The following is a 57671-nucleotide window of genomic DNA, read 5'->3' as shown; positions in this document are numbered from 1 at the left end:
GCGGCGACGTAGGCGCGCAGCACGTCGCTTGGCTCGCCGCCGGCATCGGCAAGCTTGGCCATGCGCTCGAGCCAGTCGTCGAGCACGTCGTCGAGCACGCGCTGATACAGGCCCTGCTTGGTCGGGAAGTAGTAGAACAGGTTCTGTTTCGAGATGCCGGTCCGTTCGGCGACCGCGGCGATGCTGGTGCCTTCGTAGCCGCATTCGGCGAACAGGCGGGTGGCGGCTTTGATGATCGCGCTTTCCAGCTTGTCGCGCCGCCTGGCGCTGTCGGTGACGTGGATGTCCATGGTGTCCTCAGCGCTGTGCACGCAGGAAGTCGAGCAGTTGCGGGTCGGCCGCATAGGCGGCATTGAAGCGGAACCAGATGCCCTGGGGCTCGCGCTGCGTGAAGAATTCGCCCGGCGCCAGCAGGATGCCGGCCCTTAACGCGGCGTCGGCGATACTGCGGCCGTTTCTTGCCGCGGTCGGCGTCTCCGCCCAGCCGGCGCTGACGAACATGCCGCCGCGCGGCCGCGCCAGCGGACGCAATCCCACGTCAAGCAGGGCCTCCAGGGCGCGTTCGCGCGCGTCCTCCAGCTGGCTGGTCAAACGCTCGACCATGCGGCGGTAGCCGCGCGTGCCGGTGGCGTGGAAGACCGCGCGCTCGTTGATCTCGGACGTGGTCAGGCCCGCCACCATCTTCACGCGCAGCAGTTCCGGTATCAGGGAGTGCGAGGCGCACAGCGAACCCACCCGCAGTACCGGCGACAGGGTCTTGGAAAAGCTGCCGACCCGGATCACGCGGCGCAGCCCATCCATGGCCGCCAGCGACGCTTCGCCGGCGGCCGCCAGCTCGCGGTAGATGTCGTCTTCCACCAGCCAGAAATCGAACTGCTCGGCCAATGCCAGCAGGCGGTGCGCCTGGGCCTGCGAGAGCGAGGTGCCGAGCGGATTCTGGAGCACCGTGTTGACGAACATGAGCTTGGGATGCAGCAGGGCGGCCTGGCGCGCCAGTTCCTCCATGTCCAGCCCGGCCTCGCTGCGCGGGATGCCGACCGGGATGCAGCCATGGTGGCGCACCAGCGACAGCAGGTTGCTGTAGCCGGGCTCTTCCACCAGCACCACGTCGCCGGGCCGCGTGAGAGTGCGCAGCACCAGGTCGAAGGCGTGGGTGGCGCCGTTGGTCAGCAGGATCTGGTCGGGCTCGACGGCGAACAGCTCGCCCGACAAGCTGGTGGCGAGGTACTGGCGCAGCGCGGGGAAGCCGAGCGGGTGGCCGTAGCCGCGCAGGCGGCTGGCCGGGATCTTCATCGCATGGCGCACGGCGTCGAGGATGGTATTTTCTCCATACCACTCGGGCGGCAGCCAGCCGGCGCCGACAGGCAGCGCCTCGGCCTGCCCACTGTACAGGTCGGGGGCGAGGGCGTCGATTTCGGATTGCAGGCTGAGCTGAGACGCGCTCGGGGCGCAGCAGGGCGCCTGCGGCACGCTGCGCGCAACGAAGAATCCGGATCCGCGGCGCGAGGACAGCAGCCCCAGCTGATGCAGGCGCTCGTAGGCTTCGACCACAGTGAATGTGCTGACGCCATTGCACTTTGCGAATTGTCTAACCGATGGCATTTTCGTACCGGCACCGAGCTGGCGCTCGTTTACCATCGTCGAGATAGTCCCGACGATCTGCTCGACCAGGCTGCCGCGCCCCTTCCGGTCGATGGCGAGCAGCGGCCATGGTGCGTCACCTGCCATACTGGACTTGGATCGCAAGGTTTCAGAAGGAATGACCTCTGTCACAACAGCTTCTTCCATCGCCACCACTCCATTTACTGTACAGGTCGCGTTGCCTGTACGGTTGGTCGGTTTTACCCTTGGTGTATCTGTGCCAGTGTTGCCTTGCTGACTATTATTGATCAATATTTTGCCAACTGGTAAAAATTTTTCGCCGTCATGGCGGGGGAGAGACGCATGAACGAGTCCAGGCCCACCTCGATGTCCGCATTCTGGATGCCTTTTACGAATAACCGCGACTTCAAGGCCAATCCGCGCCTGCTGGTGTCAGCCGAGGGGATGTACTACAAGGATGTGGACGGCAACAGCGTGCTCGACGGCACTGCCGGCCTCTGGTGCGTGCCCTGCGGCCATGCCCAGCCGCGCATCACCCAGGCCGTGAGCGAGATGGTCGGCCAGCTCGACTTCGCGCCCACCTTCCAGATGGGCCACCCGGCCGCATTCGACTTGGCCGAGCAGCTGATGGAGTACACCGGCCACAAGTTCGGCCACGTGTTCTATACCAACTCCGGTTCCGAGGCGGTGGACACCGCGCTGAAGATGGCGCTGGCCTACCACCGGGCGCGCGGCGAGGGCGGGCGCACCCGCCTGATCGGCCGCGAGCGCGGCTACCACGGCGTCGGCTTCGGCGGCCTGTCGGTGGGCGGCATCGGCAATAACCGCAAGAGCTTCGGCCCGCTGCTGCCGGGCGTGGACCACCTGCCGCACACGCACAACCTGTCGAAAAACGCCTTCTCGCGCGGCGAGCCGGACTTCGGCGCCGAGCTGGCCGACGAGCTGGACCGCCTGGTCACGCTGCACGACGCATCGACCATCGCCGCCGTGATCATCGAGCCGGTGTCCGGCTCCACCGGCGTGCTGGTGCCGCCCAAGGGTTACCTGAAGCGCTTGCGCGAGATCTGCGACAAGCACGGCATCCTGCTGATCTTCGACGAAGTCATCACCGGTTTCGGCCGCCTATGTACGCCGTTCGCGAGCGATTATTTCGGCGTCGAGCCGGACATGATGACCACTGCCAAGGGCCTGACCAACGGCGTGGTGCCGATGGGCGCCGTGTTCTCCAAGCGCTTCATCCACGACGCCTTCATGGAAGCGCCGGCCGGCATCGAGCTGTTCCACGGTTATACCTATTCGGGCCACCCGCTGGCCTGCGCGGCCTCGCTCGCCACGCTCGAGGTGTTCCGCGAGCAGGGCATCATCGAGAATGCGAAATCGCTACAGCCTTACTTCGAGGATGCGCTGTATTCGCTGCGCGGCCTGCCGCACGTGATCGACCTGCGCTCGATCGGCCTGGTGGCCGGCATCGAGCTCGAACCGATCACCGGCAAACCAGGCGCGCGCGCCTACAGCGCCTTCAAGAAGGCCTTCGCGGACGGCATCCTGATCCGCGTGACGGGCGATATCATCGCCCTGTCGCCGCCGCTTATCCTGAACAAGCAGCACATCGACGAGCTGTTCGGCAAGCTGGCCAACATACTGAAAAACCTGGACTAGACACATGAATCTCATTTCGCACTTCATCAACGGCCAACCGGCGCACGCCGAGGGCACGCGCCAGAGCGATGTCTACAACCCGGCGCGCGGCGAGCCCTGCGCCCGGGTGGCGCTGGCCGAGCCGCGCGACGTCGACGCCGCGGTGTGCGCCGCGCTCGCTGCCTTCCCGGCCTGGGCCGCCACGCCACCGCTGGCGCGGGCGCGCATCCTGTTCAAGTACCTGCAGCTGTGCCAGCAGTACGTCGACGATTTCGCCGCCATGGTGGTGCGCGAACACGGCAAGACCTTCGCCGACGCTCAAGGCGAGGTCGCGCGCGGCATCGAGGTGGTGGAATTCGCGGTCGGCATCCCGCAGATGCTCAAGGGCGAATTCACCGACCAGATCGCGCGCGGCATCGACGCCTGGTCGATGCGCCAGCCGCTCGGCGTCGTGGCCGGCATCACGCCCTTCAATTTCCCGGTGATGGTGCCGATGTGGATGTTCCCGGTCGCCCTCGCGTGCGGGAATACCTTCATCCTGAAACCCTCGGAACGCGATCCTTCGCCTTCGCTGCTGCATGCGCAGCTGCTGAAGGAAGCCGGCCTGCCGGACGGCGTGTTCAACGTCGTGCAGGGTGACAAGGTGGCGGTCGACGCGCTGCTCGACCATCCCGACGTCCAGGCCATCAGTTTTGTGGGCTCGACCCCGATCGCCGAATACATCTATGCGCGGGGTTCGGCCGCGGGCAAGCGCGTGCAGGCCCTGGGCGGCGCCAAGAACCACATGGTGGTGATGCCGGACGCCGACATGGACATGACGGTCGATGCGCTCATCGGCGCGGCCTACGGCTCGGCCGGCGAGCGCTGCATGGCGATCTCGGTCGCCGTGGCCATCGGTGACGCCGGCGACCGCCTGGTTGCTGCGCTGGCCGAACGCACAGCCAGGCTCAAGGTCGACGACGGCATGGCGCCGGGCGCCGAGATGGGCCCGGTCGTCACCAGCGCCGCCAGGGAGCGCATCGAACGCCTGATCGGCCAGGGTGTGGAGCAGGGCGCAACGCTCGTCGTCGACGGCCGCGGCTACCGCGTCGACGGCTGCCCGAACGGCTTTTTTGTGGGCGGCACCCTGTTCGACCACGTCACCCCCGACATGACGATCTACAAGGAAGAGATCTTCGGCCCGGTGCTGTGCGTGGTGCGCCTGCCGGACGTGGGACGCGCGGTGGAACTCATCAACGCCAACGAATACGGCAACGGCGTCGCCATCTTCACCCGCGACGGCGGCGTGGCGCGCGAGTTCGTGCGCCAGATCGAGGTGGGCATGGTCGGCGTGAACGTGCCGCTGCCGGTGCCGATGGCCTTCAACAGCTTCGGCGGCTGGAAGCGCAGTCTGTTCGGCGACCACCATGCCTACGGACCGGAGGGCGTGCGCTTTTACACCCGCCACAAGGCGGTCATGGAGCGCTGGCCCAGTACTGCCAGCAGCGGACCGGAGTTCGCCTTCCCGCAGATGAAGTAGAGGTGGTGAATGCCCAGCAGGGCCGGGCTGCAGCATGTCGTCGACCTACAACAAGAAGGGATGCACATGATCGAATCACTCCAGCACCTGCCGCCCGCGGCAGGCTCGCACGGCGAGCTGGCCGCGCAGTTCACCGACCTGGCGCCTCCCTTCAGCGCGCGCCAGGCCGCCGTCGAGGCGGCGCGCTGCCTGTACTGCTACGACGCCCCCTGCATGAACGCCTGCCCGACCGGCATCGACGTCGCCGGCTTCATCAAGAACATCCATGACGGGAACGTCACTGGTGCCGCAGCGGGCATCCTGAAGGCGAACATCTTCGGCGGCAGCTGCGCCCGGGTGTGTCCCACCGAGATCCTGTGCGAACACGCCTGCGTGCGCAACAACCCGGCCGAGCGCGAGCCGGTGCGCATCGGTCTGCTGCAGCGCTACGCCATCGACAACGCCCGTTTCGAGGGCCATCCCTTCCAGCGCGCACCAAGCACCGGCAAGGTAATCGCCGTGGTCGGCGCCGGTCCGGCCGGCCTGTCCTGCGCGCACCGCCTCGCGATGCTGGGCAACGACGTCGTCGTGTACGAGGCGCGTCCGAAAGCGGGCGGCCTGAACGAATACGGCATCGCCAAGTACAAGCTGCCGGGTGATTCTGCCCAGCAGGAGGTGGACTTCCTGCTGTCGATCGGCGGCATCCACATCGAATACGGCCGCCGGCTCGGCGACAACCTGAGCCTGGCCGAGCTGCACACCCGCTACGACGCTGTGTTCCTGGGCATCGGTTTGCAGACCAGCCGGGCGCTCGGCCTGACGGGCGAGGATGCGCCCGGCCTGATGGCGGCCATCGACTACATCGCCGCGCTGCGCCAGGCCAGTGATCTGTCCCTGCTCCCGGTGCCGCGCCGCGCCGTCGTGATCGGCGCCGGCAACACCGCGATCGACATGGCGGTGCAGATCAAGCGCCTCGGTGCCGAGGACGTGACCCTGGTCTACCGCCGCGGCCTGGAATCGATGAGCGCAACCGGCCACGAGATCGAGATCGCCAAGGCGAACTTCGTGCGCATCCGCACCTGGGCGGCGCCGCTCGAGGTGCTGCTGGACGAAGGCGGCCGGGTATCCGGCATGCGCTTCGAACAGACCCGCATGGAAGAGGGACGCCTGGTGCGTACCGGCGGCGTGGTCGAGATCGCGGCCGACGCCGTGTTCAAGGCCATCGGCCAGGGCATGAGCGAAGACGGCTTCCAGGAGCCGCTGGCACGAGAACTGTCGCGCGAGGGCGAGCGCATCTGGATCGACAATCGCTTCCGCACCGCGCTGCCCGGCATCTATGCCGGCGGCGACTGCGTCGCGCCAGGGCAGGACCTGACGGTGCAGGCGGTCCAGCACGGCAAGCTGGCTGCAATGGCCATCCACGAAGACATCCAAGCGAAAACGGAGGCAGCATGGCCGACCTGAGCATCGATTTCTGCGGCATCAAGAGCCCGAACCCGTTCTGGCTGGCCTCCGCGCCGCCGACCGACAAGGCCTATAACGTCGTGCGCGCCTTCGAGGCGGGGTGGGGCGGCGTGGTGTGGAAGACCTTGGGCGAAGATCCGCCGGCGGTCAACGTCTCCTCGCGCTACTCGGCCCACTATGGCAAGAACCGCGAGGTCATCGGTTTCAATAATATCGAACTGATCACCGACCGCAGCCTGGAAATCAACCTGCAGGAGATCACCCAGGTCAAGAAAGACTGGCCGGACCGCGCCCTGATCGTCTCGCTGATGCTGCCCTGCGAGGAAGCGCCCTGGGCGGCGATCCTGCCGCTGGTCGAAGCCACCGGCGCCGACGGCATCGAACTGAACTTCGGCTGCCCGCACGGCATGCCCGAGCGCGGCATGGGCGCGGCGGTGGGGCAGGTGCCGGACTACGTGCAAATGGTCACGGCCTGGTGCAAGAAGCACACGCGCCTGCCGGTGATCGTCAAGCTGACCCCGAACATCACCGACGTGCGCCATCCGGCACGCGCCGCGCTGGCCGGCGGCGCGGATGCGGTGTCCCTGATCAACACGGTCAACTCGATCACCCACCTGGATCTCGACCGCATGGTGGCCTTCCCGATCGTCGGCGGGGCCAGCACCCACGGCGGCTATTGCGGCTCGGCGGTCAAGCCGATTGCCCTGAACATGGTGGCCGAGATCGCGCGCGACCCGGCCACGCGCAACTTGCCGATCTCGGGCATCGGCGGCATCGGCAACTGGCGCGACGCGGCCGAGTTCATCGCGCTGGGCGCCGGCAGCGTGCAGGTGTGCACGGCCGCGATGCTGCACGGTTTCCGCATCGTCGAAGAGATGAAGGACGGCCTGTCGCGCTGGATGGACAGCAAGGGCTATCCCGACATCGCGGCCTTCTCGCGCAAGGCGGTGCAGAACACGACGGACTGGAAGTACCTGGACATGAACTACCAGGTGATCGCCCGGATCGACCAGGACAAGTGCATCAAGTGCGGCAAGTGCTACGTCGCCTGCGAGGACACCTCGCACCAGGCGATCGCGCGCCTGGTCGACGATGCGGGCACGCGCCGCTACGAGGTGAAGGACGCCGAATGCGTCGGCTGCAACCTGTGCGAGATCACCTGTCCGGTGGAGGACTGCATCACCATGGGGCCGCAGGACACCGGCAAGCCCTATATGAACTGGACGCAGGACCCGCGCAACCCGAGGGCGGAGGCAGTAGCCGTTTGATGTTGTAGGGTGGGCGGGTCTCCCGCCCGCGCGTTCAAATCACGCTTGCAGACACGCTCGCGTGCGTTGAACGCGCGGACGGCGAAGCCGTCCACCCTACGTAAGTACGATTGCGCTACACTCGGTCGCACATTTTCGCAACCGACGAGGAGAGTCCCCCCGTGACCACGCACCATGACGCGCCGAGCGGCGCAAGCACCGAACTCTGGAACCACGACCTGGCCCCGACCACGGCCGCGCAGCGCACCTGGCGCTGGTATCACTTCGCGGCGCTGTGGGTCGGCATGGTGATCAGCATCCCCGCCTACATGCTGGCGGCCAGCCTGATCGAAAGCGGGATGTCGGCCTGGCAGGCGGTGCTCACGGTGTTCCTCGCGAACGTGATCGTGCTGCTGCCGATGCTCCTGATCGGCCACGCCGGCACCAAGTACGGCATTCCCTATGCGGTACTGGCGCGCGCCTCCTTCGGCACCCGCGGCGCCCGGCTTCCCGCCCTGATGCGGGCGATCGTCGCCTGCGGCTGGTACGGCATCCAGACCTGGTTCGGCGGCAGCATGATCTACACGCTGCTCGGTGTGCTCCTCGGCGCCCCGATCGGCGGCGAGAACTTGCCGGGCCTGGGCATCAACCTCGGCCAGCTGGCCTGCTTCCTGGGCTTCTGGGCGATCCAGATGTACTTCATCGTGCACGGCATGGAATCGATCAGGAAGCTGGAAACCTATACCGCGCCGCTGAAGATCGCGATCTGCTTCCTGCTGCTGTGGTGGGTGTACGACAAGGTGGGCGGCTTCGGCCCGCTGCTCGGCCAGCCCTCCGCGTTCGTCGAGGGCGGACCGAAGGCGGGCCTGTTCTGGGCGGTGTTCTGGCCGTCGCTGACGGCGATGATCGGCTACTGGGCCACGCTGGCGCTGAACATCCCCGACTTCACCCGCTTCGCCAAGACCCAGCGCGACCAGGTGGTCGGCCAGACGCTCGGCCTGCCGTTGCCGATGGGCCTGCTCGCGGCACTGGCCGTGACCGTCACATCGGCCACCATCGTCCTGTACGGCAAGGCCCTGTGGGATCCGGTCGACGTGGCCAGCCGCATGACCGGCATCGCCGTGCTGGTGGCGCTCATCATCCTGCTGATCGACACCGCCAGCGTCAACCTGGCCGCCAACCTGGTGGGCCCGGCCTACGATTTTTCGGCGCTGTCGCCCAGGCGCATCTCCTACCGCATCGGCGGCTACATCACGGCCGGCATCGCGCTCGCAATGATGCCCTGGAAGATACTCGAGACCACCCAGAACTACATCTTCATCTGGCTGACCGGCTACTCGGCCCTGCTCGGGCCGATCGCCGGGATCATGATCGTCGACTACTACTTCGTGCGCAAAACAAAACTCGACGTCGACCAGCTCTACAACGAGGGCGGAAGCTACTCGTATAAAGGTGGCTGGAACGTCGCCGCCATCGTGGCCTTCGCGGCCGGGGTGCTGCCCAACCTGCCCGGCTTCCTGAACGCGGCGCTGCCGGACGCCTTTCCGAACGTGGGCGAGGCCTTCAAGACCATCTATACCTACGCCTGGTTCGTCGGCGTGGTGATCGCGGCCATCGTGTACGGGCTGATGATGAAGGGCCGCACCGTGCCTGCGCAGAGAAGCGTGAATCACGCAGCGAACAACTATCCAACCTGAAGGGAGAGTCATGACTACCTTGATCCGTGGCGGTACCGTCGTGAACGCCGACCGTGCGTTCCGCGCCGACGTACTGTGTGTGGGGGACAGGATCGCGGCCGTGGGCCAGAACCTCGACGCGCCCGCGGGCGCGACGATTGTCGATGCCGGCGGCCAGTTCGTGATGCCGGGCGGGATCGACACCCATACCCACATGCAGCTGCCCTTCATGGGCACCGTCACGGCCGACGACTTCTTCAGCGGCACCGCGGCCGGCCTGGCCGGCGGCACCACCACCATCATGGATTTCGTGATTCCCGACCCGAAGCAGTCGCTGCTGGAGGCCTTCCACACCTGGCGCGGCTGGGCCGAGAAGTCGGCCGGCGACTACACCTTCCACGTCGCCGTCACCTGGTGGGACCCCTCGGTGCACGAGGAGATGGGCGTGCTGGTGCGCGAGCACGGCGTCAACAGCTTCAAGCACTTCATGGCCTACAAGAACGCGATCATGGCCGACGACGAGACCCTGGTCAAAAGCTTCCGCCGCGCGCTCGAACTGGGCGCGATCCCGACCGTGCACGCCGAGAACGGCGAACTGGTCTACCAGCTGCAGCAAGAGCTGTTAATGAAGGGCATCCGCGGCGCCGAGGCCCATCCGCTCTCGCGCCCGCCGGAAGTGGAAGCCGAAGCCGCCAACCGCGCCATCGCCATCGCGGGCGTGCTTGGCACCCCGGTCTACATCGTCCACGTGTCCTGCGCCGAATCGCTGGAGGCGATTACGCGGGCGCGCGCCAAGGGGCAGCGCGTGTACGGCGAAGCGCTGGCCGGCCACCTCGTTATCGACGACAGCGTGTACCGCCATCCCGACCCCGAGTTCGCCCGCGCCCACGTCATGAGCCCGCCGTTTCGCAGCCGGCACCACCAGCAGGCGCTGTGGCAGGGCCTGCAAGGCGGGAACCTGCACACCACCGCCACCGACCACTGCACCTTCTGCGCCGAGCAGAAGGCGGCCGGCAAGGACGACTTCACCAGAATCCCGAACGGCTGCGGCGGCGTCGAGGAACGCATGGCCGTGGTCTGGGACGCCGGCGTGAACACCGGCCTGCTCACGCCCTCGGAATTCGTGCGCGTCACCTCCACCAACGCGGCCCAGATCTTCAACATGTACCCGCACAAGGGCTTGGTCGCGGTCGGGGCCGACGCCGACATCGTGGTCTGGGACCCGAGCGGCACCCGCACCATCTCGGCACAGACCCAGCATTCGAAAGGCGGCTTCAACGTCTTCGAAGGCCGCACGGTGCGCGGCATCCCGACGCATACGGTCGCCAGGGGCAAGCTGGTGTTCGAGCTCGGCACGCTGCGTGCCGAAGCCGGGGCAGGGCGCTACATCGAGCGTCCCGCTTTTTCCGCCACCCTGGCTTGATGCGAGGAGACCAGCATGGACGAACTGCGTATCAATGGCGAGCGCCTGTGGCAGTCGCTGATGGACCTGGCCGCGATCGGCGCCACGGACAAGGGCGGCGTCAAGCGCCTGGCGCTGACGGACCTGGACCGCCAGGGCCGCGACCTGGTCGTGCGCTGGGGCCGCGAGGCGGGGCTGGAAGTCACGGTCGACCAGATCGGCAATGTCTTCATGCGGCGTGAAGGGCGCAACCCGTCCGCGCTGCCGATCGTCACCGGGAGCCACGTCGACACCCAGCCGACCGGCGGCAAGTTCGACGGCAACTACGGCGTGCTGGCTGGGCTGGAGGTGGTGCGTACCCTGAACGACCGCAAGATCCAGACCGAGGCGCCGATCGAGGTCGCCTTCTGGACCAACGAGGAAGGCTCGCGCTTCGTGCCGGTGATGATGGGGTCGGGCGTGTTCTGCGGCGCCTTCAGCCTGGAGACGGCCTATGCGGCGGTCGATACCGAAGGCAAGAGCGTGCGCGAGGAGTTGGAACGCATCGGCTACCTGGGCGACGAAGTGCCCGGCAAGCATCCGATCGGCGCCTATTTCGAGACCCACATCGAGCAGGGACCGGTGCTGGAAGACGCGGACAAGGTGATCGGCGTGGTGCCGGCCGTGATGGGCCTGTCGTGGTACGACTGCACCGTGACCGGCATGGAAGCGCATGCCGGCCCGACCCCGATGGGACTGCGGCGCGACGCGCTGCAGGTGGCGACGTCGATCATGCAGGAAGTGGTCGCCATCGCGAACCGCTACCCGCCCTATGGACGCGGGACGGTGGGCATGGTGCAGGTGTTCCCGAACAGCCGCAACGTGATCCCCGGGCAGGTCAAGTTCAGCATCGACCTGCGCAACGTGAACGACGCGCTGCTCAACACCATGCACGAAGAGATGCTGGCCTTCGTGGCCAACACCCGCAAGGACAGCGGCCTGGCCATCGAGGTCGAGCGGGTGTCCTACTACCCGCCTTGCCCCTTCCACCCGGATTGCGTGAACGCAGTGCGCGCCGCCACCGAAAAGCTGGGCTATTCGAGCATGGATGTGGTCTCTGGCGCCGGCCACGACGCCATCTACGCCGCCAGGGTGGCGCCGTCCGGCATGATCTTCGTGCCCTGCAAGGACGGCATCAGCCACAACGAGATCGAGGACGCCCAGCCGGCCCACCTGGAGGCGGGATGCAACGTGCTGCTGCATGCGATGCTGGAACGGGCGGGTGTCGTGGGTTGATTGTCAGCCGAACGCCACCGTTCTTGTTTAAGTGGCATCATTCCCGGATGTGTTCGGGAGGAGCAGGATGGATTGGGTAGAGCGGAGCTGGCTGACGATACAGCATGAATTTTCGGACCTCGGCAACGTCGAGGACATCACGCGCATCGTGGTGCGCCTGCTGGTGGCGGTCGTGCTCGGCGGGATGCTCGGTTACGAGCGCGAATCGGTCGGCGCCTCGGCCGGCCTGCGCACCCACATGCTGGTGTCGCTCGGTTCGGCCCTGTTCGTCCTGATCCCGCTGCAGGCGGGCATGGAGATCAGCGACATTTCGCGCGTCCTGCAGGGCGTCACCGCGGGCATCGGCTTCATCGGCGCCGGCGCCATCCTCAAGCATCACCAGAAGGAAGACATCAAGGGCGTCACCACGGCCGCCAGCGTGTGGCTGACCGCGGCTGTCGGCATCGCCGCCGGCATGGGACGCGAATCGACCGCCGTGCTCAGCGCCCTGTTCGCGCTGATCATCCTGGCGATCCTGCGGATCACGCCCAAGGATGAATCAACCAGGGCGAGGGAGTAAGCGCTAGTTCAGATCAGGCTCAGCTCGATGCCGCGCAGGACCGCGCGCACGCGGTCGCGCACGCCCAGTTTCGACAGGATGCTGGAGACGTGGTTCTTGACGGTGCCTTCGCTCGCGCCCAGGTGGTCGGCGATCTCGGCATTGCTCAGGCCCGCGGCCACCAGCGCCAGCACGTCGGTCTCGCGCGGCGTGAGCACTCCAGTGGCGGGCGCGGGCCCCGTGGCCGCGTGGCCGCGCTCGAAGGAGGAGCGGATGCGCTCCGTCAGTGCGGGCCGGAACAGCGTGCCGCCCGCCGCCACGGAGCGGATGCCGGCGGCCAGGCGTTCAAGTGAAATGTCCTTGAGCACGAAGCCGCGCGCGCCGAGCCGCATGGCCTCGAACAGGGCATCCTCGTCGTCGAAGGTGGTCAGCATGATCGTCGGCGGCAGGGCGCCGCCGGGTGCGCGCAGCAGCTCGATCCCGCCGCAGCCGGGCATGCGCACGTCGAGCAGCAGGACGTCGGCGGACTGCCGGGCCAGCACCCGTCTGGCGTCGGCGCCGTCTTCCGCCTCCGCGACCACGCGGATGTCGTCCGTCAGGTCGAGCAGGCCGCGGATGCCGCTGCGTACCAGGGTCTGGTCGTCGGCCAATATCACGCGGATCACGCCGGCACCTCCTGCTGGGGCAGGCGCAGCTCGAGCGCGAAGCCGCCCGCGGTTCGTGTTTCGTAACGCAGCTCGCCGCCCAGGTCGGCCAGCCGTTCGCGCATGCCGCGCAGGCCGTTCCCTTCGGACAAAGCGGCATTCCCTCGTCCGTCGTCGGCCACCCTGACCACCGTCGCGCCGTCCAGCACCTCGATGGCGATATCGAGCCGGCGCGCATGCGCGTGGCGCAGCGTGTTCGTCAAGGCTTCCTGGATGCAGCAGAACAAGGCATGCGCGGCCGGCGCCGGATGGCGCGTCGCCGCGGGATCGATATGCAGGGCGATGGCCACGTGCGGAATGCCTTCGCACAGCAGGCGGATCGCCCGTTCCAGGTCGATGTCCTGGTCCTGCCGGCTGCTGGAGACCACATTGCGCACCTGCGCCAGCAGCTGGCCGCCGGCATCGCGCGCTGTGACCAGGGATGGCGGCGCGCTGTCGCGCGACTGGCGCAGCGCCAGGTCCAGGTGCAGGTTCAGCGCGGTGAGGTGATGGCCGACCGTATCGTGCAGGTCGCGCGCGATGCGCAGCCGCTCCGCGCCGCGCACCGTCTCGGCCAGCAGCGACTGGGTCGCGAGCATCTGGGCATGGGTCGTCGCCAGCGACTGCCGCATCCGGTGCTCGCGCAGGACCAAGCGCGCAACCAGGAAGCCGGCCGCCGTGATGGTCCGTTCCGCCGACACGTAGGCAAGCAGGGGCCAGCGCGGCGACTCGCCCAGGCGCACCGCCAGGTCCAGCACCAGCAGGGTGTCGACCGCGGCGCCAGCCAGGTAGTGCGCCAGCAGCATCCAGGCGCCGGTGCGCCAGGGCAGCAGCATGCCCAGGTGGGCCGCGACGAGGACGTGCAGCGCGATCGAATCCAGCAGCACCGCGCAGCCGGCCAGCAGGCCAAGCAGAAGCATGCGGCGGCGCTGCGTCCTCGCCAGGCAGGCGGCGCCGGACAGCAGGGCGAACAGGGCGCATCCCACCACCTTGCTGGCCACGAACAGCTGGAAAGCCAGCGGCACATGCCGCGGACTGATATCCCCGCGCCAGTCGCCGGTCAGGGCAACCGCCGCCAGCCCCAATGGATTATGCAGGGAGATGCGTCCGGCCAGCGCCGCCGCCACGTCGAGCCCGCCGAACAGCAGCGCTGCCGCGACGGCGATCATCCAGGCGGGGACGGAGGGAAGCTTGCTGGCGGTCGGCGCGTGCGTCATGTGGTCGCAGGTGGCTGTGGGAGCTGCATTCTAGCCGGAAGGGCGGGCGCCGTCAGAAGCCGAATTTCAGGCCGGCCTGGAGCCGCCGCTGGCTCAGTTCATAACCCTCCTCGCGCACCGTGCCGTAGTGCTCGAATTCGAGTGTGGCGGCGAGGTTCTCGGTGAACTTGTAGGACGCCCCGATGCCCACCATCGGCTTGGTGCCGCTGAGCTTACGGTCGTTCACGCCGGCCTTGCTCATCTCGAAACGGCTGTGCGCGGCCCCCAGCTTGGCGTGCAGGTCGACCCGCTCGCTCACTGCCAGCGTGCCTTTCACGGCCACGTAGAGCGCGTGCGAGGACAGGCGCGGTTCGGTGGCGCTGCCGAACAGGCGCCGGTCGAATTCGTACTTGCCGGTCGCGCCCGAATAGCCCGCTTCCAGCGCCAGGTAGTCGGTCAGCGCGACGCCGCCATACAGTTTCACCGGCAGGGGGTTGTTCTTGCTGCTGAAGCGTTCGCCGGCGGGATTCTCGAGGGTCGATTTCGACTGGCCGGTAGCGATGCCGGCATAGAAGCGCTTGTCTTCGGGCCCGGCCGCGTGGGCGGACAGGCTGGCGAGGAAAGGCAGGGCAAGGATTGCTGCAAAAAAGCGTTTGTTCATGGGGCTTTCCGATCAATGTGGTCCGCTGCGTCACCGAGATGCAGCGTGTACACCTATTGTCGGGATGCGGCGCCCCGGCCGCATGTGCCATTCGTCATGCGTATAGGTGCCTCAGGAATTCCAGTAGCACCTCGCCCGCCATCTCGGCGTCGTCCGCCGTCATGGTCTCGAGCGGATTGTGGCTGATGCCGCCGTTGCCGCAGCGCGTGAACAGCATCGCCACCTCGGTAATGCTGGCCATCTCCATGGCGTCGTGCCCGGCGCCGGACAGCAGCTCGAAGCGCGGCAGGCCGGCGGCCTCGATGGCCGCGCCCAGCCGGTCCATCAGGCGCGGCGAGCAAGGCGCGGCGTCCGCCTCCACCAGCTTCCACAGCTTTTCCTCGATGCCGCGGCGCGCGCAGATGGCGCTGACGCCCGCCAGGATGTCGTCCACCGCGGCCAGGCGCTCTTCATCGCTTGCGGCGCGGATGTCGAGCGACAGCCGGCACTGGCCCGGGATGACGTTCACGGAACCGGACGGCACCTCGAGCTGCCCGACCGTGCCGACCAGCGAGCCGCGTCCGCTGCAGCGTTCCTCGACCAGCAGCACGATCTCGGCCGCGGCCGCCGCCGCATCGCGGCGCATGCCCATCGGTGTGGTGCCCGCGTGGCTGGCCACGCCCGTCAGTTCGACCAGGTAGCGCGAGCTGCCGGCAATCGCCGTCACCACGCCGACCGGCAGGCCGCGCTCCAGTAGCACCGGCCCTTGTTCGATGTGGACCTCGACAAAGCCCAGCAGCGATGCCGGATCGCGCGCGATGGCGGGGATGGCCGCAGGATCGTGGCCGGCGGCGCCCAATGCGGCGCGCATGCTCGTGCCCTCGCTGTCCTGCTGGTCGAGTACGCGTGGGTCGAAGCGGCCGGTAATGGCGCTGCTGCCCAGGAAGGTGCATTGATACCGCACGCCTTCCTCTTCCGCAAAACCGATTACCTCGAGGTGGAAGGGCAGGCGTTCGCCGCGTCCGTGCAGGTGCCGCGCCAGGGCAATGGGCAGCAGGATGCCGAGCCGGCCGTCGTACTTGCCGCCATTGCGCACGGTGTCGTAGTGCGAGCCGGTGACGAGGGTCTTCGCATCCGGTAGCAAAGCAGCGTAGCGCCCGACCACGTTGCCGACCGCGTCGATGTGCGCGTCCATGCCGGCCTCGATCATCCAGTCGCGCAACTGGGCGGCAGTGCGCTGGTGCGCCGGCGTCATGTAGGCACAGGTAAGCCCATCGGGGCTGTCGCTGATCGCGCCCAGCGTCTCGGCCCAGTCCATCACCTGTGGCCCGAAGAGCAGTTGCACCCCGAGCAGCTCGTTCAGGCGGATCTCGGCGATGCGGTGCACCTGGCGCAGGCACTGGCGCATTTCGTCGCCGCGCGTGTTCTTCAGGCGCCGTGCGAAAGTCTCGATGATGGCGGCGCGGGTCAGGCCGCGTCCCGTCGGGCCCTTCACTGCCAGGATGAAGGGGAAGCCGAACTTCTCCTTGTATTGCGCGTTGAGCGCGTGCAGCACGGCGTATTCCTCGGGGCTGCAGCGGTTCAGGCCGGACGCCGCCTGCTCGCCCGTGGATTCCGCCGTCAGCTCGCCGGCGATCGCCGCCTTGCCGGCCAGTTCCGGGTGGGCGCGCAGCAGCGCCAGCTGCTCGTCTTCGCTTGCCTGCGTGACGCTTGCCTGCAAGGCCTGCTTGAGGGCGGCGACGCTGGCGAAAGGCCGCAGGCTGGCGGCACGTTCGGCTATCCAGGGCGAGTGTTCGTAGATGCCACGCAGCGCTTCGACGAAGGTGGCCGGTGGGCAGGTGTTCAGGTCCGACAGGGTGGTCATGGTTCGCATCGCCTCATGAGAGTCAATGATGATAAATCCTGCAAGCCCTCCAGTTATACGCTTGAGCAGATAAGCGGTATTGCGCCTACTTGGCGACCAGCGCACGGGCCGCCGCGCTGACCTGGTCGCGCAGCCACTTGTGCTCGGTCGACTGGTGCACGCGCTGGTGCCACAGCTGGTAGAAGCGCATCGGCGGGAACTTGATCGGCACCGTGAAGCTCTTGAGCGGCAGCGTGCGTTCGTAGAAGCGGATGAACTGGCGTCCGGTGGTCAGCACCAGGTCGCTCTGGGTCAGCATATAGGGGATCACGCCGAAGTAGGGCGACTCGACCGCCACCTTGCGCTGCATGCCGAGCCGGTCGAGGTGGGCATCGATCACGCCGTGGTAGCCCGGCAGCATCTGCGAGGGCGCCACGTGGGGCAGCGACAGGTAATCTTCGACCGTCATCGCATCGATCGCGGTGCGCTTGGCGTACGGGCTGTCGGCGCGCATGGTGCAGATGATCGGGTCTTCGAACAGCTTCGACATGTGCAGGTGCGCGGGCGGCTCGTCCCAGTTGGCGATCACCAGGTCCATCTCGCCGTCGGACAGCATGCGCAGGTAGTCCAGGCCCGGCCCCAGGCTGTGGATCACCACCTTGCTGTTGGGCGAACCGCGCCGCAGCGCCGCCACCACGTTCGGCAGGAACTGGGTGTCGAGGTAGTCGGGCGCGGCGATGTGGAAGGTGCGCGCCGCTTCTTCCGGCACGAAGGGCGACTTGCGAACGAACAGGCTCTCGGTTTCGTCGAGGATGCGCTTGGCCGGCTTGAGCAGGCTCTCTCCGTGCTGGGTCGGCACCATGCCGCGCGCGCCGCGCACCAGCAGCGGATCGCCGGTCAGCTCGCGCAGCTTGCGCAGCGAGGCCGAGATCGAGGGCTGCGGCTGGTTCAGCTTGAGCGCCACGCGCGAGACGTTCTTCTCCACCAGCAGCAGGTAGAGGATGCGGATCAGGTGCAGGTCGAGGTGCTGGGGCAGGCTGGCCATGGGGGCGTATATCAATACAGTTATGTCGAATATACGCTAAATTTCATGTTGCAGAAATTGAAATCACGTTATCGTCGAGGGATACTCGACAAGGACACCCCTATGGATGGTTTCGGTTATCTCGGCCCGTATGCCCTGGAGTGGTTCAACATGCTGGTGCGCTGGCTGCACATCATCACGGGCATCGCCTGGATCGGTGCGTCCTTCTACTTCGTCTGGCTCGACAACACGATTCGTCCGCCGGCGCCGGGCTCCGAGCTGGCCAGGAAGGGCGTGGCCGGCGAGCTGTGGGCGGTGCACGGCGGCGGCTTCTACAACCCGCAGAAATACCTGGTGGCGCCCGCCGAGCTGCCCAGGGAACTCCACTGGTTCAAGTGGGAAGCCTATTCCACCTGGATCTCGGGCTTCGCGCTCTTGGTGATCGTCTACTACCTGAACGCGCAGGCCATGATGGTCGACCGCAGCGTGGCGGATTTGACGAGCTGGCAGGCGGTCGGTATCGGCCTGGCCAGCCTGGTGATCGGCTGGATCGTCTACGACCTGCTGTGCCGTTCCCCGCTGGGCAAGCATGACCTGGCCTTCGGCCTCACGATCTTCGCCTTCCTGGTCTTGAGCAGCTATGTGCTCACCCACCTGCTCAGCGGCCGCGCCGCCTACCTGCACGTGGGGGCGATGATCGGCACCATGATGGTGGCCAACGTGGCGATGCTGATCATTCCCGGCCAGCGCAAGATGATCAATGCCATGCTGGCCGGCGACAAGCCCGACCCCATCCACGGCATCAAGGCCAAGCAGCGCAGCGTCCACAACAACTACTTCACGCTGCCGGTTCTGTTCATCATGATCAGCAACCACTACGCGATGACCTACCGCCACGAGTATTCGTGGGCGGTGCTGGGCGTGATCATGGCGGCGGGCGTCCTGATCCGCCACTTCTTCAACCTGCGCCACAAGGGCCGGGTCGAGTGGAAGTATCCGGTAGCCGGCGTGGCCTTGCTGGCGATCCTGGCCTTCGCCATCGCGCCCAAGGCGCCAGTGCAGGTCAAGGCGCAGGCCGAAGGTGGGGCAACTGAGGACGACGCCGCCCGCTTCGCCCAGGTGCGCACCATCATCGACCAGCGCTGCGTGTCCTGCCATGCGCAGCACCCGACCCAGCCGGGCTTCGCGACGGCCCCAGGCGGCGTGATGCTGCATACCCCCGAACTCGTCAGCCAGAACGCCCAGCGCATCTACCAGCAGACCGTGCAGATGAAAGCGATGCCGCTGGCGAACCTCACCAACATGACCGATGCGGAACGGGCGCAGGTCGGCGCCTGGTTCGAAGCCGGGGCCAAGACAGGACAACCCTAATGGACCAACACCACCAAGAACGCCTGCTCGCCTGGATCGACGAGCACTTCGACGAACAGGTCGGCTTCCTGCAGCAGGTCATCCGTATCCCCACCGATACGCCGCCGGGGAACAATGCGCCGCACGCCGAAGCGGTGGCGGCGATGCTCGCGCAATACGGCTGGAACGCCGAGAAGCATGCGGTGCCGCAGCAGCAGGTACGCGACTACGGCATGGAAAGCATCACCAACCTGATCGTGCGCCGCCCCTATGGCGCGGGCGGCCCGACGCTGGCGCTGAACGCCCACGGCGACGTGGTGCCGCCGGGCGAGGGCTGGTCGAAACCGCCTTACGGCGCCGAGATCCATGACGGCGCGATCTATGGCCGCGCCGCGGCGGTCTCGAAGAGCGACTTTGCCACCTATGTGTTCGCCGTGCGCGCGCTGGAAGCGCTGGGCTTGCCGCTCAAGGGCGCGCTCGAGCTGCACTTCACCTACGACGAGGAATTCGGCGGCCTGCTCGGCCCGGGCTGGCTGCTGGAACAGAATCTGACCCGCCCCGACTACGTGATCGCGGCCGGTTTCAGCTACAACATCGTCACCGCCCACAACGCCTGCCTGCAGCTGGAGATCACGGTGCACGGCAAGGCCGGCCACGGCGCCATGCCGGAAACCGCGGTGGACGCGCTGCAGGCCGCCACCCGCATCCTGAACGCGATCTACGGCCAGCTGCCGGAACTCAAGAAGATCAAGTCCCAAGTGCCCGGTATCGATTCGCCCACCATGCTGGTCGGCCGCATCGATGGCGGCACCAATACCAATGTGGTGCCGGGCAAGGTGGTCATGAAGATGGACCGCCGCATGATCCCGGAAGAAGACCCGGTGGCGGTGGAGGCGCAGGTGCGCGCCCTGATCGAAGGCGCGGTGGCCGGCATGCCCGGCATCCGGCTGGAGATCCGGCGCCTGCTGCTCTCGCATGCGCTGCGCCCGCTGCCCGGTTCCGACAAGCTGGTGGACAGCCTGCAGCGCCACGGCCGCGCCATCCTCGGCGAGGAGGTCACGGCCCAGGGCACGCCGCTGTACGCGGATGCGCGCCTGTACGGCGAGCGCGGCATCCCGGCGGTTCTGTACGGCGCCGGGCCGCGCACCGTGCAGGAGTCGAACGCCAAGAAGGCCGACGAGCACGTGCAGCTGGAGGATTTGCGCAAGGCCACCAAGGTGGTGGCGCTGACGCTGCTGGACTTCCTGGCTCCGTAACGAAAAAGGCGCCCGCAGGCGCCTTGGTTTTGCTTACTGCTTGAGCGTCCGCTCGAACAGCTGGTAGATCCGGCGGTACTGGTCGTACCATGCTTCCGGCTGGACGTAGGCGTGGCGCTCCAGCGGATAGCTGGCCAGTTCCCAGTTGTCCTTCTTCAGCTCGATCAGGCGTTGGGCCATGCGCACCGAATCCTGGTAGAACACGTTGTCGTCGACCATGCCGTGGGCGATCAGCAGGTGGCCCTGCAGCTTGTCGGCGTACTCGATCGGCGACGAGATCCGGTAGGCTTCAGGATCGATGTCCGGCGTGTTCAGGATGTTGGCGGTGTAGCCGTGGTTGTAGGTCACCCAGTCCGTCACCGGACGCAGGGCGGCGCCCGACTTGAAGGTTTCCGGCGCGCGCATCAGGGCCATGAAGGTCATGAAGCCGCCGTAGCTGCCGCCGTATACGCCGACGTTCTTGGCATCGCCCTGGTGCTGCGCCACCATGTAGTTCACACCGTCGATGTAGTCCACCAGTTCCGGATGGCCCATCTGGCGGTAGATCGCATTGCGCCACTTGGCGCCGTAGCCTTTTGACGCGCGGTAGTCCATGTCGAGCACGACGTAGCCCTTCTGCACCAGCAGGTTGTGGAACATCTGCTCGCGGAAGTAGTTCGGGTAGCGCTTGCTGACGTTCTGCAGGTAGCCGGCGCCGTGCACGAACATCACGACCGGGTACTTCTTGCCCGGTTCCAGCTGGGCCGGGCGGTACAGCTTGGCCCAGACCGGATCGCCGCCGGCGCTCGAGGGCACCGCCACGTACTGCGGCTCGACCCACTGGCGCGCCTTGAACTCGGCAGTGCGGGTGTCGGTCAGCTTGGTCGCCGCGCCGCCGCTCACCGGCACCGTGGCCAGCTGGACCGGGGTGTAGCTGCTCGACCAGTGCACCAGCAGTTTCTTCTCGTCGGGCGACAGGGTGAAGCGCTCGACACCGTCCAGGCTGGTGACTTCGCGGACCGTGCCGTTCTTCGCGTCGACGGCGCACACTTCGTAGTCGCCCGGCGTTTCGCGGTTGCACATCACATAGGCCATGCGGCCGTCGTGCGACCAGCGCACATCCGAGGCTTCCCACTTGCCCGAGGTCAGGGCGCGGGCAGGACCACCTTCGGCGGATTGGGTGTACAGGTGCGAGTAGCCGCTTTCCTCGGACAGGTACCACAGCGTGCGGTTGTCCGGCAGCCAGCCGAATTCGTTGTTGTCGTAGTTGACCCAGGCGTTGTCGGTCAGGCGGTGCAGCGGCTTGAGCTTGGCGGCCTGCAGGTCGACGGTGGCGATCCAGCGGTCCTTGTTGTCCACCGCGCGCAGCATCACGGCGACGTTGGCGCCGTTGGCCGACCATTCGATCGCATCGGCGCCGTCGATCACGCGCACCGGGCGGTTGCCCTTCAGCGGCTCCTTCTTGGCGGCGGCGCGCAGCTCGGCCAGCGGGTCGACGTTCACGCCCGGCAGCACGTCGAAGGACAGGTCCTGCACCTTGTTGGTGCGCAGGTCGACCAGCTTCAGTGCATGGGGCGCCGGCATGTTGCGGCCGACGCGGGTGCGCTGGTCGTCGAATTCCTCGTAGCCCGATTCGGTCACGTAGCGCGGCATCTTGCCGACGCGGCCCTTGTCGCCGTTCTTCGGCGCGGTGACGACCAGCAGCCAGCGGCCGTCGGGCGACAGCACGCTGCTCTCGATCGCGACCTTGTCGCCGAGGTAGACCGGGGCCGGGGGCAGGGTGGAGTCGACGCGGCGCTGCTCGTTCATGCGCTCGCGCAGCGCGTCGCGGTCATCCTTCTGGCGCTTGAGGTGGGCCATCAGGCGCAGCTGCTGGTCGCGCAGCGCGTCTTCCTCGTTCACCGCCGGGTCCTTGGCGGCGCGCGGCAGCGCGACCGGGCCGACCACGCGGCTGGCGCGGTCCCAGCCGTACCAGTCGGTGCCGATGCGGTAGTAGACCGTGCGTTCGTCGTGCGAATACTGCAGCGCGTCGAGCTTGGTGGCGCCGCGGGTGATCTGCACCAGCGCGCCGCTCTTCAGGTCGCGCTCGAACAGGTCACCGTTACGCAGCATCAGGGCGCGGGTCTGGGCCGGGTTGTAGATGACGTCGTTGCCGTCGATCTTGGCGGCGTCAAGGTCGCTTACCAGCTTCGGCTTGCCGCCCTGGCTCACCTGCCAGGTGTCGCGGATCGGCGAGCCGGTGCGCTTCTGTTTATAGAACACCCCCTTGCTGTCCCAGCTCCACCAGGCGTTTTCCACCGGCGTGCCGATCCAGTCGGGATGGGCCATGGCCTGGTCGAGGGTGATGAGGGTGGATGCCGCCGCCGGCAGCGCCGGCAAGGTCAGGAGCGCTGCGAAGATCGTGAGTGCTGGTGTACGCATCGTGTTGTAGGAGCTGAAGTAGAAAGGAGGTTGGCTTTCTTGCCAGAAAATGCGACTTGCATTCTAGCTCAGCATTTCACGCTGCGGGGCATGTGGAGAACGGACCTGCTAAAAAAGAACGCGCCGGCGTACGTACATACGTATAACCGGCGCGTGCATATCAATACTGCTGTTGCGTCGCAGCGTTCAGGCCGCCTTGCCCGGGCGCTTTGCCGGACGCAGGAACAGGGCCAGGCGCACCACCAGGGCCGTGAGGGCGCAGACGCTCAGGACGGTGTCGAGCAGGTCCATGCTCAGCCTCGCACCGCAGGCGCCCAGCCGCCGTGCGCGGCATAGAGTTCGATCGAAAAGCTGCGCACTGCGGCGAGGGCGCTGGCGAAGAAGCGGCGGGTCGTGGCCATGATGAATTCCCCTGTAAAGATTGCGATGTTGCGTTGCAGTATAAGGAGGACGGGGCCATAAATAAACTTTAGATTGGTGATTCCTTCGATGCGGTTGATGAATAATTGATGAACTAGCTCGTCCAGTGATATTTACGCGGCGAATGTCTCTTTGTTGCCACTGTGAATGGCTGAGGTGGTGCGAGGGGCATTACGCAGCTGGATCGGTTCTTGCATGACATACCGGCATGAAATCGACAGGCTGTGTAGCACCTCATCTGCGGATCGTCGTCGTCAATCCCGCAACACCCCCAGGCGCGCAGCGCGACGCGGCGCTCGCCGGGCAGGCCCAGCGCAGCGCCGCGCTGCGGATCGGCCTGCTCGAATCGGGCTACGACCTGGTCGCCTCGCTCCCCGCCGACGTGTTCCTGCCCGAGCGCGTCGCCCAGCTGCAGCCGGACATGATCATCGTCGACAGCGAGTCCGACGCGCGCGACGTCCTCGAGCACATCGTGATCGCCACGCGCGATGCGCGCCGCCCCATCGTGCTGTTCACCGAAGACGACGCGCCGGCCAGCATGGACGCGGCCCTGGACGCGGGCGTGTCGGCCTACATCGTGGCCGGCCTGCAGGCCGAGCGTGTGAAGGCAGTGCTCGACGTGGCGCTGGCGCGCTTCCGGCGCGAGCAGAAGCTGCTGGACGAGCTGGAGGGCACGCGCCAGAAGCTGGCCGAGCGCAAGACCGTCGACCGCGCCAAGGGCCTCCTGATGACGCGCTACCGGCTCACCGAGGACCAGGCTTACCAGCGCCTGCGCAGCATGGCCATGAACAAGAACCTGAAGCTGGCGGAGATCGCGCAGCGGCTCATCGACGTGGAAGACCTGCTCGGCTGATGCCGGCGGTGCGAAAGACAGGAACCCTATGACAGGCATTGGCAAGGAAAACGGCGGCGCATGGATCGCCGGCTCGGACAAACCGGAAAGAACCTTGGTGCGCATCGGCTACCTGCCGCTGGCGGACTGCGCGCCGGTGGTGATGGCATCCGTGCTCGGCTTCGACGAACTGTACGGGATCAAGCTCGAACTGAGCCGCGAGCTGTCCTGGACCGGCATGCGCGACCGCCTGGTCGGCGGCGACATCGACGCCGCCCACGTCCTGGTTGGCCTGCTGTACGGCCTGCAGATGGGCATCGGAACGCGGGCCCGCCAGATGGCCGTCCTGATGAACCTGAACCGCAACGGCCAGGGCATCACGCTGTCGCGCGCGCTGGCCGCCAGGGCTCCCGACGCGGCGGCGCTGGCGCGGCTGGTGCGCGCCGGCGCATTGCGCCCCACCTTCGGACATACCTTCCCGACCGGGAACCACGCGATGTTCCTGTATTACTGGCTGGCGGCGGCGGGCATCGATCCTTTCGCGGACTGCAAGCTGGTCACCGTGCCGCCCGGCCAGATGGTGGCCAGCCTGGCGGCCGGCCACATGGACGGTTTCTGCGCCGGCGAGCCCTGGGGCCAGCGCGCGGTGCGCGAAGGCGCCGGGCTGATGTCGGTGTCGAGCGAGGAAATCTGGCCCGATCATCCGGGCAAGGTGCTGGGCACGGGCGCCGATTTCGCATCAAGCCACCCGAATACCTGCCGCGCCCTGGTCGCCGCCTTGCTTGAAACGGCGCGCTGGCTGGATGCCTCGCGCACCAACCGCGAGGCCGCCGCCGAGGTGCTGGCCAGCCCGGCCTATGTGAATGCGGACAGGGACGTGCTGCAGGTCTGCCTGGCCGGGCGCCCCGGCAAGGCATACGCCACCGGCCACTGGCGCGGCCACAATGGTCTGCATTTCTTCGCCGACGGCGAGGCCAGCTTTCCCTGGCTGTCTGACGGGATGTGGTTCCTCACCCAGCAGCGCCGCTGGGGCCTGCTGCGCGCCGATCCCGCCTACGCCGCGATTGCGCGGGAAGTCAACCGCATCGACTTGTACCGCGATGGGGCGGCAATGGCGGGCGTGGCGGTGCCGGACAGCGCCATGCGCAGTTCGACCCTGCTCGATGGCCGCGTCTGGGACGGCAGCGACCCGGCCGGCCATGCCGGATCGGTGCAGCACGCTGCCTGAACCGGTGCGCAAACCTGCATCATTAACGCGCATGTTGCACCGCAATGTAGCGCGTGATCCTGTCGGATACGCGCGCTTCCCTCTGCAAGCAAGGTGGCACGCGTCTTGCTGTTAAGACGATACGGATCAATGGCGATCCTCTTCACTTTTTCGCCGGCCTAACGAGGGGCCGGCAACCAGGACAACGGCGTCCGCGGCTCGCTGCCATCACGGCAGGAGCGCGGACGCCGTTTTGTTTTTCAAAGGAAGAAACATGGCCAATACATTGGACAACAAGGCAGACAGCATCAAGCTGTTCTCGTTCGACACGGCGCCGATGCGCGCCTTCCACCTGACCTGGGTGGCCTTCTTCATCTGCTTCTTCGCCTGGTTCGCCTGCGCGCCGCTCATGCCGGTGATCAAGGGCGAATTCGGCCTGTCGATGGAGCAGATCGCCAACATCAACATCGCGGCGGTCGCCATCACGATCTTCGTGCGCTTGCTGATCGGCCCCCTGTGCGACCGCTTCGGTCCGCGCAAGGCCTACACCGGTCTGCTGCTGCTCGGCTCGATCCCGGTGCTGGGCGTGGCCATGGCGCAGAGCTACGAAAGCTTCCTGCTGTTCCGCCTCGGGATCGGCGCCGTCGGCGCCAGCTTCGTCATCACCCAATACCACACCTCGGTGATGTTCGGCCCCAAGGTGGTTGGCACCGCCAATGCGGCGGCGGCCGGCTGGGGCAACAGCGGCGGCGGGGCGGCCCAGGCCCTGATGCCGCTGCTGCTGGTCGCCGTCACCATGCTGGGCGTCTCGCAGGCCCTGAGCTGGCGCGTGGCGCTGGTGGTGCCCGGCCTGATGATGATCGTGATGGCTTTCTTCTACTGGCGCTATACCCAGGACTGCCCTGCCGGTAACTTCGATGACATGCGGGCGCGCGGCGAAGCGCTCCCTGGCGGCAAGGGCGGCTGGGCGAGCTTTCGCGACGCCTGCCGCAACCACCGCGCCTGGCTGCTGTTCGTCACCTACGGCGCCTGCTTCGGCATCGAGATCTTCATCCACAACATCGCCGCCGTGTACTACGTCGAGCACTTCGGCCTGTCGCTGGGCGCGGCCGGGCTGGCGGCGGGCAGCTTCGGCCTGCTGGCCCTGTTCGCCCGTGCGCTGGGCGGCTGGCTGTCGGACCGCAGCGCTCGTGGCGGGAACCTGAACAGCCGCGTCACCGTGCTGTTCGTGCTGATGATCGGCGAGGGCCTGGGCCTGCTGTGGTTCGCCCAGGCCGACGGCGTGGTCTATGCCGTGATCGCCATGCTGTGCTTCGGCCTGTTCACCCACATGGCCTGCGGCGCCACCTATGCGCTGGTGCCCTTCGTGGCGCCCAAGGCGCTGGGCGGCGTGGCCGGCATCGTCGGCGCCGGCGGCAACGTGGGCGCCGTGGCCGCCGGTTTCCTCATGAAAGGCACGGGCGACATCGCCCAGACCCTGACCATCCTGAGCGTGCTGGTGCTGGCTTCGAGCCTGTGCGCCATCGCCGCCCGTTTCACCATGACCGCCAGCGAGGCCAGCCCGGCCGCACCGGCGGTCACCGCAGCATAAGGAGTAGCGCAATGCATATCGTCGTCGTCGGCCACGGCATGGTGGGCCATAAATTTGTCGAAACCCTGGCAGGCAGCGGAAATCCGGACCTGCGCGTGACCATCCTCGGAGAAGAAGCGCGTCCCGCCTACGACCGGGTCCACCTGTCTGAATTCTTCGCCGGGAAAAGCGCAGAAGACCTGTCGCTGGTGGCGCCCGGTTTCTTCGACAATCCGCAACTCACGCTGCGCCTCGGCGCCCGCGTGACCGGCATCGACCGCGACGCGCGCCAGGTGATGCTGGCCGAAGGCGAGCCGCTGGCGTACGACAAGCTGGTGCTGGCCACCGGCTCCACGCCCTTCGTGCCGCCGGTACCGGGCGCAAGCCGCAAGGACTGCTTCGTCTACCGCACCATCGACGACCTGGAAGCGATGAGCGAGTGCGGCGCACGTTCGCGCACTGGCGTGGTGGTCGGTGGCGGCCTGCTCGGCCTGGAATGCGCCAAGGCGCTGCGCGACCTCGGCCTGCAGACCCACGTGGTCGAGTTCGCGCCGCGCCTGATGGCGGTGCAGGTCGACGATCCCGGTGCGCGCGTGCTGCGCAACAAGATCGAAGAACTGGGCGTGCAGGTGCACACGCAGAAGAACACCCTGGCCATCGTCGACGGCGAGGAGGGCACGCACCGCATGCAGTTCGCCGACGGCAGCCACCTGGACGCCGACATGATCGTGTTCTCGGCCGGCATCCGCCCGCGCGACGAACTGGCGCGCTCTAGCGGCCTGGCGCTCGGCCAGCGCGGCGGCATCGTCATCGACGAGCGCTGCCTGACGTCCGATCCGCACATCTATGCGATCGGCGAATGCGCGCTGTGGAATGGCCAGCTGTTCGGTCTGGTGGCCCCCGGTTACGACATGGCGCGCACGGCGGCCAAGCAGATCCTCGGCCTCGAGGCTGGCTTCACTGGCGCCGACATGAGCACCAAGCTGAAACTGATGGGCGTGGACGTGGCCAGCGTCGGCGACGCCCACGGCGCCACTCCCGGCAGCCGCACCTACCAGTTCCTGGACGAGCGCAAGCAGGTGTACCGCAAGATCGTCACCTCCGGGTGCGGCAAGTTCCTGCTGGGCGCCGTGCTGGTGGGCGACGCCGCTTCTTACGGCGAGCTGTTGCAGATGATGCTGAACGGGATCGCGTTGCCGGAATCGCCCGAAGTGCTGATCCTGCCGGCGCTGGAGGGCGCGGCGCGCCCGGCCCTCGGCGTGGCGGCACTGCCGGCGGGTGCCCAGATCTGCTCCTGCAACGACGTCTCCAAGGGCGCGCTGTGCGAGGCGGTGGCGGGCGGCGCCGGCACGATCGGCGCGCTCAAGAGCTGTACGAAAGCCGGCACCGCCTGCGGCGGCTGCGTGCCCCTGATGACCCAGGTGATGAATGCCGAGCTGTCCCGCCTGGGCGTGGAAGTGAAGGACCACCTGTGCGAGCATTTCGCCTGCTCGCGCCAGGAGCTCTACCACCTGGTGCGCGTGGAAGGCATCCGCAGCTTCGGCGAGCTGATTGCGCGCCACGGCAAGGGCCTGGGTTGCGACATCTGCAAGCCGGTGGCGGCCAACATCCTGGCGTCCAGCTGGAACGACTTCGTGCTCAAGCCGGAGCACGCCAGCCTGCAGGACTCGAACGACTACTTCCTCGGCAACATCCAGAAGGACGGGACCTACTCGGTGGTGCCGCGCATGCCGGGCGGCGAGGTGACGGCGGACGGCCTGATCGCGGTGGGGCAGGTGGCCAAGAAGTACGGCCTGTACACCAAGATCACCGGCGGCCAGCGCGTCGACCTGTTCGGGGCGCGCGTGGAGCAGTTGCCGAACATCTGGGAGGAACTCATCGCCGCCGGCTTCGAGTCGGGCCATGCCTACGGCAAGTCGCTGCGCACCGTGAAATCCTGCGTCGGCTCGACCTGGTGCCGCTACGGCGTGGGCGACAGCCTGGCCTTCGCCATCGCGCTCGAGAACCGTTACAAGGGCCTGCGCGCGCCGCACAAGATCAAGTTCGGCGTCTCCGGCTGCACCCGCGAGTGCGCCGAAGCCCAGGGCAAGGACGTCGGCCTGATCGCCACCGAGAAGGGCTGGAACCTCTACGTCTGCGGCAACGGCGGCATGAAGCCGCGCCATGCGGAGCTGATCGCTTCCGGCATCGACGACGAGACGGTGGTAAAGCTGGTCGACCGCTTCCTGATGTTCTACGTGCGCACCGCCGGCCGCCTGCAGCGCACCAGCGTGTGGCGCGAGAACCTCGAAGGCGGGCTGGATTACCTGAAAGCGGTGGTGATCGACGACAAGCTGGGCATCGGGGCCGAACTGGAAGCGCAGATGCAGCAGGTGGTCGACACCTATGCCGACGAGTGGAAGGAAGCCGTCACCAATCCGGACGTACGGCGCCGCTTCCGCCATTTCGTCAACAGCGAAGCGCTTGATAACAACGTCGTGTTCGTGCCGGAGCGCGGCCAGATCCGCCCGGCCAGTCCCGAGGAGAGGCGCGGCCGCGTCATCCCGATCGCCGCCAGCGCAGCCTGAACCCATTGAGGAGATAAGCCATGCACCGAGACCTGCAATTACAGAACTGGACCGCCGTCTGCCAACTGGACGAGATCGTGCCGGATACCGGCGTCTGCGCGCTGCTCGATGGCCGCCAGGTGGCCGTGTTCCGCGTCGGTGCCGAGGAACCACGCGTCTTCGCCATCGATAACTTCGACCCGAATGCGCAAGCCGCCGTGCTGTCGCGCGGACTGGTCGGCAGTCTGGGGGAGCGCATCGTGGTCGCCTCGCCCATCTACAAGCAGCATTTCGACCTCCACAGCGGCGAATGCCTGGAAGCGCCCGAACACTCGGTCGCCAGCTACCCGGCCCGCGTGGAAGGAGGCAAGGTATGGATCGCACCGTAAAGCAAAGACTGGTCGTGGTCGGCAACGGCATGGCCGGCATGCGCACCGTCGAGGAGTTGCTCAAGCTCGACGCGGACCTGTACGACATCACCGTGTTCGGCGCCGAACCGCGCGTGAACTACAACCGCATCATGCTCTCGCCGGTGCTGGCGGGCGAGAAGACGGCTGAGGACATCATCCTGCACAGCCGCGCGTGGTACGCGGAGAACAACATCGTGCTGCACGCCGGCGACCCGGTGGTGGCGATCGACCGTGCGCGCCGGATCGTGCGCGCCCGCTCCGGCCTGGAAGTGTCTTACGACCGCCTGCTGCTGGCCACCGGCTCCAGCCCCTTCATCGTGCCGGTGCCCGGCGCCCAGCTCGCCGGCGTGGTGGGTTTCCGCGACCTCGACGATGTCGGCATGATGCTGGCCGCGGCCAAGCGCGGCGGCAGTGCGGTGGTGATCGGCGGCGGCTTGCTCGGCCTGGAGGCGGCCAACGGGCTGCTGCGCCAGGGGATGAACGTGACCGTCGTGCACTTGACGAGCAGCCTGATGAACCAGCAGCTCGACCCGGCCGCGGCCCTGCTCCTGAAAAGCGCGCTGGAGCGGCGCGGCCTGCGCATCCTGCTCGGCGCCCAGACCGAGGCGATCCTGGGCGAAGGCAAGGTGGAAGCGGTGCGCTTTGTCGACGGCCTGGAGGTGCCGGCCGACCTGGTGGTGATGGCCGCCGGCGTGCGCCCCAACGTGGCGCTGGCACGCGAGGCGGGCCTGCACGTCGAACGCGCCATCGTGGTCGACGACACCCTGCAGACCTACGACCCGCGCGTGTATGCGGTGGGCGAATGCGTCCAGCACCGCAAGGCCACCTTCGGCCTGGTGGCGCCGATCTGGGACCAGGCGCGGGTCTGCGCCGCCCACCTGGCAGGGTTCGGCCACCGCCGCTACGTGCAGCAGGCCCTAGCTGTCAAGCTGAAGGTGACCGGCATCGACCTGTACTCGGCCGGCGACTTCAGTGGCCTGGAGGGCAGCGAAGACCTGGTGCTGCGCGACCGCCACGCCGGCGTGTACAAGCGCCTGGTGCTGATGGGCGGCCGCGTGACCGGCGCGGTGCTGTACGGCGACGTGTCGGATGGGCCCTGGTACTTCGACCTGATCCAGCGCGGCACCGACGTTTCAAGCATCCGCGACCGGCTGCTGTTCGGCCCGACTCTATGCGAGGCTGCCTGATGGGTGTTCCGATGATCCCGATCGCGGCGGCAGTCCGCACCACCTGTCCCTACTGCGGCGTCGGCTGCGGCATCAAGGCGACGCCGATGGCGGACGGCGCCCTGATCGAGGGCGACCCGGAGCACATCGCAAACCGCGGCCGCCTGTGCGTCAAGGGTGCGGCGCTGGGCGAGACGCTCGGCCTGGACGGACGCCTGCTGGCGCCGGCCATCCGCGAGGACGGCAAGCTGCGCCAGGCCGGCTGGGGCGAGGCCCTCGACAAGGTCGCCTCCACCTTCGCTGCCATCATCGCCGAGCACGGCCCGGACGCGGTGGCGATGTACGTCTCGGGCCAGCTGCTGACCGAGGACTACTACGTTGCCAACAAGTTCATGAAGGGCTTCGTGGGCAGCGCCAACATCGACACCAATTCGCGCCTGTGCATGTCGTCCAGCGTGGCCGGGCACAAGCGCGCCTTCGGCGAAGACCTGGTGCCGGGCTGCTACGAGGACTTCGAACTGGCCGATCTGATCGTGCTGGTCGGCTCCAACACGGCCTGGTGCCACCCGACGCTGTTCCAGCGCATCGTCAAGGCGAAGGAAGCGCGGCCCGGCTTGCGCATCGTCGCGATCGACCCGCGCCGCACCGCGACCTGCGAGCTGGCCGACCTGCACCTGCCGGTCAAGGCGGGCACCGACGTCTGGCTGTTCAACGGCCTGCTCAGCCACCTGGCGCGTGCCGGCAGGGCAGACCATGCTTTCGTGGCGGACCACACCAGCGGCCTCGATGCCGCCCTCGAACAAGCGGGCCACTGCGCCGACATCGACTTCGTGGCGCGCACCTGCGGCGTCGATCCGCGCCAACTGGCCGCGTTCTACGAGCTGTTTGCCGCAACCGAAAACGTCGTCACCGCCTTCTCGCAGGGCGTCAACCAGTCCTCCAGCGGCACGGACAAGGTCAACAGCATCATCAACTGCCACCTGTTCACCGGCCGGATCGGCAAGCCGGGCATGGGGCCATTCTCGCTGACCGGCCAGCCGAACGCCATGGGCGGCCGCGAAGTGGGCGGACTGGCCAACATGCTGGCCAGCCACCTGGAGCTCGACCAGCCGGCCCACCGCGAGGCCGTGCGCAGCTTCTGGGATGCCCCGCGCATCGCCGACAAGCCGGGCCTGAAGGCGGTGGACCTGTTCCGCGCGATCGAAGTGGGCAAGGTGAAGGCCGTGTGGATCATGGCGACCAATCCGGTGGTCAGCCTGCCGGACGCCGACCGGGTCCAGCGCGCCCTGGAGCGCTGCGAGCTGGTGGTGGTCTCGGACATGAGTCCGGATACCGATACCGCCGCGCTGGGACACGTGCTGCTGCCCGCGCTGGGCTGGGGCGAGAAGGATGGCACGGTGACCAATTCCGAACGCTGCATCTCGCGCCAGCGCGCCTTCCTCCCAAGGCCGGGAGAAGCGCGCAGCGACTGGCAGGCGATCTGCCAGGTGGCCCAGCGCATGGGTTTTCACGGCTTCGACTACGCGGGCGTGCACGAGATCTTCGACGAGCATGCCCGGCTATCTGGCTGGCGCAACGGGGAAGGGGAGCTGCCGCGCGCGTTCCGCATCGACGGCCTGGCCGGCATGGACCGCGCCGCCTACGACGCGCTCGAGCCCTCGCAATGGCCCGTCCTGCGCAGCGGCGCAGGAACGACGCGCCTGTTCGCCGACGGCCGCTTCGCCCGCCCCGATGGCAGGGCGCGTTTCGTGGCGACCGCGCCGCGCCTGCCGGCCAATGCGCCGGGCGGCGAGTATCCGCTGGCGCTGAACACCGGCCGCCTGCGCGACCAGTGGCACACCATGACCCGGACCGGCAAGTCGCCGCGCCTGGCTGCTCACGCCCCCGAGCCCTTCGTCGACCTGCACCCGCACGACGCCTTGCTAAGTGGCGTGCGCGAAGGCGAGCTGGCGCGCGTTACCAGCCGCTGGGGCGCGATGGTGGCGCGGGTGGCGCACAGCGGCGGCATCGCGCGCGGCGCCGCTTTCATCCCGATCCACTGGAACGGCCAGACCGCCTCGGACGCGCGGGTCGGCGCCGTGGTCAATCCGGACGTCGACCCGGTGTCGGGCGAGCCTGAATTCAAGCATACGCCGGTCCGGGTCGAGCCTTTCGGGGTGGCCTGGCATGGCTTCATCCTGTGCCGCGAGGAGCTGGACCTGGGGCGCGTCGCCAACTGGACGCGTGTGCGCGGCGCCGGCTTCGTGCGCTACGAACTGGGCGGCCGCGAAGCGGTCTCCCCAGGCTGGGCGCGCGTACTGCTGGGGGCAGGCGAGGACGCAGACTGGATCGAATACGAGGACAAGGCCGAGGGCATGCTGCGCTGCGCCCTGCTGGTCGACGGGCGCCTGCACGCCTGCCTGTTCGTGTCGCGCCGCCCGGACCTGCCGGCCCGCACCTGGCTAGGCGGCCTGTTCGCTCGGGACTTGCTGTCGGCACAGGAACGGGCCACGCTGCTCGCAGGCCGTCTGCCTGCGCAGGGCGCCGATCCGGGCCCGACCGTCTGTTCCTGCTTTGGCGTAGGCCGCAACACGATCTGCAAGGCGATCGAGGAACACGGCCTGCGGGATGCCGCGGGCGTGACCGCCTGCCTGCGCGCCGGCGGCAATTGCGGTTCCTGCCTGCCGGAGATCCGGCAACTGCTCGGCTTTACTTCGCCGCCACCTGGGCGCCGCTCGTCAGGTAGTTGAGCGCCATCATGGACATGGCCCGTACCCCGACAACCAGGGCCTTTTCGTCGACGAAGAACCTGGGATTGTGGTTCGGCGCCGCCTTGGCCGGATCCTGCCCATCGGGCGTAATGCCCAGGAAGACATACAGTCCCGGCACCTGTTCGGAGAAGAAGGAAAAGTCTTCGGACGCGCCTGACAGCAGCGCCTGCGAGACCTTGCCGTCGGCGGCACGCTCCAGCACCGGCCGCATGCTGTCGGCCAGGGCTTTCTGGTTTTCCACCGCATCGTACATCGGGACGATCGTGACCTTCGCTTCCGCGCCGGTACTGGCGGCGATGTTCTGTGCGCTGGTCTTGATGTCCGCCACGACATCGCCGCGGACTTTCTTGCCGTAGCTGCGAATCGTTCCGGTCATGTTCACCGTTTCGGGAACGATGTTCGGGCCGGTGCCGCCATTGATCGTGCCGACGGTCACAACCACGGGAGACTCCGTCAGGTTGGCCTGCCGGCTCACCACGGTCTGCAGGCCGTTGATGACGAGCGCCGAGGTCACGATCGGGTCGATCGTATTCCATGGCATGCCGCCATGTCCTTGCTTGCCGGTGATGCTGATGTCGAGCGAATCGCTTGCGGCCGTGATGGGGCCGGTACGCCAGCTGATCTCGCCCGAACGGCCCGGCATGACGTGCATGGCCAGTACCGCATCCGGCTTGCGCTGCTTGAACAGGCCCTCGTCGAGCATCAGCTTGGCGCCCCATGCCTTGCCGGTGCCGGGCAGGAAGGTGCTGGAACCTTCCTCGGCGGGCTGGAAGATGAACATCACGGTGCCGGCCAGGCTGTCGCGCATGCCCGCCAGCACCGTCGCGGTCGCCATCAGCATCGCCGTGTGGGTATCGTGGCCGCATGCGTGCATGACGTCGACCTCGCGTCCCTGGTAATTGCCTTTAGCCCTGGATGCGAAGGGCAGGCCGGCCGGCTCCTTGACCGGCAGCGCATCCATGTCGGCGCGCAGCGCCACCGTCTTGCCCGGCTTGGCGCCCTTGAGGATGCCGACCACGCCGGTGATGCCGATCCCGGTGCGCACCTCCAGGCCCAGCTGGCGCAAGTGCTCGGCCACGAGTTTGGCGGTGCGGGTTTCCTGGTTCCCGAGATCGGGATGCTGGTGGATGTCGCGCCGCCACTTGATCAGCTGCGGCTCGACCGCGGCGGCGCGCTTGCGGACTTGCTGCTCGCTTGCGCTCGGCTCGGCGGCGTGCGCCGTATGGGAGAGGATTACTGCTGCCAGTGCGGCAGGGAACAGTCGTGCAATGCGCATTTCGATCACCCCCTGGGCATGGCCGGGACACCGGATGCAGCATGTCTTCGGCATGCGAGATGATATGAATATAGCCCATTCCGTATGCGCTGCGCATACATTTCGAACATAGCGATCCGGCGGAATGAAAAAAGCCAGATCAGCTAATGCTGGATCTGGCTTTTTCAAATTCGGTGGTCGGGGTGAGAGGATTCGAACCTCCGGCCTCTACGTCCCGAACGTAGCGCTCTACCGGGCTAAGCTACACCCCGACTGTTTGAGACTTCGTTACCGAAATCTCGGGAAGGCATTACTATATTCGGCTCAATGGTTCCTGTCAACAGCGAAACTGCAGAGCTGCTGCAGGCTCGCCTTGTAGACGCTTTCCGGCAGGCCAGAGATTGCCTCGGCCGCGCGGCGCGCAGCCTGTTCCGCCTGCTGGCGGGTGTAGTCCAGTGCGCCGCTCGAGGTCACCGCCGCCAGCACCGCTTCGAACTGTGCTTCGTCGCCATGCTCGATGCAGCTGCGCACCAGCTGGCGCTGTTCCGGCGTACCGTTTTCCATCAGCCAGATCAGCGGCAGGGTGGGCTTGCCTTCGCGCAGGTCGTCGCCCAGGTTCTTGCCGATCTCGGCGGCGTCGCCGGCGTAGTCCAGCACGTCGTCGATCAGCTGGAACGCCGTGCCCAGCGAGCGGCCGTATTCGCCGGCCGCGGCGATCTGCTCGTCATCGGCGCCGCCCACCAGGGCGCCCAGCTCGGCGGCCGCCTCGAACAGCTTGGCGGTCTTGGAACGGATCACCTTCAGGTAGCTTTCATGCGTCACGTCCGGATCGTGCATGTTCAGCAGTTGCAGCACTTCGCCTTCGGCGATCACGGTGGTGGCGCGCGACAGGATGCTCATCACGCGCATGTTGTCGAGGCTGGTCATCATCTCGAACGAGCGCGAGTACAGGTAGTCGCCCACCAGCACCGAGGCGGCGTTGCCGAACAGGGCGTTGGCGGTCTGGCGCCCGCGGCGCATCGAGGATTCGTCGACCACGTCGTCGTGCAGCAGGGTCGCGGTGTGGATGAATTCGACCACTGCCGCCAGCTCGTGGTGGGCGGTTCCACGATAGCCGTAGGCATTGGCCAGCAGCAGCACCAGCACCGGCCGGATCCGCTTGCCGCCCGCGCTGATGATGTACTCGGCGATCTGGTTCACCAGGCTCACTTCCGACTGCAGTCGCTGTCGGATCACCGCGTTCACGGCCTCCATGTCGGTGGCGATCGATTGGGCGATGGTGTTCTGGGCGTGTTGGGTAGCAGCTGACAAGGCGAACCTGCAATAAACGGTGAGTATTTGGTTAAGTGCCGAGATTATACGTCATGCAAGGGAAGGGCGTCCCACGGATGGCTTATCACTCTCCAGGGCGAGCGAAAGTCCGGCTGAAACTTGGCATTGTGCTACGACGGCAACACCATCCGGAGCGAATCGTCAAGGCCTTTTGACGCGCTGCAGCGAGTTATGTATAATCCCCTGTTCCCCGGCTTCCGAACAGTCCAGCGTCTCGACGCCGGTGGGAATCTTTTAAACATTTGATGAGGTTTCAATCATGTACGCGGTCATAAAAACCGGTGGCAAGCAATATAAAGTTGTCGCTGGCGAAAAACTCAAAGTAGAACAGATACCTGCTGACATTGGTTCCGAACTCACCATCGATCAAGTTCTCGCGCTCGGCGCGGGCGACAGCATCAAGTTTGGTGCTCCGCTGGTCGAAGGTGCCTCGGTCCTGGTGAAAGTTGTTTCCCACGGTCGCCACGACAAGGTCCGCATTTTCAAGATGCGCCGTCGTAAGCACTACCAGAAGCGTCAGGGCCATCGCCAGAACTTCACCGAAATCCAGGTGGTGTCGATCAACGGCTAATCCCGTTCGATTCACCAAGTTCATTCATCAAGGAGCAAATAAATGGCACACAAAAAAGGTGGCGGTACTACCCGCAACGGCCGTGACTCAGAAAGCAAGCGCCTCGGCGTGAAAGTCTACGGCGGCCAGGCGATCAACGCCGGCGGCATCATCATCCGTCAACGCGGCACCCCGGTGCGCGCAGGCACCAACGTCGGCACCGGCAAGGATCACACCCTGTTCGCGCTGGTCGACGGTACCGTCAAGTTCGTCAAGCAAGGCGTGGGCTCGAAGCAGTTCGTGACCGTCGTTGCCAACGAAGCAGTCGCTGCTTAAGTAGTTACTCGCGCCGCTCGACGCGGCGCTTCTTTGCAAGGCGCAAGCCTTCCATCGAAAGGCTCTGCCCACGGTAGGGCCTTTTTAGTTTTTATCGGTCATCATCATGAAGTTTATCGACGAAGCAAGAATTGAAGTCATCGCCGGCGACGGCGGCAACGGGTGTGCCTCGTTCCGCCGCGAGAAGTTCCGCCCATTTGGCGGCCCGGACGGCGGCGACGGCGGCAAGGGCGGCTCGATCTACGTGGTGGCCGACCGTAACATCAACACCCTGGTGGACTTCCGCTATTCGAAGACCCATCACGCCCGCAACGGCGAACCGGGCCGCGGCTCGGACTGCTACGGCAAGGGCGCCGAAGACGTCTACATGCGCATGCCGGTCGGCACGCTGATCGTGGACGACGTCAACGGCGAGATCGTTGCCGACCTGACCGAGCACGGCCAGACCGAACTGCTGGCCAAGGGCGGCGAGGGCGGCTGGGGCAATATCCACTTCAAGACCTCGACCAACCGCGCGCCGCGCCAGAAGACCGAAGGCAAGGCCGGCGAGCGCCGCACCCTGCGCCTGGAGCTGAAGGTGCTGGCCGACGTGGGCCTGCTGGGCATGCCGAACGCCGGCAAGTCGACCTTCATCACCGCCGTCTCGAACGCCAAGCCGAAGATCGCCGACTACCCGTTCACCACCCTGCACCCGAACCTGGGCGTGGTGCGCGTGTCGCACGAGAAGAGCTTCGTCATCGCCGACATCCCGGGCCTGATCGAAGGCGCGGCCGAAGGCGCGGGCCTGGGCCACCAGTTCCTGCGCCACCTGGCGCGCACCGGCCTGCTGCTGCACATCGTCGACCTGTCGGGCTTCGACGAGAAAGTCGATGCGGTCAAGGAAGCCAAGGCCCTGGTCAAGGAGCTGGAAAAGTACGACGAAGAGCTGCTGAACAAGCCGCGCTGGCTGGTGCTGAACAAGCTCGACGTGGTCGATGAAGCCGAGCGCAAGAAGCGCGTCAAGGACTTCGTCAAGCGCATGGCCTGGAAAGGGCCGGTGTTCGAGATCTCGGCACTGAATCGCGAAGGCTGCCAGGACCTGGTCAACGCGATCTACCTGCACCTGGAAGAGAAGCGCACCAGCGATCAACGCGCCGAAGAAACCACCATGACCGAGGAAGCGCGCGGCATCAATTCGATCGACCCGGACGATCCGCGTTTCAAGATCCAGGAAGACTAAGTTGCCTGTGGCAGCAGTGACTCGCAGCTGGCTGCGCAGCCAACTGTTGCAGCTCGTCGCCACCGCCAGTTCGCTGGCGGCGCTGGCGGCCATGCTCGATCCCGACCGTATCGCGTCGGCGATGGGCATCTTTCTCGTCGGCGTGAACGGCTACAGCCAGTTCTACGCCATCTACGTGGGCATGCGCCTCGCTACCGCGATGCTGGCGCTGCTGGCATCGAGACAGGGCGACCAGCCCCTCCTCGTCGACCTCACCGCATTGTTCCTCCTGGCCCAGCCGGCCGGGCGCCTCGTCGCCGCTTTCGCGATCGGGTTGCCGAAGGGGGTATTATTAGCAGTCTGCGCGGTCGAGTTGTTGGCAGGACTTTCCCTGCTGGCCTTACGGCCGCGAGGAAAATTCCTGTCACCATGACTTCAACCCACCACTCAGCGCTCCAGCAAGCCTCCCGCATCATCGTCAAGGTCGGTTCCTCGCTCGTCACAGACGAGGGCAGGGGTCTCGACCATACCGCCATCGCCCGCTGGGCGGCCCAGATCGCCGCGCTGCGCGGCCTGGGCAAGGACGTCGTGCTCGTGTCCTCGGGCGCCATCGCCGAAGGCATGCTGCGCCTCGGTTTTACCTCACGCCCGACCGACATCCACGAACTGCAGGCCTGCGCCGCCGTGGGCCAGATGGGCCTGGCGCAGATCTACGAAACCAGCTTCCACACCCACGGCGTCAAGACCGCCCAGGTGCTGCTCACCCACGCCGATCTGGCCGACCGCGAACGCTACCTGAACGCGCGCTCGACGCTCACCACCCTGCTGCGCCTGGGCGTGGTCCCGATCATCAACGAGAACGATACGGTCGTCACCGACGAAATCAAGTTCGGCGACAACGACACCCTGGGCGCGCTGGTGGCCAATTTGATCGAGGCCGATGCGCTGGTGATCCTGACCGACCAGCGCGGCCTGTTCTCCGCCGATCCGCGCAAGGACCCGGGCGCGCACCTGATCGGGGAAGCGCAGGCGGGCGATCCGCAACTGGAAGCGATGGCAGGCGGGGCGGGCTCGAGCATCGGGCGCGGCGGCATGCTGACCAAGGTGCTGGCCGCCAGGCGTGCGGCGCGCTCGGGCGCCCACACCATCATCGCCTGGGGCCGTGAAGAAGACGTGCTGGTGCGCCTGGCCGGCGGCGAGATGATCGGCACCCAGCTCACCGCGCCTACCGGCCGCCTGACCGCACGGCGTCAGTGGATGATCGACCACCTGCACACCACCGGCGAAGTCGTGATCGATGCCGGCGCCGCCCAGAAGCTGACCCGGGAAGGCAAGTCGCTGCTGCCGATCGGCGTGGTCGCGGTGCGCGGCGAGTTCGGGCGCGGCCAGGTGATCACCTGCATCGACGAGGCGGGCAAGCCGCTGGCGCGCGGACTGACCAACTACACCAGCAGCGAAGTGCGGCGCATCATGCGCCATTCGTCGGCGGAGATCGAACGCATCCTGGGCTATGTCGAGGGGCCGGAACTGGTCCACCGCGACAACCTGGTGCTGCTGTAGGCGCTGTTTTCCTGATGAATGAACGCATGAAACCGACTTCTCCCCTCGCTGTCGTCCAGGCGCAGCTCGACGCCTACAACGCCAAGGACCTCGACGCCCTGATGGCCACCTATGCGCCGGATGCGCAGCAGTTCGCGCTGCATGGCGCCCTGCTGGCCCAGGGCCATGAACAGATCCGCCCGCGCTACCAGGAGCGCTTTGCCGAACCCGAGCTGCATGCGCGCCTCCTGAACCGCTCGGTCCTCGGCAACTTCGTCACCGACCTCGAGATCGTGACCCGCAACTTCCCGGAAGGCCGCGGCACGGTGGAGATGCTCTGCGTGTATGAAGTGGCCGACGGGCGCATCGTGCGCGCCTCGTTCGCCACCGGCGAGAAGCGCCTCGGCTAGCCGAGTTCGGCGGCCTGGCTGGCCAGGTCGGCCGCCGGATCCATCACCCCGGCGGGCGCCGGCGTCTTGTCCTTGAACTCGCACAGGTCCTTGATCAGGCAGTTCCAGCACCTTGGTTTACGGGCCACGCAGGTGTAGCGGCCGTGCAGGATCAGCCAGTGATGCGCGTCAATCAGGAAGTCCTTCGGCACGAACTTGAGCAGCTTCTGCTCGACGATGTCGACGTTCTTGCCCGGCGCGATTTTTGTGCGGTTCGATACCCGGAAGATGTGGGTGTCGACCGCCATGGTCGGCTCGCCGAACGCGGTATTGAGCACCACGTTGGCGGTCTTGCGGCCCACGCCGGGCAGGGCTTCCAGCGCCTCGCGCGCGCGCGGCACTTCGCCGCCATGCTGCTCCACCAAAATCCGGCAGGTCGCCATGACATTCGCGGCCTTGGTGTTGTACAGGCCGATGGTCGAGATATAGGACTTGAGTTCGTCCAGCCCCAGGTCGAGGATGGCCTGCGGGGTGTTGGCCACCGGGTAGAGGCGGCGCGTGGCCTTGTTGACGCCGACGTCGGTCGACTGCGCCGACAGCAGCACCGCGATCAGGAGTTCGAAGGGAGTAGTGAATTCGAGCTCGGTGGTCGGCTTGGGGTTGGCTGCGCGAAAGCGCGTGAATATTTCTAATCTTTTCGCGGGATTCATCGGTTTTGCTTACTTTTGGTCCGGTGGCGCATCGGGCACATTCGCGGCTGCCTTCTGGCGCGCCCGCTCCATCGCGGCCGCAATGATGGCGCGCTTGCGTTCCTTTTCCGCCAGTTCTTCCGGCGTGTTGGTCACCTCCGCCGTCACCGCGCGCATCTTTTCCAGCGCCTTGGCGGCCAGGCGCGCATCGTTTTCTTCTTTTTCGCGGCGCAGGCGCTCGCTGCGGAAGTCGTGGCGGCTTCGTGCCGCATCGGCGGCTTCCTGCGACCAGGCGTCCCAGCCGGTGCGCTCCCCCGTCACCGGGACCATCGAGATGCAGTCGACCGGGCAGGGCGCCACGCACAGGTCGCAGCCGGTGCACAGGCTCGGCAGGATGCTGTGCATCTGCTTGGCCGCGCCCATGATCGCATCGACCGGGCAGGCCTGGATGCACAAGGTGCAGCCGATGCAGAGCGACTCGTCGATGAAGGCGACCGGGCGCGGGCGCTCGATGCCGTTGGCGGGGTTGATCGGGATGACCGGCCGGCCCGTGACGCTGGACAGGCGCCGGACGCCCTCGATGCCGCCGGGCGGACACTGGTTGATCTCGGCTTCGCCGCGCGCGATCGCTTCCGCATACGGACGGCATGCGGGATAGCCGCACTTGGTGCATTGCGTCTGCGGCAACGCGTCTTCGATCAGGTCGGCGAGGGTCTTGGTCACGGCGCGAAGGTGAACGGTCAAAGCCGACATTATCCGCCAAAACCAGGGGCGATGCGAAGTTGGCATGGCCTTCTCCGTGCTGGAGCGAACAGACTGCCGGGTTCGTGCATGATGTACTGGAGCCTCGACGCTGAAGAGGAGCTCACATGAACAAACTCATCGTACCGGCGCTCGTCGCCGCGGTGCTGGCCGGTGGCGCCGCGGCCCAGGCGCACCAGCGCGGCGAACAGGAAGCGCGCGCGCAAGCGAAGCAGGCCGCCAGGCCGGGGCCTTACCGCAGCGTGGAGGCCAGCGGCCAGCTCAAGCGCGGCGAGCAGCTGCCGCCACGCTACCGGACCCATCACTTCGTGGTGGAGAACTGGAAGGCGCATCGCCTCACCGAACCGCCGCCGGGGCACCAGTGGGTGCAGGCGGGGAACGATTATGTGCTGGTGGCGATCGCGACCGGGGTGGTGCAGGAGGTGCTGGTAGGGCGGTGAACGCAGGCGCTATCGCTATTCACCGAAAATTGGGTTCCCGCCTTCGCGGGAACGACGGGTTAAGGGATGTGGCCAAAGGTCATCGCTATTAATACCCCGAACCTTGACACCGTCATGCGCGCCGCTGGCGCCCATGACTTCCCGCGCAGGCGGGAATCCAAGTTCGCACTGCAGTCGATAGCCAAAACAACATGCCGGAGCAAGCTTCGGCATTTTCACATCAAGCATGCGCCCGAATGAACTCCCCGATCTTCGGGCAGATGATCTCGCGCCAGCGGCGGCCCGAGAAGATGCCGTAGTGGCCACATTTGGGCGCCACGAACTCCTGGTGCATGTTCTTCGGGATGCCGGTGCACAGGTCGTGCGCGGCGCGGGTCTGGCCCAGGCCGGAAATGTCGTCCAGCTCGCCCTCGACGGTGAACAGGGCCACCGTCTTGATGTCCTGCGGGCGCACCAGCTGGCCGCCGACTTCCCAGGTGCCCTTCGGCAGGCGGTGTTCCTGGAACACGGTCTTGATGGTCTCGAGGTAGTACTCGGCCGGCATGTCGAGCACGGCGTTGTATTCGTCGTAGAACTGGCGGTGCGCCTCGGCCGAGTCGTCGTCGCCGCGTACCAGGTGCTGGTAGAACTCGCGGTGGCTCTGGGCGTGGCGGCCCGGGTTCATCGCGATGAAGCCGGCGTGCTGCAGGAAGCCCGGATAGACCTTGCGGCCGAAGCCCGGGTAGTTGCCCGGCACCGAGTAGATCACGGTGTTCTCGAACCAGGAGAAGGGCTTCTCCACCGCCAGGTCGTTGACCGCGGTCGGCGACTTGCGCGGGTCGATCGGGCCGCCCATCATGGTCATGGTCTTCGGCAGCTTCGGGTCCTGGTTGGTGGCCATCAGCGAGATCGCGGCCAGCACCGGCACGGTCGGCTGGCACACCGAGATCACGTGTACGTCCGGGCCGAGGTGGCGAATGAAGTCCTGGACGTAGTAGATGTAGTCGTCGAGGTGGAAGGGGCCGCTCGACAAGGGCACCATGCGCGCGTCGATCCAGTCGGTGATGTAGACGTCATGCTCGACCAGCAGGGCGCGCACGGTGTCGCGCAGCAGGGTGGCGTGGTGACCCGACAGGGGCGCGACGACCAGCACGGTGGGCTGCTCCAGCGCGGCGAATTCCTTGTCGCTCAGGTCTTTCTTGAAATGGATGAGCTTGCAGAACGGCTTTTCGACGCTCGTGCGCTCGATGATGCCGACGTCGGCACCCTTGATGGGTACGGTCTTGATGCCGAATGCCGGCTTTTCGTAGTCCTTCCCGAGGCGGTACATCAACTCGTAGCCGGCGGCGATACGCTGCGAGAACGGGGTGTGCGCGAACGGCGAAACGGGGTTCGAGAACAGTTTGGAGGACGCATCTGCCCACTGCATCAGCGGGGTCAGGAAGGAGCGTTGCATCTCGTGCAGTTGGTAAAGCATAAATAATTCCTTCGGATGGACTAGGCGTCGCAATCGTTTGCGCATGCTCTCAGTCAATTATAGGGGATAGTGATTTACTTGTGGAAACAGTCGTTTTCACATCCCTTGTGCATAGTCCAGTTGTAGCATATTTGCGCAATACTACTCGGTGAAGCGCCCCACATAAGCAGGTAGGCCCTGTCCGACAAGGCCTTTCCGTTGTTTGCCCCTAACTGAACGCAGGCTGATGCAGCAATGAAAAATGCCGCCGGGCTTGCGCCGAGCGGCATTTTTTTACCAGAAGGTAAAGCTTAGTCGAACACGGGAGTCTCGACGCCGAGGATCTTGTGCAGCTTCGGCGAGGTGGTCGTGTACTGCATATGGATCTTCTTGTCCGGGAAGATGTAGGGCGCGGCGCCGAAGGCGGCCAGCGCGGCTTCGTGGAAGCCCGACAGGATCAGCTTCTTCTTGCCCGGATAGGTGTTGATGTCGCCCACGGCGAAGATGCCCGGCACGTTGGTCTCGAACTTCTCGGTGTCCATGACCTTGAGCTGCTTGCGCTCGATGTCCAGGCCCCATTCGGCGATCGGGCCCAGCTTCGGCGACAGGCCGAAGAACACCAGCAGCATGTCCAGCGGGACGCGGCGGGTGACACCGTCGGCGCCGGTGACCTTCACTTCGCTCAGCTTGCCGTCCGTTTCATCGAAGCCGGTGACCTGGCCGGTGATCAGCTGCATCTCGTATTCGTCGCACAGGGCCTTCATCTTGGCCACCGATGCCGGAGCGGCGCGGAAGTCTTCGCGGCGGTGCAGCAGCACGACCGACTCGGCCTTGCCGACGAAGTTCAGGGCCCAGTCCAGCGCGGAGTCGCCGCCGCCGCAGATGACCAGGTTCTTGCCTTCGAACAGAGCCGGATCCTTGACGCGGTAGAACAGCTGGCTGTTCTCGAACTTCTCGATGCCGTCGACCTTCATGGTGCGCGCCTGGAACGAGCCGACGCCGGCAGCGATGAAGATGGTCTTGGTGATGAAGCGGGTGCCGGTCGAGGTCTCGACGTTGAAGCGGCTGTCTTCGCGGCGCTGGACGGTGGTGACTTCCTGGCCCAGGTGGAAGGTCGGCTCGAACGGCTCGATCTGCTTGAGCAGGTTGTCGGTCAGTTCCTGGCCGGTGCACACCGGCACGGCCGGGATGTCGTAGATCGGCTTGTCCGGGTACAGTTCCACGCACTGGCCGCCGACGGCCGGCAGCGAATCGATGACGTGGGCCTTGATTTCGAGGAGGCCGAGTTCGAAGACCTGGAACAGGCCGACCGGACCGGCGCCGATGATCACGGCATCGGCTTCGATCGCGCCGGCGAACGAGCTGTTGGGAGCGATGGCGCCCGCTTCGTGGGAGGCACTGATAGTCATGCTGGAACTTTCTGTGAATTTAGCTGAAATGCGTGGGTATGGACAGGACGTGGCCGCTAGTGTGCCATGATTGACGAACCGGTGCAGACGGCGGCCCCGGGCGGGGCCGCGTCGGTCATGGTCAGCGGGCCAGCTGGTCCAGCTTGTCCTTGACGTCTTTCCACTCTTCCGCGTCTGGCAGGGCCGGCTTGGTCTTGGTGATCGACGGCCAGAAACGCGCCAGGTCCGCGTTCAGCTTGATGAATTGCTGCTGGTCCGACGGCACGTCTTCTTCCGCGTAGATCGCGTTCACCGGGCACTCGGCCACGCAGACGGCGCAGTCGATGCATTCGTCAGGATCGATGGCGAGGAAATTCGGGCCTTCCCGGAAACAATCTACCGGGCATACATCGACGCAGTCGGTATAGCGACAACGGATGCACGATTCGGTGACAACGTGGGTCATAACAGTCCTATTAGTTGGTCTAGTGTCGCGGCGCCGGGCGCTGAATCGGCCGACGGGACTTGCAAAGCACTGTATTTTAGGGCAATTCGGGTTTTCCTACAAATTAGGCTTATACACAATATATATAAGCAAATGTGGCCGGTGATGGCGCACCCGAGGACGCCACCACCGGCCGGTCACGCGTCATGCGCTGCTCCGCAGGCGGTCGAGCAGGGCCTGCCAGTCGCCGCCGCTGCCGTCCTCGCGCAGGAACACGGTGTGGCAGCGCGGCCCGTCCTCGACCGTGATCTCCCAGCGCGGCAGGTCGGCCCCGAGCGGGCAGCTGGGCGTCGCCGAGAAGAAGTCGAGCCGCTGCAGGAGCTCTTCGAACTCGCCGCCGACCGGATGAAAGGCGGTGTCGAGGTCGTAGGCTTCGGCCAGCCCGGCGAAGCCGCCGCAGGCGCGCGCGCTGATCTTCATGCGGACACCGGCACCACCGCCGCGCTGGGGGCGACGCATTCGCCGAGCCGGCCGTTGGAGGCGCACCAGCGCGCCAGCGCCTGGGACTCGCTGGCGAGCACCCGGTCCACCCGGTAGTACTCGGGCAGGTTCATGGTGCCGCAGCAGGAACGGCGGTCCTGGCGCGCGCCCGGCTTGTCGCAGACCTTGGGCGCCAGCGGAGTGCACATCGGCTCGACCATGGCGGCTTCGTCGGGCTGCTCGACCACGTCGCGGCGCGCGAACTGGTTGCGGATGAAGCCCGCGTAGGCGGCCGGCTTGCCGTCTTCGTCCACCAGGCGCAACATCTCGTTGACCACGTCGACATAGGTGGCGGCGCTGTCGGGCGCGCCGATCAGGGCACGCAGCAGCAGACCGCGCAGGTAGGCCGCAACCCGGTGCAGCACGGCGGCGCAGTCGTCGTGCGTGGGGTTGCGCTCGTAGGCGAACATGTCGGCCAGCACGTCGTACATGGCGCCGGTGAAGACCTGCGAGATCGCGTGCACCTGGGTGCCGGCCTGACCCAGCGTGAGGTCGTTGTCGGCATCGCGCAGGCCCGTGCTGCCGCCCAGCGCCATCCCGAACTGTTCGGCGATGTCTGCCAGGTAGGTCTTGTCGTGCAGGTGGGCCTTGGTCTGGGCCACCACCGCCTCGCACTGGTCGAGCTGGGACAGGGCCAGGAAGATCGCGGTGAGGTCGCCGAAGGCTTCGTGCAGGCCGCCGGTCTGCGGCGGGGCGTCGGCCTGCAGCCATTGCGGCTTGAGGCCGTCGAGCACGGCGTGCGCGGTTTCGTGGGCCACGATGTCGAAGGAGCGGCAGGTGTACACGCGCGCCGCTTCCCCGCCTTCGACGCCGTTGGGAAGGAAATCGCCGAACTTCAGGCAGCCCTGGGTGCGGCTGTAGAAGGCGTTCATCACGTTCGGCAGGCCGTAGGGATAGACCGCCAGCGGGCGCGTGTCCATGCTGGTGTTCCACTGCCAGGGCAGGGGCATGTCGAGGCCGGCGGCGAGCATCGAGCGCTGGTACATGGTCAGCGTCTGCCGCACCACGGCAAAGGTGTGCACCGCGTCGAACTGCGGGGTGTCGGGCTGGGTGACGAAGTCGCCGAAGGCATTCGGCTCGACCGGGTCGATGCCTGGCGCGCCGGGAGCGATGCGGGCGTCGCGCGGGCCGGCCAGCACCGGGCCGGGCAGGTAGGCGCGGCGGGTGCCGATCTCGCCCACCGAGGGGTCCTGCTTCCACATCAGCACGCGCGCGCCGAACGCATGCGGCAGCGGCGGCGCCTCGAGCTCTTCTTCCTCGCGGGCGGCGTCCATCTTCGGGTCGCCGGATGGCTCGGCGGGCTGCTCGAGCAGCTTGGCGAGGCGGTGCTGTTGCTGGTAGGGGGCGCTGGGCGTGGGGGTGAAGCGGACCGGCGGCTGGTCACGGGACGTGTCCAGTTCGTCCGGCAAGAGGGCACCTGGTTCCATGACGGCTCCTTGCGAAATGTCGGGCGGCATCTCCATGGTCGCGCGCCGGGCGGCGCGGATATTGACAAGAGTCAATTGATTTGGATCGGGACCCGAAACGCTCAGCAGACTGGCCGACTCGGCCGTCTGCTGGCATCATGGCGGACTTTTCTTGCAACGAATTCAGTAGAAGGATGACCCAGCATGTCGGAAATTAGCATCGTCCAGGAACATAACCTGAGCCCGCAAGAGGCGCGCGAGGCCGCCCAGCAGGTGGCGCAGCGGATCGCCACGGAGTATGGCCTGGCGTGCAAGTGGGATGGCGACGTGCTGCGCTTCGAGCGCAGCGGCGTGGAAGGCGCGCTCAGCCTGGAAGGCCAGCGGGCGGCGATGCGGATCCGCCTGGGATTCTTCATGGGCGCATTCGCCCCGGCCATCGAGGCCAAGGTGACGGAGAAGATGCGCAAGGTGTTCGTGCCTGCCTGAACGGCGGGGTAGACAACGGCCGCCGTTCGGGCGGCCGTGGGGGCTGGTCAGCCCTTCAGTTCTTCGATCAGGTCGATGTACTGCTGCATTGCGTCGTCCTGCGAGGTGCCCTTCAGGGCGGCCCAGGCGTCGTACTTGGCGCGGTTGACGAAATCGGTCATGCCCGGGCGCTCGCCGCTGACGTCGCCGTTCGCGCCCTGCTTGTACAGCGCGTAAATCTTCAGCAAGGTGATGTTGTCCGGGCGTTCCGGCAGATTCTTGGATTCGGCCTGGGCCTGGGCGAACTGTTCCTGCAAGCTCATGAATACTCCTGTGTTGGTTGCGTTGGCAATGTGGTAAGACAGAAGGGAATCTTAGCGCAGGAGGGGCGCGTTTACCGCCAAACGGGGCGAACTTTAGAGGGGATGCTCGGGGTGGTAGGGTGGTCGGCTCTGCCGACCGCGCGTTCAACCAGCGCGTGCGTAGACACAGCGCGTCTGTTCATCCGTGATTTGAACGCGCGGACGGCGAAGCCGTCCACCCTACGAGTCTTAGACAGCCAGCAGCTCGACGTCGAAGATCAGCGTCGCGTTCGGCGGAATCACGCCGCCGGCGCCGCGCGCGCCGTAGCCCAGGCTGGCCGGGATGGTCAGGCGGCGCTGGCCGCCGACCTTCATGCCCTGCACGCCTTCGTCCCAGCCGCGGATCACGTGGCCGGCGCCCAGCGCGAACTGGAACGGGTCGTTGCGGTCCTTGCTCGAATCGAACTTGGCGCCCTGGCTGCCGTCGTCGTTGCGCAGCCAGCCGGTGTAGTGGACGGTGACGTACTGGCCGGCTTTCGCCTCGTCGCCGCTGCCGACGACGGTGTCTTCGTATTGCAGGCCGGAATCAGTGGTATTGGTGGACATGGTTTTCCCTGTTGTTCAAGTTGAACGGCGATTGTAGTGCATCGTCCCCGGCCGCGCCAAACGCCAGCCCACCGGTCTCCTGCGCGCATTTGCGTAGAATGGCGATATTGAACTCAGAACAAGGAGCCACGATGCCGCCTCGCTGCCCGCCCGTTGTCCATCCGACCCGCAAGGCCCGCCCATGAAGGGCGTCGGCACCGCCTACCGGCGCGCGCTGCGCGCCCAGTTCTCGCGCCGGATGCTGATGCTGTCGGGCGCCCCGCTGGTGCTGTCGCTGCTGCTGTGGGGCGCGCTGCTGTGGACCGGCCTGCAGCCGCTGCTGGACTGGCTGCAGGGGACCTTCGCGGACTACGGCTGGTTCCAGACCAGCGGCAACATGCTGGCCATGCTCGGCCTGGGCATGCTCAAGGTGATGGTGGTGCCGCTGCTGGCGATCGCGCTGCTGCTGCCCCTCATGATCGGATCTGCGCTGCTGTTCATGGGCGTGATCGCGATGCCGGCGATCGAGCGCCACGTCGGCAACAAGCAGTACCCCAAGCTGGAGCGCAAGGAAGGCGGTTCCTTCGTCGGCAGCGTCGCCATCAACCTCGGCAGCACCGCGGTGTTCGCGGTACTGTGGCTGTTCACGCTGCCGCTGTATGCGGTGCCGCCGCTGGCCTGGCTGGTGCAGGCCTGCCTGTGGGCCTGGGTGACCTCGCGCGTGATGAGCTACGACGCGCTGGCCGCGCATGCCAGCCGCGAGGAGCGGCACGAACTGATGCGGCGCCACCGCGGCGCGCTGTTGGGCATCGGCTTCGCATCCGGCCTGGCCGGCGCCTTGCCCGGCATCGCCTGGATGGGCGGGGCGCTGCTCTCGATCGTGCTGTTTCCCATCCTGGCCATGCTGTCGCTGTGGCTGTACATCATGATCTTCCTGTTCGCCGGGCTGTGGTTCCAGTATTTCTGCCTGGGGGCGCTGGAAGACATGCGCGCCGGCGCGGTAACGGCTTGAAAGGAGAACTCCATGGCATTCGGCCTGATCATCATCGGTGACGAGATCCTGTCCGGCAGGCGCCAGGACAAGCATTTTTCGAAAGTGGTGGAGCTGCTCGGCGCGCGCGGCCTGCAGCTGGCCTGGGCGGAGTTCGTGGGCGACGATCCAGGCCGCCTGACGGACCTGCTGCGGCGCAGCTTTGCCGGCGGGGACTTCGTGTTTTCCTGCGGCGGCATCGGCGCCACGCCCGACGACCACACGCGCCAGTGCGCGGCCGCGGCGCTCGGCCTGCCCCTGGTGCTGCATCCGGAAGGGCGCCTGAACATCGAGGAGCGCATTCGCGAGACCGCGCGCGAGGCGGGCCTGGAAGCGGACCTGGGGGCGCCCGACAACCTGCAGCGCCTGAAGATGGCCGAGTTCCCACAGGGAGCAGCCCTGATTCCGAATCCCTACAACCGCATCGCCGGGTTCAGTGTGCGCGACCACCACTTCGTCCCCGGCTTCCCGGTCATGGCCTGGCCCATGATCGAATGGGTGCTCGACAGCCATTATTCGCATTTATTTCACGCCAGTGTCCACCTGGAACGCTCGCTGATCGTTTATGAACAAGCGGAGGCCTCGCTGACCCCGCTGATGGAGGCGCTGGAACGCAATCATCCCGGGCTGCGGGTGTTCAGCCTGCCCAGCGTGGGCGACGCACACACCCGGCGCCACATCGAGCTGGGCGTGAAGGGCGCGCCTGCGCAAGTGGAGCCCGCCTTCCTTGCCATGCAGGCCGAACTGCAGAGCCGCGGGGCTGAATTCCAGTGTTTGTAGGACTGCATGCCGTCCTGATAACTCAGCCGTTGTTTTTTTGCGAAAATACATCGCGCGCATCAAAATTGTTAAACGGCTCTCGCGCGGTTCGTGTTGATGTGGTGGAATGATACCTGTGGAGGTGCAATCCTGAGTGAGTTTGCACCGCGCATTTTTGCAGACTGACGAGGACCCAATCACTCGAACACAACAGGGCAAGGATGGCGGGCAGGTTGCAGGGATTGAGCACGAATTGATTCGAACCAGTTGAGCCATCATGGAAAGTATTCGCCGCATCGAGCGGCCCAGTAATGTCATACGCGCGTTAGGCGAGTGGCTGCGGCGAACTGCCCAGGCCATGGCCGGCGGCGCTCCCGTACTCGCGTCCGCGGGCGGTAACGATGTTCCCCTGTACGAAGCCTATCCGCACCTGGCGGCAGGCGGCGGTGCGCCCGGCAGCGCGCCCTTGCCGCCGCCCGAAGGGCCGCAAGGCGCCCCCGAAGGATCGCCCGAGCCGGCGCCGCGCAAGCGCCGCTGGAAGCCCTGGTTCTACCTTGCCCTCCTGATCCTGCTGGTGCTGCTGGGCGGCTGGGGCGCGCTCGAGATACGCAGCTCGCGCCTGCAGGCGAAGATCTTCGCCGAGATGGCCGACGACCTGAGCTACCGCATGGAGAAGGGGCCGAGCCCCGCGATCCGCTTCCCGGCCGCCAGCCCCTTCGACACCCGCCTGGGCTATGCCGGCATGCCGGCCTACCTGGAAAAGCTGCAGTCGCGCGGTTACCACATCGAGGCCCAGGCCCGCATGTCGCCCAGGATGGTCGAATTCGCCGACCGCGGCCTGTACGCCACCTACCACGAGAAGACCAAGGTCGGCCTCGAGATCCTCGACTGCCGCGCGCAGCCGCTGTTCGCCTCGCGCTTCCCGGAACGCTTCTACCACAAGTTCGAGGACGCGCCTTCGCTGCTGGTGCAAAGCCTGCTGTTCATCGAGAACCGCGAGCTGCTCGACCCGGCCTACCCGCACCGCAACCCGGCGGTCGAATGGGACCGCTTTTCGAAAGCGGTGTTCGACAAGACCCTGAGCAGCGTCGGCCTGGGCGGCGGCGGGCGCGTCGCCGGCGGCTCCACGCTCGCGACCCAGATCGAGAAGTACCGCCATTCGCCGGAAGGGCGTACCGGTTCGCTGCAGGACAAGATGATCCAGATGGCCTCGGCCACGCTGCGCGCCTACCAGGACGGCGAAGACACCACCAGGGCGCGGCGCCAGATCGTGCTCGATTACCTGAACACCGTGCCGCTGTCGGCCAAGCCGGGCTACGGCGAAGTCAACGGCATCGGCGACGGCATGTGGGTCTGGTACGGACGCGACTTCGACAAGACCAGCGCCATGCTGCGCGGCCCGATGAACAGCCAGGATGCCGTCACCGCCTACAAGGAAGCGCTGTCGCTGATGATCGCGCAGCGCCGCCCGGCCTACTACCTGGGCGCCGGCGAGCATGACCTCGAAACCCTCACCAACAGCCACCTGCGCGTGCTGGCGCAGGCCGGCGTGATCTCGCCGCAGCTGCGCGACGCCGCGCTGAAAGTGGCGCTGCATCCGGCCCAGGGCTCGGGAGTGGCCCCGCCGGGCGCCGACGCCTTCGTCTCGCGCAAGGCCGCCAACGCGGTGCGCAACCACCTCGGTTACCTGGTGGGCGACTCGCGCCTGTACAACCTCGACCGCCTCGACCTGTCGGTGGTCTCCACCCTCGATGCAGGGGTGCAGCAGGCCGTCACCGACGTGCTGCGCAAGCTGTCCGACGCCGAACACGCGAAAGAAGCCGGCCTGACCGGCAAGGGCATGCTCGGCAACGGCGACCCGGCCCAGGTGGTGTACAGCTTCACCCTGATGGAGCGCGGCGAGCACGTGAACTACCTGCGGGTCCAGACCGATAACTACGACCAGCCGCTCGACATCAACGAAGGCGCCAAGCTCGATCTGGGCTCCACCGCCAAGCTGCGCACCCTGGTGACCTACCTCGACATCGTCGACCAGCTGCACAAGCGTTTCGAGCCGATGGACGAGATCGGCCTGATGGGCGTGGAAGTCGACGCCAAGGACCGCATGTCGCAATGGGCGCTGGAATACTTCCGCACGCTGCCGCGCGGCGCCGACCGCGGCCTCAAGCCGATGCTGGCGGCGGCGATGGAGCGCAAGTACTCGGCCAATCCGGGCGAATCCTTCTTCACCGGCGGCGGCCTGCACACCTTCGGCAACTTCAGCAAGCTGGACAACAGCAAGATCATGACGGTCACCGAAGCGCTGCGCAGTTCGACCAACCTGGTCTTCGTGCGCATGATGCGCGACGTGGTGCGCTACTACATGTTCCAGCTGCCGGGCTCCTCGGCCCAGCTGCTGGCCGATGCCGACGACCCGCGCCGCCAGATGTACCTGGCGCGCTTCGCCGACAACGAGGGCAAGGTGTTCCTGGCCAAGTTCTGGAACAAGTACAAGGGCAAGACCCCGCAAGAGGTCGAAGCGCTGCTGTTCTCGGGCGTGCGTCCGCTGGCCTCGAAACTGGCCGCGGCCCACCGCACCGTGTTCCCGGGCGCCACGATGGCGCAGTTCGGCAACTTCATCGACAAATCGCTGCCGGATTCGCACGACATGGATCCGGACCGCATTCCGAAGATGTACGAGATGTACGATCCGAAGAACATGACGCTGGCCGACCGCGGCTACGTGGCTTCAGTGCATCCGCTCGAGCTGTGGCTGGCGGGCTACCTGATCACCCACCCGAAGGCCGGCTGGACCGAAGTGACCAACGCCAGCGTCAAGGAACGCCAGGAAGTCTATTCCTGGCTGTTCAAGACCCACCGCAAGCATGCCCAGGACAAGCGCATCGCCGGGCTGATCGAGGTCGAGGCCTTCCTGAAGATCCATGCGCAGTGGAAGAAGATGGGCTACCCGTTCGATTCGCTGGTGCCGTCCTACGCGACCACGCTGGGCGCCTCGGCCGACCGTCCGGCCTCGCTGGCCGAACTGATGGGCATCATCGTCAACGGCGGCGTGCGTAAACCTGTCGAGCGCATCGACTCGCTGCACTTCGCCAAGGACACCCCGTACGAGACCCTGGTCAAGCGCACCAAGGGCGGCGGCAAGGAGCAGGTGCTGGCGCCGGAAGTGGCGCGCGTGGTTGCGGACGCGATCCAGGGCGTGGTCACCGACGGCACCGCCAAGCGCGTCAAGACCTCCTTCGTCCAGTCCGACGGCAGCGTGATCGCCGTGGGCGGCAAGACCGGCACCGGCGACCAGCGCTTCGAGACCTATGCCAGGGGCGGGCGCGTGATCGAATCGCGCTTCGTGAACCGCTCGGCGACCTTTGTCTTCAACATCGGCGAGCGCTACTTCGGCAGCATGACCGCCTACGTGCACGGCCCGCAGTCCGGCAACTATGACTTCACCAGCGCGCTGCCGGTGCAGCTGCTGTCCAACCTGGCGCCGAGCCTGATGCCGATGATCGAGCCGCCTGCGGGCAGCATCGCCGCCCAGCGCCAGTGCGTCCGTTGAACGGGCAGTCTGGCACATCCGGTGAGGTAAAGCGTGGCGCGCTCAAACGCGCCATGACGCGGGTGCGGCAGTTCAGCATCGTGTCCCTGCGCGACCTGCTGGTCGCCAGCGGGCCGACCCTGCTGGCGGTGGTCGCGGTCGCCGTGCTGGCCTATATCTGGGTCGACCCGGCGCCGCCGCGCCAATTCTCAATGGCCACCGGCCAGTTCAACAGCGCCTACCAGGAATTCGGCCGCCAGTACGCCGCCCGGCTGGCGCGCGACGAGATCGAGCTGAGCCTCCAGCCTTCGCTGGGCTCCTACGAGAACCTGCAGCGCCTCATCGAGGGCAAGGTGGACGTGGCCTTCGTGCAAAGCGGCTCCACCGAGAACGGACAGGCCGAGCCTCAGGTGGACACGACGGGCCTGGTGTCGCTGGGCAGCCTGTTCACCGAACCGGTGTGGCTGTTCCTGCGCGAAGGCGCCAAGGTCACCCACCTGACCGACCTGAAGGGAAAACGCATCAACCTTGGGCCGGAAGGCACCGGCGTGCCGCGCCTGTTCCGCCAGGTGCTGGACGCGAACGGCATTGCACCGAGCGAACTGCAGATCGGCGCGCTGGAGAACACGCCGGCCACGGTGGAGCTGCTGGCCGGGAAGATCGACGGCCTGGTGTTCAGCTCCGCGCCGGAAGCGCCCCTGATCCAGATGCTGCTGCAGACCCCGGGCATCCGGCTGTTCAACTTCAGCCAGGCCGACGCCTACACGCGCCGCCTGCCTTTCCTCACGCACGTGGTGCTGCCGCGCGGGATCGTCGACCTCGGGCGCGACATCCCGGCCCAGGACTACCACCTGATCGCCCCCACCGCTACCCTGGTGGCGAGGGAGGACCTGCACCCGGCTCTGGTGGGCATCTTGGTGAAGTCGGCCGGCGAGATCCACGGCAAGGCGGGCTGGTTCCAGCAGCAGGGCCAGTTCCCCTCGCCGAAGTACACCGAGATTCCGGTGGCGCGCGAAGCGGAGCGCTATTACCGCGATGGCCCGCCTTTCTTGCAGCGCTACCTGCGCTTCTGGCTCGCCAACCTGTTCGAACGCCTGTGGGTGGTCGCGGTGGCGCTGGCGGCGCTCCTGATCCCGCTGTCGAAGATCGTCCCGCCGATCTATGTGTGGCGGGTGCGTTCGCGCGTGTACCGCTGGTACGGCGAACTGCGCAAGGTGGAACAGGAGCTGGAAGGCGAACGCGAAGTGAGCGCGCCTGACGAGCGGGAGGCCGCGCGCGAAGGCTTGCTGCTGCGCCTCGACGACATCGAGGAGCGCGTCAACCACATCTCGATCCCGCTTGCCTACGCGGAAGAGCTGTACCGCCTGCGCAGCCACATCAATTTCGTGCGCGAGCGGGTGCGCGGCACCATCGACCGGCATGGGTTGGCCGTGCCCCAGCCACGGTGATCGTGCAGGAATAGCAATTCTCAAAGGAAACGGATTACACTGGCGTTCCTTGTCCCGAATTCGAAAGAAGCCATGATCCGTCGTCCCTTGTCCGCCCTCGCATTGGGCGTGATGCTGGCCTGCAGCGCAAGCGCGCAGGCCAGCAGCCAGGCCGCAGCACATGCCGATGCACCGGCACAAAAGCGCAACCCGCGCGAGGCCTACACCAAGTACGAATACCGCATCCCGATGCGCGACGGCATCAAGCTGTTCACCACCGTGTACGTGCCGAAGGACAGCTCGAAACCCTATCCCTTCCTGATGCAGCGCACGCCCTACAGCGCGGGCGTCTACGCGCAGGGCGAGCAGCGCTACGGCGTGGACTGGTTCCCCGAGGCGCTCAGCCCCTCGCGCGAGCTGGAGGACTCCGGCTACATCTTCGTGACCCAGGACGTGCGCGGCCGCTACATGTCGGAAGGCAGCTGGCAGGAGATGACGCCGCATGCCAAGGCCAAGCGCGCCAAAGGGGAGGGCCAGGAAAGCGAGGACATGCACGACACCGTCGAATGGCTGCTCAAGCACGTCCCGAACAACAACGGCCGGGTCGGCATCTGGGGCATCAGCTACCCGGGCTTCTACACGGCGGCCAGCATCATCGACTCGCACCCGGCCATCAAGGCCGCTTCGCCGCAGGCGCCGATCGCCGACCTGTACATGGGCGACGACTCCTACCATGGCGGCGCCTTCATGCTGTCGGCGAACTTCGATTTTTATTCGTCCTTCCTGCCGCAGCAGAACCCGACCACGGGCAACAAGGAGCGTTCGCGCTTCGCCTACGGCGAGGCCGATGCCTACGACTTCTTCCTGAAGCGCCTGACGATGGAGAACATCCTCGCCACCATGAGCGCCGAGCAGCGCGAGCTGCTCGAGCCGACCATCGTGCACGACACCTACGACGAATTCTGGCGCTCGCGCGCCATCACCCCGCACATGAAGAACGTCAAGGCGGCGGTGCTGACGGTGGGCGGCTGGTTCGATGCGGAAGACCCGGCCGGGCCGTTCGCGATCTACAAGGCGGTCGGCAAATACAATCCCGGCACGCCGAACGCGCTGGTGATGGGACCCTGGGTGCACGGCGGCTGGGCGCGCAGCGACGGCGCGCGCCTCGGCCACGTGAATTTCGACGCCAAGACCAGCGAATACTTCCGCCGCGAGATCCAGTTCCCCTTCTTCGAGCAGCACCTGAAGGGCGTGAAGCCGGCGCGCGCCTTGCCCGCCGTGACGGCCTTCGAGACCGGCACCAACGTCTGGCGCAGCTACGCCGCCTGGCCGCCGGCGCCCGCCAGGGCGCGCACCCTGTACTTCGGCCCGAGCGGCACGCTGGGCTGGCAGCAGCCGGCCGCTTCAAGCGCCGGCTACGACGAATACGTGGCCGACCCGAAGAAGCCGGTCCCCTTCATCGGCTACCCGGCCACGGGCGTGCCGCGCGAGTACATGGTGTCGGACCAGCGCTTCGCCGCCACCCGTCTCGACGTGCTGGTGTACCAGAGCGAGGTGCTGGAAGAAGACGTGACGGTGGTCGGTTCCGTGGTGCCGAAGCTGTTCGTGTCGACCACCGGCACGGATGCCGACTGGGTGGTCAAGCTGATCGACGTCTACCCGAGCGAGTACCCGACCCCGGCCGTCGAACGCAAGGGCAACGACGTCGCGCCGCCGAGCCTGAACCTGGGCGGCTACCAGCAGCTGGTGCGCGGCAATCCGCTGCGCGGCAAGTTCCGCAACAGCTTCGAGAAGCCCGAACCTTTCACCCCGGGCAAGCAGGAAGCGATCAGCTTCGACATCGGCGAGGTGAACCACACCTTCCGACGCGGCCACCGCATCATGGTGCAGGTGCAGAGCTCGTGGTTCCCGCTGGTCGACCTGAACCCGCAGACCTTCACCCACATCCCGAAGGCCAAGCCGGAAGATTTCAAGAAGGCGACCCAGCGTGTCTACCGCGCGCCGGGCGCGGCGTCGGGCCTGCAGTTGATGGTGATGCCGGCGCAGTGAGTTTTTCGTAGGGTGGGCAAGTTTCTTGCCCACGCGGTGATAGCTGACAGCAAGATCATCCGGTACGAGAGCGGAGCCGTAAACGATCACCGCGTGGGCGGGAGACCCGCCCACCCTTGTATTATCCAACCTGAGCTTATTACTCACCCGAGGGGCACTTCGGGTCCGAGCAGTTGGATGCCGCGCCC

Annotated in this window: 49 protein-coding genes and 1 tRNA gene (1 of these 50 running past the window's edge); 30 read left to right on the top strand and 20 right to left on the bottom strand. The window is 66.5% G+C overall.

Translation table 11 applies throughout. From position 1 onward, the window contains the following. On the bottom strand, positions 1-290 hold the 5' end (the start) of the coding sequence (locus YWC_RS0113980; protein ID WP_036214378.1) for a TetR/AcrR family transcriptional regulator. Its footprint begins 343 nt before the window's first position; 290 of the gene's 633 nt are visible here — the first part of the coding sequence; it begins with the start codon at positions 288-290; its stop codon lies beyond the left edge, outside the window. 7 nt (positions 291-297) lie between these two features. After that, positions 298-1728 carry an aminotransferase-like domain-containing protein gene (locus tag YWC_RS0113975; protein WP_027865939.1) on the bottom strand — a complete coding sequence of 477 codons (1431 nt, stop codon included), beginning with the start codon at positions 1726-1728 and terminating at the stop codon, positions 298-300. A 216-nt stretch (positions 1729-1944) separates the two neighbouring features. On the opposite strand from YWC_RS0113975, the gene aptA reads away from it, so the two are divergent. The 8 genes from aptA to YWC_RS0113935 all read left to right on the top strand — a co-directional run bounded on the left by aptA (position 1945) and on the right by YWC_RS0113935 (position 12361). Beyond that, positions 1945-3261: an omega-aminotransferase AptA gene (aptA, locus tag YWC_RS0113970; RefSeq protein WP_027865938.1), complete on the top strand. Its 1317-nt coding sequence runs from the start codon at positions 1945-1947 to the stop codon at positions 3259-3261. Positions 3262-3265: 4 nt separating this feature from the next. Further along, the gene (locus tag YWC_RS0113965) at positions 3266-4759 is read left to right on the top strand and encodes a CoA-acylating methylmalonate-semialdehyde dehydrogenase (protein ID WP_027865937.1); all 1494 of its coding nucleotides are present in this window, start codon (positions 3266-3268) and stop codon (positions 4757-4759) included. 66 nt (positions 4760-4825) lie between these two features. Then, positions 4826-6202 carry an NAD(P)-dependent oxidoreductase gene (locus YWC_RS0113960; protein ID WP_027865936.1) on the top strand — a complete coding sequence of 459 codons (1377 nt, stop codon included), beginning with the start codon at positions 4826-4828 and terminating at the stop codon, positions 6200-6202. Next, positions 6190-7470 carry an NAD-dependent dihydropyrimidine dehydrogenase subunit PreA gene (gene preA, locus YWC_RS0113955; RefSeq protein WP_027865935.1) on the top strand — a complete coding sequence of 427 codons (1281 nt, stop codon included), beginning with the start codon at positions 6190-6192 and terminating at the stop codon, positions 7468-7470. Before YWC_RS0113960 ends, preA begins: the two co-directional genes overlap by 13 nt. A 161-nt stretch (positions 7471-7631) precedes the next feature. Next, complete coding sequence (locus YWC_RS0113950; RefSeq protein ID WP_027865934.1) at positions 7632-9146, top strand: NCS1 family nucleobase:cation symporter-1; 1515 nt, start codon at positions 7632-7634, stop codon at positions 9144-9146. Between the two features lie 10 nt (positions 9147-9156). Then, positions 9157-10548, top strand: a complete 1392-nt coding sequence (gene hydA / locus YWC_RS0113945; RefSeq protein ID WP_027865933.1) for a dihydropyrimidinase — start codon at positions 9157-9159, stop codon at positions 10546-10548. Between the two features lie 15 nt (positions 10549-10563). Beyond that, on the top strand, positions 10564-11802 hold the full coding sequence (locus YWC_RS0113940; protein WP_027865932.1) for a Zn-dependent hydrolase: 1239 nt from the start codon (positions 10564-10566) through the stop codon (positions 11800-11802). Positions 11803-11869: 67 nt separating this feature from the next. After that, complete coding sequence (locus YWC_RS0113935) at positions 11870-12361, top strand: MgtC/SapB family protein (RefSeq protein WP_027865931.1); 492 nt, start codon at positions 11870-11872, stop codon at positions 12359-12361. Positions 12362-12369: 8 nt separating this feature from the next. Here the strand turns inward: YWC_RS0113935 and YWC_RS0113930 are convergent, their stop codons facing one another. The 5 genes from YWC_RS0113930 to YWC_RS0113910 all read right to left on the bottom strand — a co-directional run bounded on the left by YWC_RS0113930 (position 12370) and on the right by YWC_RS0113910 (position 17747). Then, a complete protein-coding gene (locus YWC_RS0113930; protein WP_027865930.1) occupies positions 12370-13005 on the bottom strand; it encodes a response regulator in 636 nt (211 codons plus the stop codon). Continuing rightward, entirely contained in the window at positions 13002-14240 is a 1239-nt protein-coding gene (locus YWC_RS31605) for a sensor histidine kinase (protein WP_051306454.1), read from the bottom strand. Before YWC_RS31605 ends, YWC_RS0113930 begins: the two co-directional genes overlap by 4 nt. Positions 14241-14292: 52 nt before the next feature. Continuing rightward, positions 14293-14880 (bottom strand): porin family protein, encoded by a 588-nt coding sequence (locus YWC_RS0113920; protein ID WP_027865929.1) that lies wholly within the window; start codon positions 14878-14880, stop codon positions 14293-14295. A gap of 94 nt (positions 14881-14974) precedes the next feature. Next, positions 14975-16723, bottom strand: a complete 1749-nt coding sequence (locus YWC_RS0113915) for an allantoate amidohydrolase (RefSeq protein ID WP_027865928.1) — start codon at positions 16721-16723, stop codon at positions 14975-14977. Between the two features lie 85 nt (positions 16724-16808). After that, positions 16809-17747 carry a LysR substrate-binding domain-containing protein gene (locus tag YWC_RS0113910; RefSeq protein ID WP_027865927.1) on the bottom strand — a complete coding sequence of 313 codons (939 nt, stop codon included), beginning with the start codon at positions 17745-17747 and terminating at the stop codon, positions 16809-16811. A 102-nt stretch (positions 17748-17849) separates the two neighbouring features. On the opposite strand from YWC_RS0113910, the gene YWC_RS0113905 reads away from it, so the two are divergent. Beyond that, complete coding sequence (locus tag YWC_RS0113905) at positions 17850-19097, top strand: urate hydroxylase PuuD (protein ID WP_027865926.1); 1248 nt, start codon at positions 17850-17852, stop codon at positions 19095-19097. Beyond that, a complete protein-coding gene (locus YWC_RS0113900; protein WP_027865925.1) occupies positions 19097-20332 on the top strand; it encodes a M20/M25/M40 family metallo-hydrolase in 1236 nt (411 codons plus the stop codon). Before YWC_RS0113905 ends, YWC_RS0113900 begins: the two co-directional genes overlap by 1 nt. Before the next feature lie 33 nt (positions 20333-20365). Here the strand turns inward: YWC_RS0113900 and YWC_RS0113895 are convergent, their stop codons facing one another. Then, positions 20366-22732, bottom strand: coding sequence for a S9 family peptidase (locus YWC_RS0113895; RefSeq protein ID WP_027865924.1), 2367 nt, complete (start codon positions 22730-22732; stop codon positions 20366-20368). Between the two features lie 628 nt (positions 22733-23360). Between YWC_RS0113895 and YWC_RS0113880 the strand changes: the two genes are divergently transcribed. The 7 genes from YWC_RS0113880 to YWC_RS29360 all read left to right on the top strand — a co-directional run bounded on the left by YWC_RS0113880 (position 23361) and on the right by YWC_RS29360 (position 33612). Further along, on the top strand, positions 23361-24005 hold the full coding sequence (locus YWC_RS0113880) for an ANTAR domain-containing response regulator (RefSeq protein WP_027865923.1): 645 nt from the start codon (positions 23361-23363) through the stop codon (positions 24003-24005). A 28-nt stretch (positions 24006-24033) separates the two neighbouring features. Further along, positions 24034-25212 carry a CmpA/NrtA family ABC transporter substrate-binding protein gene (locus YWC_RS29370; RefSeq protein ID WP_036214375.1) on the top strand — a complete coding sequence of 393 codons (1179 nt, stop codon included), beginning with the start codon at positions 24034-24036 and terminating at the stop codon, positions 25210-25212. A gap of 265 nt (positions 25213-25477) precedes the next feature. Further along, positions 25478-26782, top strand: a complete 1305-nt coding sequence (locus tag YWC_RS0113870) for an MFS transporter (protein WP_027865922.1) — start codon at positions 25478-25480, stop codon at positions 26780-26782. 11 nt (positions 26783-26793) lie between these two features. Continuing rightward, positions 26794-29328, top strand: coding sequence for a nitrite reductase large subunit NirB (nirB, locus tag YWC_RS0113865; protein ID WP_027865921.1), 2535 nt, complete (start codon positions 26794-26796; stop codon positions 29326-29328). A 20-nt stretch (positions 29329-29348) separates the two neighbouring features. Then, a complete protein-coding gene (gene nirD, locus YWC_RS0113860; RefSeq protein WP_027865920.1) occupies positions 29349-29696 on the top strand; it encodes a nitrite reductase small subunit NirD in 348 nt (115 codons plus the stop codon). Next, positions 29681-30904, top strand: coding sequence for an NAD(P)/FAD-dependent oxidoreductase (locus YWC_RS29365; protein WP_084416427.1), 1224 nt, complete (start codon positions 29681-29683; stop codon positions 30902-30904). The genes nirD and YWC_RS29365 overlap by 16 nt, the downstream gene beginning before the upstream one ends. Next, on the top strand, positions 30904-33612 hold the full coding sequence (locus YWC_RS29360) for a nitrate reductase (protein ID WP_051306461.1): 2709 nt from the start codon (positions 30904-30906) through the stop codon (positions 33610-33612). Before YWC_RS29365 ends, YWC_RS29360 begins: the two co-directional genes overlap by 1 nt. Here the strand turns inward: YWC_RS29360 and YWC_RS0113845 are convergent. The 3 genes from YWC_RS0113845 to ispB form a co-directional block, all read right to left on the bottom strand. Next, positions 33572-34909 (bottom strand): amidohydrolase, encoded by a 1338-nt coding sequence (locus YWC_RS0113845; protein ID WP_027865919.1) that lies wholly within the window; start codon positions 34907-34909, stop codon positions 33572-33574. The two genes, YWC_RS29360 and YWC_RS0113845, sit on opposite strands and share 41 nt — an antisense overlap. 174 nt (positions 34910-35083) lie before the next feature. Next, positions 35084-35160: transfer RNA gene (locus tag YWC_RS0113840), tRNA-Pro, on the bottom strand. 52 nt (positions 35161-35212) lie between these two features. Beyond that, entirely contained in the window at positions 35213-36199 is a 987-nt protein-coding gene (gene ispB / locus YWC_RS0113835; RefSeq protein WP_027865918.1) for an octaprenyl diphosphate synthase, read from the bottom strand. A gap of 280 nt (positions 36200-36479) precedes the next feature. Here ispB and rplU point away from each other — a divergent pair, with 280 nt between their 5' ends. The 6 genes from rplU (at position 36480) to YWC_RS0113805 (ending at position 40253) form a co-directional block, all read left to right on the top strand. Then, positions 36480-36791 carry a 50S ribosomal protein L21 gene (gene rplU / locus YWC_RS32085; protein WP_027865917.1) on the top strand — a complete coding sequence of 104 codons (312 nt, stop codon included), beginning with the start codon at positions 36480-36482 and terminating at the stop codon, positions 36789-36791. Between the two features lie 42 nt (positions 36792-36833). After that, positions 36834-37106, top strand: coding sequence for a 50S ribosomal protein L27 (gene rpmA, locus YWC_RS0113825; protein ID WP_027865916.1), 273 nt, complete (start codon positions 36834-36836; stop codon positions 37104-37106). A gap of 106 nt (positions 37107-37212) precedes the next feature. Next, a complete protein-coding gene (gene obgE / locus YWC_RS0113820; protein ID WP_027865915.1) occupies positions 37213-38325 on the top strand; it encodes a GTPase ObgE in 1113 nt (370 codons plus the stop codon). Positions 38326-38332: 7 nt separating this feature from the next. Beyond that, on the top strand, positions 38333-38737 hold the full coding sequence (locus YWC_RS0113815) for a hypothetical protein (protein ID WP_229413100.1): 405 nt from the start codon (positions 38333-38335) through the stop codon (positions 38735-38737). Then, complete coding sequence (gene proB, locus YWC_RS0113810; protein WP_036214371.1) at positions 38734-39864, top strand: glutamate 5-kinase; 1131 nt, start codon at positions 38734-38736, stop codon at positions 39862-39864. Before YWC_RS0113815 ends, proB begins: the two co-directional genes overlap by 4 nt. Before the next feature lie 26 nt (positions 39865-39890). Beyond that, positions 39891-40253, top strand: a complete 363-nt coding sequence (locus YWC_RS0113805) for a nuclear transport factor 2 family protein (RefSeq protein WP_027865912.1) — start codon at positions 39891-39893, stop codon at positions 40251-40253. Here YWC_RS0113805 and nth read toward each other — a convergent pair. Together nth and rsxB are read right to left on the bottom strand one after the other, a co-directional pair. Continuing rightward, positions 40250-40942: an endonuclease III gene (nth, locus tag YWC_RS0113800; RefSeq protein WP_027865911.1), complete on the bottom strand. Its 693-nt coding sequence runs from the start codon at positions 40940-40942 to the stop codon at positions 40250-40252. The two genes, YWC_RS0113805 and nth, sit on opposite strands and share 4 nt — an antisense overlap. A gap of 9 nt (positions 40943-40951) precedes the next feature. Beyond that, entirely contained in the window at positions 40952-41665 is a 714-nt protein-coding gene (gene rsxB / locus YWC_RS0113795; RefSeq protein WP_229413099.1) for an electron transport complex subunit RsxB, read from the bottom strand. Positions 41666-41790: 125 nt separating this feature from the next. On the opposite strand from rsxB, the gene YWC_RS0113790 reads away from it, so the two are divergent. After that, entirely contained in the window at positions 41791-42123 is a 333-nt protein-coding gene (locus YWC_RS0113790) for an RcnB family protein (protein ID WP_027865909.1), read from the top strand. Between the two features lie 220 nt (positions 42124-42343). Here YWC_RS0113790 and YWC_RS0113785 read toward each other — a convergent pair whose 3' ends face one another. The 5 genes from YWC_RS0113785 to YWC_RS29350 form a co-directional block, all read right to left on the bottom strand. Further along, complete coding sequence (locus YWC_RS0113785; RefSeq protein ID WP_027865908.1) at positions 42344-43579, bottom strand: polyhydroxyalkanoate depolymerase; 1236 nt, start codon at positions 43577-43579, stop codon at positions 42344-42346. A 290-nt stretch (positions 43580-43869) separates the two neighbouring features. Next, positions 43870-44967 (bottom strand): NAD(P)/FAD-dependent oxidoreductase, encoded by a 1098-nt coding sequence (locus YWC_RS0113780; protein WP_036214367.1) that lies wholly within the window; start codon positions 44965-44967, stop codon positions 43870-43872. 121 nt (positions 44968-45088) lie between these two features. Continuing rightward, positions 45089-45412, bottom strand: coding sequence for a ferredoxin FdxA (fdxA, locus tag YWC_RS0113775; protein ID WP_027865906.1), 324 nt, complete (start codon positions 45410-45412; stop codon positions 45089-45091). 183 nt (positions 45413-45595) lie between these two features. Continuing rightward, entirely contained in the window at positions 45596-45871 is a 276-nt protein-coding gene (locus tag YWC_RS0113770) for a protealysin inhibitor emfourin (RefSeq protein ID WP_027865905.1), read from the bottom strand. Beyond that, positions 45868-47358, bottom strand: a complete 1491-nt coding sequence (locus YWC_RS29350) for a gluzincin family metallopeptidase (protein ID WP_051306450.1) — start codon at positions 47356-47358, stop codon at positions 45868-45870. Before YWC_RS29350 ends, YWC_RS0113770 begins: the two co-directional genes overlap by 4 nt. Before the next feature lie 183 nt (positions 47359-47541). On the opposite strand from YWC_RS29350, the gene YWC_RS0113760 reads away from it, so the two are divergent. Continuing rightward, on the top strand, positions 47542-47823 hold the full coding sequence (locus YWC_RS0113760; protein ID WP_027865904.1) for a polyhydroxyalkanoic acid system family protein: 282 nt from the start codon (positions 47542-47544) through the stop codon (positions 47821-47823). A gap of 47 nt (positions 47824-47870) precedes the next feature. Here YWC_RS0113760 and YWC_RS0113755 read toward each other — a convergent pair whose 3' ends face one another. Continuing rightward, positions 47871-48125 (bottom strand): acyl-CoA-binding protein, encoded by a 255-nt coding sequence (locus tag YWC_RS0113755; protein ID WP_027865903.1) that lies wholly within the window; start codon positions 48123-48125, stop codon positions 47871-47873. A 228-nt stretch (positions 48126-48353) separates the two neighbouring features. Next, entirely contained in the window at positions 48354-48710 is a 357-nt protein-coding gene (locus YWC_RS0113750; protein WP_027865902.1) for an FKBP-type peptidyl-prolyl cis-trans isomerase, read from the bottom strand. A gap of 181 nt (positions 48711-48891) precedes the next feature. Between YWC_RS0113750 and YWC_RS0113745 the strand changes: the two genes are divergently transcribed. The 5 genes from YWC_RS0113745 (at position 48892) to YWC_RS0113725 (ending at position 57483) form a co-directional block, all read left to right on the top strand. Further along, entirely contained in the window at positions 48892-49701 is an 810-nt protein-coding gene (locus YWC_RS0113745) for an EI24 domain-containing protein (RefSeq protein WP_027865901.1), read from the top strand. Positions 49702-49713: 12 nt separating this feature from the next. Beyond that, on the top strand, positions 49714-50499 hold the full coding sequence (locus YWC_RS0113740; RefSeq protein ID WP_027865900.1) for a competence/damage-inducible protein A: 786 nt from the start codon (positions 49714-49716) through the stop codon (positions 50497-50499). 337 nt (positions 50500-50836) lie between these two features. After that, complete coding sequence (locus tag YWC_RS0113735; protein WP_169728117.1) at positions 50837-54028, top strand: transglycosylase domain-containing protein; 3192 nt, start codon at positions 50837-50839, stop codon at positions 54026-54028. 53 nt (positions 54029-54081) lie between these two features. Beyond that, entirely contained in the window at positions 54082-55455 is a 1374-nt protein-coding gene (locus YWC_RS0113730; RefSeq protein ID WP_027865898.1) for a TAXI family TRAP transporter solute-binding subunit, read from the top strand. Positions 55456-55527: 72 nt separating this feature from the next. Further along, positions 55528-57483 (top strand): CocE/NonD family hydrolase, encoded by a 1956-nt coding sequence (locus YWC_RS0113725; RefSeq protein ID WP_027865897.1) that lies wholly within the window; start codon positions 55528-55530, stop codon positions 57481-57483. The last annotated feature ends 188 nt before the right edge of the window (positions 57484-57671 follow it).

Source organism: Massilia alkalitolerans DSM 17462, from assembly GCF_000427785.1.
GTDB classification, from domain to species: domain Bacteria; phylum Pseudomonadota; class Gammaproteobacteria; order Burkholderiales; family Burkholderiaceae_D; genus Telluria; species Telluria alkalitolerans.
This window is presented reverse-complemented; position numbering and strand designations above follow the sequence as displayed.

Excerpts from the sequence above, each read along its gene's own strand:
- YWC_RS0113910 (WP_027865927.1), bottom strand. The coding sequence starts at position 17,747 with ATGGCCAGCCTGCCCCAGCACCTCGACCTGCACCTGATCCGCATCCTC.
- preA (WP_027865935.1), top strand. The coding sequence starts at position 6,190 with ATGGCCGACCTGAGCATCGATTTCTGCGGCATCAAGAGCCCGAACCCG.
- fdxA (WP_027865906.1), bottom strand. The coding sequence starts at position 45,412 with ATGACCCACGTTGTCACCGAATCGTGCATCCGTTGTCGCTATACCGAC.
- YWC_RS0113790 (WP_027865909.1), top strand. The coding sequence starts at position 41,791 with ATGAACAAACTCATCGTACCGGCGCTCGTCGCCGCGGTGCTGGCCGGT.
- YWC_RS0113805 (WP_027865912.1), top strand. The coding sequence starts at position 39,891 with ATGAAACCGACTTCTCCCCTCGCTGTCGTCCAGGCGCAGCTCGACGCC.
- YWC_RS0113725 (WP_027865897.1), top strand. The coding sequence starts at position 55,528 with ATGATCCGTCGTCCCTTGTCCGCCCTCGCATTGGGCGTGATGCTGGCC.
- YWC_RS0113935 (WP_027865931.1), top strand. The coding sequence starts at position 11,870 with ATGGATTGGGTAGAGCGGAGCTGGCTGACGATACAGCATGAATTTTCG.
- YWC_RS0113740 (WP_027865900.1), top strand. The coding sequence starts at position 49,714 with ATGGCATTCGGCCTGATCATCATCGGTGACGAGATCCTGTCCGGCAGG.
- YWC_RS29360 (WP_051306461.1), top strand. The coding sequence starts at position 30,904 with ATGGGTGTTCCGATGATCCCGATCGCGGCGGCAGTCCGCACCACCTGT.
- rpmA (WP_027865916.1), top strand. The coding sequence starts at position 36,834 with ATGGCACACAAAAAAGGTGGCGGTACTACCCGCAACGGCCGTGACTCA.
- YWC_RS0113785 (WP_027865908.1), bottom strand. The coding sequence starts at position 43,579 with ATGCTTTACCAACTGCACGAGATGCAACGCTCCTTCCTGACCCCGCTG.
- YWC_RS0113745 (WP_027865901.1), top strand. The coding sequence starts at position 48,892 with ATGAAGGGCGTCGGCACCGCCTACCGGCGCGCGCTGCGCGCCCAGTTC.
- nirB (WP_027865921.1), top strand. The coding sequence starts at position 26,794 with ATGCATATCGTCGTCGTCGGCCACGGCATGGTGGGCCATAAATTTGTC.
- YWC_RS29350 (WP_051306450.1), bottom strand. The coding sequence starts at position 47,358 with ATGGAACCAGGTGCCCTCTTGCCGGACGAACTGGACACGTCCCGTGAC.
- YWC_RS29370 (WP_036214375.1), top strand. The coding sequence starts at position 24,034 with ATGACAGGCATTGGCAAGGAAAACGGCGGCGCATGGATCGCCGGCTCG.
- YWC_RS0113780 (WP_036214367.1), bottom strand. The coding sequence starts at position 44,967 with ATGACTATCAGTGCCTCCCACGAAGCGGGCGCCATCGCTCCCAACAGC.
- YWC_RS0113975 (WP_027865939.1), bottom strand. The coding sequence starts at position 1,728 with ATGGCAGGTGACGCACCATGGCCGCTGCTCGCCATCGACCGGAAGGGG.
- YWC_RS31605 (WP_051306454.1), bottom strand. The coding sequence starts at position 14,240 with ATGACGCACGCGCCGACCGCCAGCAAGCTTCCCTCCGTCCCCGCCTGG.
- YWC_RS0113900 (WP_027865925.1), top strand. The coding sequence starts at position 19,097 with ATGGACCAACACCACCAAGAACGCCTGCTCGCCTGGATCGACGAGCAC.
- aptA (WP_027865938.1), top strand. The coding sequence starts at position 1,945 with ATGAACGAGTCCAGGCCCACCTCGATGTCCGCATTCTGGATGCCTTTT.
- YWC_RS0113845 (WP_027865919.1), bottom strand. The coding sequence starts at position 34,909 with ATGCGCATTGCACGACTGTTCCCTGCCGCACTGGCAGCAGTAATCCTC.
- YWC_RS29365 (WP_084416427.1), top strand. The coding sequence starts at position 29,681 with ATGGATCGCACCGTAAAGCAAAGACTGGTCGTGGTCGGCAACGGCATG.
- YWC_RS0113750 (WP_027865902.1), bottom strand. The coding sequence starts at position 48,710 with ATGTCCACCAATACCACTGATTCCGGCCTGCAATACGAAGACACCGTC.
- YWC_RS0113940 (WP_027865932.1), top strand. The coding sequence starts at position 10,564 with ATGGACGAACTGCGTATCAATGGCGAGCGCCTGTGGCAGTCGCTGATG.
- YWC_RS0113915 (WP_027865928.1), bottom strand. The coding sequence starts at position 16,723 with ATGACCACCCTGTCGGACCTGAACACCTGCCCACCGGCCACCTTCGTC.
- YWC_RS0113895 (WP_027865924.1), bottom strand. The coding sequence starts at position 22,732 with ATGCGTACACCAGCACTCACGATCTTCGCAGCGCTCCTGACCTTGCCG.
- YWC_RS0113965 (WP_027865937.1), top strand. The coding sequence starts at position 3,266 with ATGAATCTCATTTCGCACTTCATCAACGGCCAACCGGCGCACGCCGAG.
- YWC_RS0113905 (WP_027865926.1), top strand. The coding sequence starts at position 17,850 with ATGGATGGTTTCGGTTATCTCGGCCCGTATGCCCTGGAGTGGTTCAAC.
- YWC_RS0113770 (WP_027865905.1), bottom strand. The coding sequence starts at position 45,871 with ATGAAGATCAGCGCGCGCGCCTGCGGCGGCTTCGCCGGGCTGGCCGAA.
- YWC_RS0113755 (WP_027865903.1), bottom strand. The coding sequence starts at position 48,125 with ATGAGCTTGCAGGAACAGTTCGCCCAGGCCCAGGCCGAATCCAAGAAT.
- hydA (WP_027865933.1), top strand. The coding sequence starts at position 9,157 with ATGACTACCTTGATCCGTGGCGGTACCGTCGTGAACGCCGACCGTGCG.
- YWC_RS0113760 (WP_027865904.1), top strand. The coding sequence starts at position 47,542 with ATGTCGGAAATTAGCATCGTCCAGGAACATAACCTGAGCCCGCAAGAG.
- nth (WP_027865911.1), bottom strand. The coding sequence starts at position 40,942 with ATGAATCCCGCGAAAAGATTAGAAATATTCACGCGCTTTCGCGCAGCC.
- YWC_RS0113880 (WP_027865923.1), top strand. The coding sequence starts at position 23,361 with ATGAAATCGACAGGCTGTGTAGCACCTCATCTGCGGATCGTCGTCGTC.
- YWC_RS0113960 (WP_027865936.1), top strand. The coding sequence starts at position 4,826 with ATGATCGAATCACTCCAGCACCTGCCGCCCGCGGCAGGCTCGCACGGC.
- YWC_RS0113735 (WP_169728117.1), top strand. The coding sequence starts at position 50,837 with ATGGCCGGCGGCGCTCCCGTACTCGCGTCCGCGGGCGGTAACGATGTT.
- obgE (WP_027865915.1), top strand. The coding sequence starts at position 37,213 with ATGAAGTTTATCGACGAAGCAAGAATTGAAGTCATCGCCGGCGACGGC.
- YWC_RS0113920 (WP_027865929.1), bottom strand. The coding sequence starts at position 14,880 with ATGAACAAACGCTTTTTTGCAGCAATCCTTGCCCTGCCTTTCCTCGCC.
- proB (WP_036214371.1), top strand. The coding sequence starts at position 38,734 with ATGACTTCAACCCACCACTCAGCGCTCCAGCAAGCCTCCCGCATCATC.
- nirD (WP_027865920.1), top strand. The coding sequence starts at position 29,349 with ATGCACCGAGACCTGCAATTACAGAACTGGACCGCCGTCTGCCAACTG.
- rplU (WP_027865917.1), top strand. The coding sequence starts at position 36,480 with ATGTACGCGGTCATAAAAACCGGTGGCAAGCAATATAAAGTTGTCGCT.
- YWC_RS0113730 (WP_027865898.1), top strand. The coding sequence starts at position 54,082 with ATGACGCGGGTGCGGCAGTTCAGCATCGTGTCCCTGCGCGACCTGCTG.